47 protein-coding genes and 2 pseudogenes (2 of these 49 cut by a window edge) are annotated in these 57,671 nt (G+C 71.3%); 32 read left to right on the top strand and 17 right to left on the bottom strand.

All coding sequences use genetic code 11. The features are described from left to right. A protein-coding gene (gene mnmA, locus AB0435_RS05525) for a tRNA 2-thiouridine(34) synthase MnmA (protein WP_366003740.1) crosses the window boundary here: on the top strand, window positions 1-980 show its 3' portion. 178 nt of this gene lie to the left of the window's left edge; the window shows 980 of its 1,158 coding nt (coding positions 179-1,158); its start codon lies off the left edge, out of view; the stop codon is at window positions 978-980. Here mnmA and AB0435_RS05520 read toward each other — a convergent pair. Further along, window positions 974-1,534 (bottom strand): Uma2 family endonuclease, encoded by a 561-nt coding sequence (locus AB0435_RS05520; protein WP_366426241.1) that lies wholly within the window; start codon window positions 1,532-1,534, stop codon window positions 974-976. The genes mnmA and AB0435_RS05520 overlap by 7 nt on opposite strands. Window positions 1,535-1,654: 120 nt before the next feature. On the opposite strand from AB0435_RS05520, the gene AB0435_RS05515 reads away from it, so the two are divergent. From AB0435_RS05515 to AB0435_RS05465, 11 genes are all read left to right on the top strand, one after another. After that, the gene (locus AB0435_RS05515; RefSeq protein ID WP_366003738.1) at window positions 1,655-2,194 is read left to right on the top strand and encodes a TIGR00730 family Rossman fold protein; all 540 of its coding nucleotides are present in this window, start codon (window positions 1,655-1,657) and stop codon (window positions 2,192-2,194) included. A gap of 14 nt (window positions 2,195-2,208) precedes the next feature. Further along, a complete protein-coding gene (locus AB0435_RS05510) occupies window positions 2,209-2,898 on the top strand; it encodes an SDR family oxidoreductase (RefSeq protein WP_366003737.1) in 690 nt (229 codons plus the stop codon). 56 nt (window positions 2,899-2,954) lie between these two features. Then, entirely contained in the window at window positions 2,955-3,977 is a 1,023-nt protein-coding gene (locus tag AB0435_RS05505; protein WP_366426240.1) for a methionine synthase, read from the top strand. Window positions 3,978-3,997: 20 nt separating this feature from the next. After that, window positions 3,998-6,247: an NAD-dependent DNA ligase LigA gene (gene ligA, locus AB0435_RS05500; protein WP_366003735.1), complete on the top strand. Its 2,250-nt coding sequence runs from the start codon at window positions 3,998-4,000 to the stop codon at window positions 6,245-6,247. Window positions 6,248-6,596: 349 nt separating this feature from the next. Then, window positions 6,597-8,690 carry a bifunctional diguanylate cyclase/phosphodiesterase gene (locus AB0435_RS05495; protein WP_366426239.1) on the top strand — a complete coding sequence of 698 codons (2,094 nt, stop codon included), beginning with the start codon at window positions 6,597-6,599 and terminating at the stop codon, window positions 8,688-8,690. Between the two features lie 348 nt (window positions 8,691-9,038). Then, window positions 9,039-9,335, top strand: coding sequence for an Asp-tRNA(Asn)/Glu-tRNA(Gln) amidotransferase subunit GatC (gene gatC / locus AB0435_RS05490; protein WP_366007083.1), 297 nt, complete (start codon window positions 9,039-9,041; stop codon window positions 9,333-9,335). Window positions 9,336-9,337: 2 nt separating this feature from the next. Further along, window positions 9,338-10,840, top strand: a complete 1,503-nt coding sequence (gene gatA, locus AB0435_RS05485) for an Asp-tRNA(Asn)/Glu-tRNA(Gln) amidotransferase subunit GatA (protein ID WP_366007082.1) — start codon at window positions 9,338-9,340, stop codon at window positions 10,838-10,840. Then, the gene (locus AB0435_RS05480) at window positions 10,837-11,100 is read left to right on the top strand and encodes a hypothetical protein (protein ID WP_366007081.1); all 264 of its coding nucleotides are present in this window, start codon (window positions 10,837-10,839) and stop codon (window positions 11,098-11,100) included. The genes gatA and AB0435_RS05480 overlap by 4 nt, the downstream gene beginning before the upstream one ends. Before the next feature lie 14 nt (window positions 11,101-11,114). Further along, window positions 11,115-12,623 carry an Asp-tRNA(Asn)/Glu-tRNA(Gln) amidotransferase subunit GatB gene (gene gatB, locus AB0435_RS05475; protein WP_366426238.1) on the top strand — a complete coding sequence of 503 codons (1,509 nt, stop codon included), beginning with the start codon at window positions 11,115-11,117 and terminating at the stop codon, window positions 12,621-12,623. Window positions 12,624-12,871: 248 nt separating this feature from the next. After that, window positions 12,872-13,489, top strand: a complete 618-nt coding sequence (locus tag AB0435_RS05470; RefSeq protein WP_366007079.1) for a hypothetical protein — start codon at window positions 12,872-12,874, stop codon at window positions 13,487-13,489. 180 nt (window positions 13,490-13,669) lie between these two features. Next, entirely contained in the window at window positions 13,670-15,868 is a 2,199-nt protein-coding gene (locus AB0435_RS05465) for an MMPL family transporter (RefSeq protein ID WP_366426237.1), read from the top strand. A 45-nt stretch (window positions 15,869-15,913) separates the two neighbouring features. Here the strand turns inward: AB0435_RS05465 and AB0435_RS05460 are convergent, their stop codons facing one another. From AB0435_RS05460 to AB0435_RS05450, 3 genes are all read right to left on the bottom strand, one after another. Beyond that, complete coding sequence (locus AB0435_RS05460) at window positions 15,914-16,078, bottom strand: DUF6191 domain-containing protein (protein WP_366007077.1); 165 nt, start codon at window positions 16,076-16,078, stop codon at window positions 15,914-15,916. 75 nt (window positions 16,079-16,153) lie between these two features. Then, a complete protein-coding gene (locus AB0435_RS05455; RefSeq protein WP_366426236.1) occupies window positions 16,154-17,344 on the bottom strand; it encodes a PQQ-dependent sugar dehydrogenase in 1,191 nt (396 codons plus the stop codon). A 97-nt stretch (window positions 17,345-17,441) separates the two neighbouring features. Beyond that, entirely contained in the window at window positions 17,442-18,434 is a 993-nt protein-coding gene (locus AB0435_RS05450) for an aldo/keto reductase (protein WP_366007076.1), read from the bottom strand. 72 nt (window positions 18,435-18,506) lie between these two features. On the opposite strand from AB0435_RS05450, the gene AB0435_RS05445 reads away from it, so the two are divergent. The 6 genes from AB0435_RS05445 (at window position 18,507) to serA (ending at window position 28,302) form a co-directional block, all read left to right on the top strand. After that, window positions 18,507-19,469 carry a 2-hydroxyacid dehydrogenase gene (locus AB0435_RS05445; RefSeq protein WP_366007075.1) on the top strand — a complete coding sequence of 321 codons (963 nt, stop codon included), beginning with the start codon at window positions 18,507-18,509 and terminating at the stop codon, window positions 19,467-19,469. A 352-nt stretch (window positions 19,470-19,821) separates the two neighbouring features. Next, a complete protein-coding gene (locus AB0435_RS05440; RefSeq protein WP_366007074.1) occupies window positions 19,822-22,725 on the top strand; it encodes an EAL domain-containing protein in 2,904 nt (967 codons plus the stop codon). Between the two features lie 227 nt (window positions 22,726-22,952). Continuing rightward, entirely contained in the window at window positions 22,953-24,830 is a 1,878-nt protein-coding gene (locus AB0435_RS05435) for an acetolactate synthase large subunit (protein WP_366426235.1), read from the top strand. 22 nt (window positions 24,831-24,852) lie between these two features. Next, window positions 24,853-25,377 (top strand): acetolactate synthase small subunit, encoded by a 525-nt coding sequence (gene ilvN / locus AB0435_RS05430; RefSeq protein ID WP_116214047.1) that lies wholly within the window; start codon window positions 24,853-24,855, stop codon window positions 25,375-25,377. A gap of 101 nt (window positions 25,378-25,478) precedes the next feature. After that, a complete protein-coding gene (gene ilvC / locus AB0435_RS05425; RefSeq protein WP_366007072.1) occupies window positions 25,479-26,477 on the top strand; it encodes a ketol-acid reductoisomerase in 999 nt (332 codons plus the stop codon). A gap of 220 nt (window positions 26,478-26,697) precedes the next feature. Then, on the top strand, window positions 26,698-28,302 hold the full coding sequence (serA, locus tag AB0435_RS05420) for a phosphoglycerate dehydrogenase (protein WP_366007071.1): 1,605 nt from the start codon (window positions 26,698-26,700) through the stop codon (window positions 28,300-28,302). Between the two features lie 63 nt (window positions 28,303-28,365). Here serA and AB0435_RS05415 read toward each other — a convergent pair whose 3' ends face one another. The 3 genes from AB0435_RS05415 to uppS are packed head-to-tail and all read right to left on the bottom strand — an operon-like array spanning window position 28,366 to window position 31,250. Continuing rightward, the gene (locus AB0435_RS05415) at window positions 28,366-29,445 is read right to left on the bottom strand and encodes a Rieske 2Fe-2S domain-containing protein (RefSeq protein WP_366426234.1); all 1,080 of its coding nucleotides are present in this window, start codon (window positions 29,443-29,445) and stop codon (window positions 28,366-28,368) included. A 5-nt stretch (window positions 29,446-29,450) separates the two neighbouring features. Continuing rightward, window positions 29,451-30,524, bottom strand: coding sequence for a terpene synthase family protein (locus AB0435_RS05410; protein ID WP_366007069.1), 1,074 nt, complete (start codon window positions 30,522-30,524; stop codon window positions 29,451-29,453). A gap of 27 nt (window positions 30,525-30,551) precedes the next feature. Continuing rightward, entirely contained in the window at window positions 30,552-31,250 is a 699-nt protein-coding gene (gene uppS / locus AB0435_RS05405; RefSeq protein WP_366426233.1) for a polyprenyl diphosphate synthase, read from the bottom strand. Between the two features lie 381 nt (window positions 31,251-31,631). Here uppS and AB0435_RS05400 point away from each other — a divergent pair, with 381 nt between their 5' ends. Next, entirely contained in the window at window positions 31,632-31,973 is a 342-nt protein-coding gene (locus AB0435_RS05400; protein WP_366007067.1) for a hypothetical protein, read from the top strand. Between the two features lie 261 nt (window positions 31,974-32,234). Beyond that, window positions 32,235-32,861 carry a TetR/AcrR family transcriptional regulator gene (locus tag AB0435_RS05395; protein ID WP_366426232.1) on the top strand — a complete coding sequence of 209 codons (627 nt, stop codon included), beginning with the start codon at window positions 32,235-32,237 and terminating at the stop codon, window positions 32,859-32,861. Window positions 32,862-32,870: 9 nt separating this feature from the next. On the opposite strand, the pseudogene AB0435_RS05390 reads toward AB0435_RS05395, so the two are convergent. Beyond that, a pseudogene (locus AB0435_RS05390) lies at window positions 32,871-32,984 on the bottom strand (TetR/AcrR family transcriptional regulator); the annotation flags it as partial. Between the two features lie 250 nt (window positions 32,985-33,234). Between AB0435_RS05390 and AB0435_RS05385 the strand changes: the two are divergent. Next, entirely contained in the window at window positions 33,235-33,438 is a 204-nt protein-coding gene (locus tag AB0435_RS05385) for a ferredoxin (protein ID WP_366007065.1), read from the top strand. A gap of 10 nt (window positions 33,439-33,448) precedes the next feature. Here the strand turns inward: AB0435_RS05385 and AB0435_RS05380 are convergent, their stop codons facing one another. Continuing rightward, window positions 33,449-34,705: a helix-turn-helix domain-containing protein gene (locus AB0435_RS05380; RefSeq protein WP_366426231.1), complete on the bottom strand. Its 1,257-nt coding sequence runs from the start codon at window positions 34,703-34,705 to the stop codon at window positions 33,449-33,451. Between the two features lie 233 nt (window positions 34,706-34,938). Between AB0435_RS05380 and AB0435_RS05375 the strand changes: the two genes are divergently transcribed. The 3 genes from AB0435_RS05375 (at window position 34,939) to AB0435_RS05365 (ending at window position 38,039) form a co-directional block, all read left to right on the top strand. Then, window positions 34,939-35,916, top strand: a complete 978-nt coding sequence (locus AB0435_RS05375) for a proline dehydrogenase family protein (protein WP_366426230.1) — start codon at window positions 34,939-34,941, stop codon at window positions 35,914-35,916. A 45-nt stretch (window positions 35,917-35,961) separates the two neighbouring features. Then, window positions 35,962-37,593, top strand: a complete 1,632-nt coding sequence (pruA, locus tag AB0435_RS05370; RefSeq protein WP_366006055.1) for an L-glutamate gamma-semialdehyde dehydrogenase — start codon at window positions 35,962-35,964, stop codon at window positions 37,591-37,593. A 302-nt stretch (window positions 37,594-37,895) separates the two neighbouring features. Continuing rightward, window positions 37,896-38,039, top strand: a complete 144-nt coding sequence (locus tag AB0435_RS05365) for a hypothetical protein (RefSeq protein WP_366006056.1) — start codon at window positions 37,896-37,898, stop codon at window positions 38,037-38,039. 121 nt (window positions 38,040-38,160) lie between these two features. Here AB0435_RS05365 and AB0435_RS05360 read toward each other — a convergent pair whose 3' ends face one another. Beyond that, window positions 38,161-39,756: a metallophosphoesterase family protein gene (locus AB0435_RS05360; RefSeq protein ID WP_366426229.1), complete on the bottom strand. Its 1,596-nt coding sequence runs from the start codon at window positions 39,754-39,756 to the stop codon at window positions 38,161-38,163. A 130-nt stretch (window positions 39,757-39,886) separates the two neighbouring features. On the opposite strand from AB0435_RS05360, the gene AB0435_RS05355 reads away from it, so the two are divergent. The 4 genes from AB0435_RS05355 to cimA all read left to right on the top strand — a co-directional run bounded on the left by AB0435_RS05355 (window position 39,887) and on the right by cimA (window position 45,542). Then, the gene (locus AB0435_RS05355; RefSeq protein ID WP_366006058.1) at window positions 39,887-40,930 is read left to right on the top strand and encodes a 3-isopropylmalate dehydrogenase; all 1,044 of its coding nucleotides are present in this window, start codon (window positions 39,887-39,889) and stop codon (window positions 40,928-40,930) included. A gap of 193 nt (window positions 40,931-41,123) precedes the next feature. Beyond that, window positions 41,124-42,230 carry a branched-chain amino acid aminotransferase gene (locus tag AB0435_RS05350; RefSeq protein ID WP_366426228.1) on the top strand — a complete coding sequence of 369 codons (1,107 nt, stop codon included), beginning with the start codon at window positions 41,124-41,126 and terminating at the stop codon, window positions 42,228-42,230. A gap of 117 nt (window positions 42,231-42,347) precedes the next feature. Continuing rightward, entirely contained in the window at window positions 42,348-43,664 is a 1,317-nt protein-coding gene (locus AB0435_RS05345; RefSeq protein ID WP_366006060.1) for an MFS transporter, read from the top strand. A 279-nt stretch (window positions 43,665-43,943) separates the two neighbouring features. After that, on the top strand, window positions 43,944-45,542 hold the full coding sequence (cimA, locus tag AB0435_RS05340) for a citramalate synthase (protein ID WP_366426227.1): 1,599 nt from the start codon (window positions 43,944-43,946) through the stop codon (window positions 45,540-45,542). A gap of 226 nt (window positions 45,543-45,768) precedes the next feature. On the opposite strand, the gene AB0435_RS05335 is transcribed toward cimA, so the two are convergent. Next, a complete protein-coding gene (locus AB0435_RS05335; protein WP_366426226.1) occupies window positions 45,769-46,401 on the bottom strand; it encodes a TetR family transcriptional regulator in 633 nt (210 codons plus the stop codon). A gap of 105 nt (window positions 46,402-46,506) precedes the next feature. On the opposite strand from AB0435_RS05335, the gene AB0435_RS05330 reads away from it, so the two are divergent. Further along, the gene (locus AB0435_RS05330; RefSeq protein WP_366426225.1) at window positions 46,507-48,069 is read left to right on the top strand and encodes an FAD-dependent monooxygenase; all 1,563 of its coding nucleotides are present in this window, start codon (window positions 46,507-46,509) and stop codon (window positions 48,067-48,069) included. Between the two features lie 12 nt (window positions 48,070-48,081). On the opposite strand, the gene AB0435_RS05325 is transcribed toward AB0435_RS05330, so the two are convergent. After that, window positions 48,082-48,726, bottom strand: coding sequence for a YceI family protein (locus AB0435_RS05325; protein ID WP_366006064.1), 645 nt, complete (start codon window positions 48,724-48,726; stop codon window positions 48,082-48,084). 429 nt (window positions 48,727-49,155) lie between these two features. Between AB0435_RS05325 and AB0435_RS05320 the strand changes: the two genes are divergently transcribed. From AB0435_RS05320 to AB0435_RS05310, 3 genes are all read left to right on the top strand, one after another. After that, complete coding sequence (locus AB0435_RS05320) at window positions 49,156-51,534, top strand: polysaccharide lyase 8 family protein (protein ID WP_366006065.1); 2,379 nt, start codon at window positions 49,156-49,158, stop codon at window positions 51,532-51,534. Between the two features lie 219 nt (window positions 51,535-51,753). Beyond that, the gene (locus tag AB0435_RS05315; RefSeq protein ID WP_366006066.1) at window positions 51,754-53,337 is read left to right on the top strand and encodes an acyl-CoA carboxylase subunit beta; all 1,584 of its coding nucleotides are present in this window, start codon (window positions 51,754-51,756) and stop codon (window positions 53,335-53,337) included. Between the two features lie 12 nt (window positions 53,338-53,349). Then, window positions 53,350-53,547 carry an acyl-CoA carboxylase subunit epsilon gene (locus AB0435_RS05310; protein ID WP_361526061.1) on the top strand — a complete coding sequence of 66 codons (198 nt, stop codon included), beginning with the start codon at window positions 53,350-53,352 and terminating at the stop codon, window positions 53,545-53,547. Between the two features lie 156 nt (window positions 53,548-53,703). Here AB0435_RS05310 and AB0435_RS05305 read toward each other — a convergent pair whose 3' ends face one another. The 5 genes and pseudogenes from AB0435_RS05305 to AB0435_RS05285 all read right to left on the bottom strand — a co-directional run. Next, window positions 53,704-54,285 (bottom strand): ATP/GTP-binding protein, encoded by a 582-nt coding sequence (locus tag AB0435_RS05305; RefSeq protein ID WP_116214070.1) that lies wholly within the window; start codon window positions 54,283-54,285, stop codon window positions 53,704-53,706. Further along, window positions 54,266-54,796, bottom strand: a complete 531-nt coding sequence (locus AB0435_RS05300) for a DUF742 domain-containing protein (protein ID WP_366006067.1) — start codon at window positions 54,794-54,796, stop codon at window positions 54,266-54,268. Before AB0435_RS05300 ends, AB0435_RS05305 begins: the two co-directional genes overlap by 20 nt. A gap of 86 nt (window positions 54,797-54,882) precedes the next feature. Further along, the gene (locus tag AB0435_RS05295; protein WP_087926101.1) at window positions 54,883-55,305 is read right to left on the bottom strand and encodes a roadblock/LC7 domain-containing protein; all 423 of its coding nucleotides are present in this window, start codon (window positions 55,303-55,305) and stop codon (window positions 54,883-54,885) included. 1 nt (window position 55,306) lies between these two features. Next, window positions 55,307-57,031, bottom strand: coding sequence for an ATP-binding protein (locus AB0435_RS05290; RefSeq protein WP_366426245.1), 1,725 nt, complete (start codon window positions 57,029-57,031; stop codon window positions 55,307-55,309). Window positions 57,032-57,538: 507 nt separating this feature from the next. Further along, window positions 57,539-57,671, bottom strand: a pseudogene (locus tag AB0435_RS05285) (nitrate- and nitrite sensing domain-containing protein); its annotated part runs 692 nt beyond the window's last position; the annotation flags it as partial.

Raw genomic sequence — 57,671 nt, 5'->3', positions numbered from 1 at the left:
GCGCGCGCGGCTGCTGCACCATCGAGGACTCGCGCGACGCCCGCCGCGCGGCCGACGTCATCGGCATCCCGTTCTACGTGTGGGACCTCGCGGAGCGCTTCCGCGAGGATGTGGTCGAGGACTTCATCGCGGAGTACCAGGCGGGCCGGACGCCCAACCCCTGTCTGCGCTGCAACGAGAAGATCAAGTTCGCGGCGCTGCTCGACAAGGCCCTCGCCCTCGGCTTCGACGCGGTGTGCACCGGCCACTACGCCACCGTCGTCCTCAAGGACGACGGCACGCGTGAGCTGCACCGGGCCAGCGACATGGCCAAGGACCAGAGCTACGTCCTCGGCGTGCTGGACGAGCGGCAGCTGGCGCACGCGATGTTCCCGCTCGGCGACACCCTGACGACCAAGGAGGAGATCCGGGCGGAGGCGGAGCGGCGCGGTCTGGCCGTGGCGAAGAAGCCCGACAGCCACGACATCTGCTTCATCGCGGACGGCGACACCCAGGGCTTCCTGGCCTCCCGCCTGGGCAAGGCCGACGGCGACATCGTCGACGAGTCGGGCACGAAGCTGGGCACCCACGAGGGCGCCTTCGGCTACACCATCGGCCAGCGCAAGGGCCTGCGCATCGGCCACCCGGCGCCGGACGGCAAGCCGCGCTACGTCCTGGACATCTCCCCGGTGAACAACACGGTCACGGTCGGCCCGGTGGAAGCCCTCGACGTCTCGGCCCTCACCGCCATCAAGCCCCGCTGGTGCGGCACGGCCCCGACGGGCCCCGGCACCTACACGGCCCAGCTCCGCGCCCACGGCGGCGAGACCCCGGTCACGGCGGAACTGATCGACGACGAACTCCACGTCACCTTCACGGAGCCGGTCCGAGGCGTGGCCCCGGGCCAGGCGATCGTGCTCTACGACGAGACGCGGGTGGTGGGGTCGGCGACGATCGCGACGACTGTACGCCGAGCGTCGGCGGGTGCAGCCGCTCAGTAGGTGGAAAATGTGCTGGTGTCGAGGTCGGTGTTGATGGGAGCGCCGATCGAGACGGGCTCGCCGAACTCGCTTTCCGCTGAACCGCGATAACGGTCATCCTTGGGGTCCGAGTAAAGCAGGCATTTACCTTCGATGGCATTGACGATGAGGTAGTACGGAATCCCTGCCTCGGCGTACTTCCTGACCTTCTTCACCGTGTCGTTCTCGGGGTTCGGCCTGGAGGTGACCTCCACCACGAGGAGGATCTCGTCCGCCGGGAACTGGTCCAGTGAGGAACTCCGGTACGAGGGGTCCGAGACCGACAGGTCGGGGCGCAGCAATGTGGTCCCGTGCCACCCCTCGTAGACGGTGTCGACCTCGGTTGTGACACACCACTTCGCCAGGAGCTGAGCCGCGATGACCACCACCAAATGGCCATGAGTGTGAGTAACCACGGTGTTGAAGTAGACCTCTCCGTCGATCATCTCGGCGTTGAAATCCGGGTTTTCCGCATCGAATGCTTCGAAAAGCCGCATCTCGTTCGTCGTCACCGGGTGCTCCAGCTGTGCTGTCATGATGTGCCCCCTTCTGGTCCTGTCTTTTCAGGTTAGCGACGTGACGACGACCCTGCCTCGCTCGTCCGGTCATCGGCCACGGGTTCGGCATCGCGTCGCTCGAACGGGCAAGCTGTTCCCATGAACATCGCCGTCTTCTGTTCCGCCGCCGACCTCGACGACCGCTACACCACCCCCGCCCGGCAGTTCGCCGAGCTCATCGGGCGGGGTGGGCACACGCTGGTGTGGGGTGGGTCCGAGGCCGGGCTGATGAAGGTGATGGCGGACGGGGTGCAGGAGAGCGGCGGGCGGCTCGTGGGGGTGTCGGTCGAGTTCCTCGCCGCCAGTGCCCGGAAGAACGCCGACGAGATGGTGATCACCAAGGACCTCGCCGAGCGCAAGGCCCAACTGCTCGCGCGGGCCGACGGCGTGGTCGTGATGGTCGGCGGGACCGGCACGCTGGACGAGGCGACGGAGATCCTGGAGCTGAAGAAGCACGGGATCCACCGCAAGCCCGTGGTGCTGCTGAACGCCGCCGGGTTCTACGACGGCCTCAAGCAGCAGCTCCAGCGGATGGACGCGGAGGGCTTTCTGCCGCTTCCCCTCACCGACCTGGTGTTCTTCGCGGAGGACGGCGTGGGCGCCATGGCCTACCTGGAGGAGTCCGCCGGCCTGCGATAGGGCAGGGTGGGGGTATGGCAACACACCTGATCACCGGAGCGGGCTCGGGCATCGGCGCTGCGGTCGCGGAGCGGCTGCTGGCGCGGGGCGACGAGCTGTATCTCTTCGCGCGGGACGCCGGGCGGGCCAAGGAGCTGGCCGCCCGCTTCCCCGGGGCGAAGACGCTCGTCGCCGACCTCTCCAACCCCGACCGGATCTCCTGGGCGCTCAGCCAGCAGACGGTGCCCGACCGCGTCGACTCGCTGCTGCACATCGCGGGCGTCTGCGACCTCGGCACCATCGGCGACCTGACCACCCGCACCTGGAACAGCACGCTCGCGGCCAACCTGATCTCCCCGGCCGAACTCACCCGCCTCTTCCTGCCGCAGCTGCGCGTCTCCCAGGGGAGCGTCGTCTTCGTCAACTCCGGCGCCGGGCTCAACGCCCATGCCACGTGGGGCGTCTACGCCGCGAGCAAGCACGGCCTGAAGGCCCTCGCCGACTCGCTGCGCGCCGAGGAGCACGGCAACGGCGTACGGGTCACCAGCGTCTACCCCGGCCGCACGGCGACCGCGATGCAGGCGAAGGTGCACCAGCAGGAGGGCAAGGAGTACGACCCCGCGAAGTGGATCGACCCGGACTCCGTCGCGCGGACGATCCTGCTGGCGGTCGACCTGCCCCGGGACGCGGAGATCAACGACCTGACGGTCCGCCCCGGCCGCTGAGGCCCCGGCGGGCGTGCGAGGTCAGCGGCACCACAGCGGTCTCGTAGTCTTCCTGCGTGAGCGAGAAGAACGAGTTGAGCTGGGGCCCCGGGGTCGCCACCGGGGTCGGGTCGATGCCCGGTGGCGACGCCCGGGAGGCCGCCAGGACCGTCACGGGGTCGCTGGAGACCCTGCCGTACCTCCCGGAGCTGCCCGACCGCGGCCCGGGCGCGGACATGATCGGGCGCACCGCCGGAATGCTGGTCGAGCTCTACGCCCGTGTGGAGCCCAGCGGATGGCGGATCGGCGACCGGCCCGGCCGCGACACCAAGCGCGCCCGGTCCTGGCTGGGCGAGGACCTCGACGCCCTGGAGGAGTTCACCCAGGGTTACGAGGGCGCGCTCAAGGTCTCGGCCGTCGGACCGTGGACCCTCGCCGCCGCGCTGGAACTGCGCGGCGGCGAGGCGGCCCTCGGCGACCCCGGAGCCTGCCGCGACCTCACCGCCTCGCTCGCGGAGGGCGTACGGACGTACCTCGCCGAGGTGCGGCGCCGGGTGCCGGGCGCCGAGGTGGTGCTCCAGCTGGACGAGCCCTCGCTGACGCCGGTGCTGACCGGTCACGTCCGCACCGCCAGCGGCTACCGCACCTACCGGGCGGTGGACCGGGCCGTGGTCGAGGGCGCGCTGCGTGAGCTGGTGACGGTCGCGCGCGAGGCCACGGGCTCGGCGCCCGTCGTGCACTCGTGCTCTCCCGGCGTGCCGTTCGCCCTGCTGCGCCGGGCCGGCGTCGGAGGCGTCTCGTTCGACTTCTCGCTGTTCACCGAGCGTGAGGAGGGAGCGGTCGGTGAGGCCGTCGAGGCGGGCACGAAGCTGCTCGTGGGCGTGGTGCCGGGTGTGGACGGCCCATTGTCAGACCCTGCCGGTAGCGTCATGGGTGTCAGGACGCTGTGGCGCAGGCTGGGGCTGTCGCCGGGGACCCTCGCGGAGTCCGTGGTGGTCACCCCGACGTGCGGGCTGGCGGGCGCTTCGCCCGCATATGCCCGCACCGCGCTCGCCCACTGCGTCCGGGCGGCGAGATCACTCGCGGACAACCCTGAGTGACGGCGCTCATGGGCTCGCCCATGGATCAACGGGAGGACGAGACGGTGGCTGGCGGACAGCACGGCGAAGAACAGCTCGCGGCGGAGGCTGCGCTTGTCGTGGCACCCGCGGAGGTACGGGAGCAGCACGCGCGGCTCGCCGAGCAGGTCGAGGAGCATCGCTTCCGGTACTACGTGAAGGACGCCCCGGTCGTCAGCGACGCCGAGTTCGACCGGCTGCTGCGCTCGCTGGAGGCGCTGGAGGAGCGTCATCCGGCGCTGCGCACCCCCGACTCGCCCACCCAGAAGGTCGCGGGGGCGTACGAGACGGAGTTCACGGCCGTCGAGCACCGCGAGCGCATGCTCTCCCTCGACAACGCCTTCGACGACGAGGAACTGGCCACCTGGGCCGACCGCCTGGCCAAGGAGATCGGCGAGGGCGCGGCCCACCACTTCCTGTGCGAGCTCAAGGTCGACGGCCTCGCCGTCAACCTGACGTACGAGCACGGCCGCCTCACCCGCGCCGCCACCCGCGGCGACGGCCGCACCGGTGAGGACATCACGCCCAACGTCCGGACGATCGACGAGATCCCGAAGCGGCTGGAGGGCGAGCGGATCCCGGCGCTGGTCGAGATCCGCGGCGAGGTCTACTTCCCGATGGAGAAGTTCGAGGAGCTCAACGCCCGCCTGGTGGAGGCGGGCAAGCCGCCCTTCGCCAACCCGCGCAACGCGGCCGCCGGTTCGCTGCGCCAGAAGGACCCCAAGGTCACCGCCACCCGCCCGCTGCACATGGTGGTGCACGGGATCGGCGCCCGCGAGGGCTTCGACATCGACCGTCAGTCGCAGGCGTACGAGCTGCTGCGCGGGTGGGGCCTGCCGACGGCCGCGCACGCCGAGGTCGTCGGTTCGCTCGCGGAGGTGCGGAAGTACATCGCGCACTACGGCGACCCCGAGGTCCGGCACTCGATGGAGCACGAGATCGACGGCGTCGTCGTCAAGCTCGACGAGATCCCCCTCCAGGGGCGGCTCGGCTCCACCTCGCGCGCGCCGCGCTGGGCCATCGCCTGGAAGTACGCGCCCGAGGAGGTCAACACCAAGCTGGTGGACATCCGGGTGGGTGTCGGCCGCACCGGCCGGGTGACGCCGTACGCGGTGGTGGAGCCCGTCACCGTCGCGGGCTCCGAGGTCGAGTTCGCGACCCTGCACAATCAGGAGGTCGTCAAGTCCAAGGGCGTCTTCATCGGCGACACCGTGGTGCTGCGCAAGGCAGGCGACGTGATCCCCGAGATCCTGGGTCCGGTGGCCGACCTGCGGGACGGCAGCGAGCGGGAGTTCGTGATGCCGGCCGAGTGCCCGGAGTGCGGCAGCGCGCTCCAGCCGATGAAGGAGGGCGACATCGACCTCCGCTGCCCCAACGCCCGCGCCTGCCCCGCCCAGATCCGCGAGCGCCTCTACTACCTGGCCGGCCGCAAGTGCCTCGACATCGAGAACTTCGGCTATGTGGCGGCCACCGCCCTCACCCAGCCGCTGGAGCCGGCCACTCCGCCGCTGCTGAACGAAGGCGACCTCTTCGACATGACGATCGAGGAGCTGCTGCCCATCAAGTCCTACGTCCTCGACATGGACTCCGGCCTGCCCAAGGTCGATCCCAAGACGGGCGAGAAGAAGGTCGTCACCTTCTTCGCGAATCAAAAGGGTGAGCCGAAGAAGAACGCCCTCGCGATGCTGGAGAACATCCAGGCCGCGAAGGAGCGCCCGCTGGCCCGCTTCCTCACCGGGCTCTCCATCCGCCACGTGGGCCCGGTCGCGGCCGAGGCGCTGGCCCGGGAGTTCCGCTCGCTGGACCGGATCGCCGAGGCGAGCGAGGAGGAGCTGGCCGCCGTCGAAGGCGTCGGCGGCACCATCGCGGCCTCGGTGAAGCAGTGGTTCGCCGAGGACTGGCACCGCGAGATCGTGGAGAAGTGGCGCGCCGCGGGCGTCCGTTTCGAGGACGAGGCGCACGGCAAGGAGGAGGGCCCCCGGCCGCTGGAGGGCCTCACCGTGGTCGTCACCGGCACGCTCTCCTCGTACACCCGGGACGGGGCGAAGGAAGCCCTCCAGAGCCGCGGCGCCAAGGTGACCGGGTCGGTGTCCAAGAAGACGGACTTCGTGGTGGTGGGGGACAACCCGGGGTCGAAGTTCGACAAGGCGATGCAGCTGAAGGTGCCGGTGCTGGAGGAGGACGGGTTCGCCGTCCTCCTGGAGCAGGGCCCGGACGCCGCGCGCGAAGCGGCGGTGCCGACACCGGAGTGAGCACCGGGACCCGAGGTGCCGGTGGTGCCGGTCCTCCGCACATGCGAGCCTCTCGCGCCTGCGGGGAACAGCCATGAAGCACCCCGGGTCCCGCCCCCTGCGGCGCGTGCGTCCGCCCCGCCACACATGGGGCCCGGATCACTACCAAAACCCAGGTCGCCACCCCACCGGAGTAATGCCCGCATAGGCAGTGGGCATTACCCCTACAGCGCATACCAGATGGCTACAAGAGGTCGGATCCCAATCGGGCAACCGCTGCCGATCGCTGCCCGCCGTAGCCTTCTGCGGCCTACTGTTGAGATGTGCGCCTGCCGTGGCGCGGGCACCGCCGGCTGTGAGAGGGACGGGCATGAAACCCACCGACAGCGCCGAACCGGCATCCCGGCTGCGCCAGGTCCCTCCGCCCGCGCTGCCGACGGTCTGCGTCACCGTGGCCGGCCTCGCACTGGCCGCCGGGGTCTCCCGCGTACTCGCCGAAGGCCACGCCGTGTTCCCCGGTCATACCGTGGGCGTGGCCCTTGCCGCCCTCACCGCCCTGATCGTCGCTCACCTCGTCGCCCTCGGCCGCGACCGCTGGTGGGGCGGCACCGGCTCCGGGGCCGCCCTCACCCTGGCCGTCCTGCTGCTCTACGGCTGGCTCCCCGCCGTCCTGATCAGCATCTCCGTCGTGGTGCTCGTGGCCACCGCCCGCCGCCACCGCTGGCGGCAGGCGTTACTCCACGGCGCGGTCGACATCCTCGGCATCGGGGCCGCGGGACTCTCCCTGGCCCTGTGCGACATCGTCTCCAGCGTCGAGAACCCCTGGCTGCCCGACACCTGGCCGCTCACCGCGCTCCCCAAGATCGCCCTGGCCGCGTTCCTCTACCTCGTGGTCACCCGCGCCCTGCTGTGGTATTCGATGGCCCCCAGCACCGGCCTGAGCAGCATCGCCCGTACCGCGCTCGTCCGCCAGGGCCTCGTCGGCGGCGCGCTCCTCGGCATCGCCCCGCTCATAGCCGTCGTCGCCGACCACGCGCCCATGCTGCTGCCGCTGTTCGCGGTGCCGCTCATCGCCCTGGACTCCACGCTCTGGATCGCCCGCGCCCGCGCCGAGGAGCAGCTCCGCGACCCGCTCACCGGGCTGCCCAACCGCCAGTGGCTGCTGGAGCGCACCTGGAACGCCCTCGACGAGGCCGAGCGCGCGGGCACCCGCGCCGCCCTCGTCCTCATAGATCTCGACCGCTTCCGCTCCGTCAACGACACCCTCGGCCATCTCGCCGGGGACCGGCTGCTGTTGCAGATAGCGGAACGGCTCCGCCTGGCCCTGCCGCGCGACGCGGAGGCGGCCCGGCTCGGCGGCGACGAGTTCGCGGTCCTGATCCCCACCGCCGACTCGCTCACCAGCGCCCAGCGCGTGGCCCGTTCCCTGGTCGCCGCCCTCGGCTCCCCGCTCGACCTGGAAGGGCTCACCCTCGTCCTGGAGGCCAGCGCGGGCGTGGCCGTCTATCCCGACCACGCGCTCGACGCAGGGGACCTGCTGCGCCGGGCCGACGTGGCGATGTACCAGGCCAAGCGCGACCGCAGCGGCGTCGAGGTCTACGAGGCCCGGCGCGACGGCAACACCCTCGACCGGCTGGGCCTGTTGGGCGACCTCCGGCGGGCGCTGGACGCCGGCGAGGTGGAGCTGCACTACCAGCCGAAGGTCGGTTTCGACGGCCATGTCGAAGGGCTGGAGGCCCTCGTCCGCTGGGTCCACCCCGAGCGCGGGAGGGTCTCCCCGGACGAGTTCATCGCCATCGCCGAGTCCTCGGGCCTGATGCCCCGGCTCACGGAGTACGTGCTGGAGACCGCGCTCGGCCAGGTCGCGAAGTGGCGGGCGATGGGGCTGAACGTCCCGGTCGCGGTCAACGTCTCGCCCCGCGACGTCCACACGCCCGGCTTCGCCGGCTCCGTCGCGGCGCGGCTGGCCCGGCACGGCGTGCCCCCGGGCGCGCTGCAGCTGGAGATAACGGAACACGTCCTCCTGGAGGACCCCCAGCGGGCCGCCGACACCCTCGCCGGGCTCACCGGCCACGGCGTGAAGATGTCCCTCGACGACTTCGGCACGGGCTACTCCTCCCTCGTCCACCTGCGCCGGCTGCCGGTGAGCGAGCTCAAGATCGACCGGTCCTTCGTGGCCCGGCTCGCCATCGACACCGAGGACGCGGAGATCGTGCGCTGCACGCTCGACCTCGCGCACTCCCTGGGCCTGCTGGTCGTCGCCGAGGGCGTCGAGGACGACGAGACGTGGGAGCGGTTGCGGGACCTCGGCTGCGACGCGGTGCAGGGGTGGCTGGTCGCCGCGGCGATGCCGCCGGACGAGATGACGGCGTGGCTGCGGCTGCGCGGCGAGAGCGGCTGGCACCGCGAGGTCGACCGCCTGCGGGTGGCGCCGGTGGCACCGCCGGAGGAAGCGGTGACCTAGCCGGTCGGGCGGAGCGGGGTTCCGGGCCGCGGCCCGGCGGCCGGCTACCGGGGGCTCGCGCCCCCGGACCCCCTGACCGCGCTCCGCGCGGTGTCCTCAATCTCCCCCGGCTACCGCTGGGAGGTGCCCCCACGGGCTGGATTTCGCGCGCCGTGAAATCCAGCCTGCCCGGCGCGCGAGGACGCTCCCCCGGAGGCGCCCCGTCGTCGGCGGCGACCGTGTCGCACCCGGCAGCGAACCGGAGCCGGACGTGGGGTCGGGAATATGCGTCGGCCGCGTCGTGGCGGAAGCCATAGGATTGGGCCATCAACCTGCCCAGAAACCGTCACGAACCCTGAGGATCGCCGCATGCCTGGCATCACGCGCGAGGAGGTCGCCCACCTCGCCCGGCTGGCACGTCTGGAGCTCAAGGACGAAGAGCTCGACCACTTCGCCGGACAGCTCGACGACATCATCGGCGCGGTCGCCCGCGTCTCCGAGGTCGCCGACCAGGACGTACCGCCGACGTCCCACCCGCTGCCGCTGACCAACGTCATGCGCGCGGACGACATCCGTCCGTCGCTGACCCCGCAGGAGGCGCTGTCCGGCGCCCCGGCCCAGGAGCAGCAGCGTTTCAAGGTGCCGCAGATCCTGGGGGAGGACTGACCATGACTGCTGAACTGATCAAGCTGACCGCGGCGGAGATCGCCGCGAAGATCGCCTCGGGCGAGGTCACCGCCGTCCAGGTGACCGAGGCGCACCTGGCCCGTATCGAGGCCGTCGACGAGAAGGTCAACGCCTTCCTGCACGTGGACCGCGAGGGTGCCCTCGCGCAGGCCCGCGCCGTCGACGAGAAGCGCGCCCGCGGCGAGAAGCTCGGCCCGCTGGCCGGCGTGCCGCTCGCGCTCAAGGACATCTTCACCACCAAGGGGATCCCGACCACCGTCGGTTCCAAGATCCTCGAAGGCTGGATCCCGCCGTACGACGCGACGCTCACGCAGCGCCTGAAGGCCGCCGACGTCGTCATCCTCGGCAAGACCAACATGGACGAGTTCGCCATGGGGTCCTCCACGGAGAACAGCGCCTACGGCCCCACCGGCAACCCCTGGGACCTGACCAAGATCCCCGGTGGTTCGGGCGGCGGCTCCAGCGCCGCGCTCGCCGCGTACGAGGCCCCCCTCGCCATCGGCACGGACACCGGCGGTTCCATCCGCCAGCCCGCTGCCGTCACCGGCACCGTCGGCGTCAAGCCGACCTACGGCGCGGTCTCCCGCTACGGCATGGTCGCCTTCTCCAGCTCCCTCGACCAGGGCGGGCCCTGCGCCCGTACGGTCCTGGACGCGGCCCTGCTGCACGAGGCCATCGCCGGGCACGACCCGCTGGACTCCACCTCCATCGACGCCCCGGTCCCGCCGGTCGTCGAGGCGGCGCGGAACGGCGACGTCAAGGGCATGCGCATCGGCATCGTCAAGCAGTTCCGCGGCGAGGGCTACCAGGCCGGTGTCCTCCAGCGCTTCGACGAGTCCGTGGAGCTGCTCAAGGAGCTCGGTGCCGAGGTCGTCGAGGTGGACTGCCCCTCCTTCGACCTGGCCCTGGCCGCGTACTACCTGATCGCGCCGTCCGAGTGCTCCTCCAACCTGGCCCGCTTCGACGCCATGCGCTACGGCCTGCGGGTCGGCGACGACGGCACGAAGTCCGCCGAGGACGTCACCGCGCTCACCCGTGAGGCCGGCTTCGGCGACGAGGTCAAGCGCCGCGTGATCCTCGGTACGTACGCCCTGAGCTCCGGCTACTACGACGCGTACTACGGCTCGGCGCAGAAGGTCCGCACGCTCATCACGCGCGACTTCGAGAAGGCGTTCGGCGAGGGCGGTGTCGACGTGCTGATCTCGCCGACCACCCCGACCACCGCCTTCCCGATCGGCGAGCGCGCGGACGACCCGATGGCGATGTACCTCGCCGACCTGTGCACCATCCCGACCAACCTGGCGGGCAACGCCGCGATGTCGCTGCCCTGCGGTCTGGCGCCCGAGGACGGGATGCCGGTGGGCCTGCAGATCATCGCGCCCGCCATGGCCGACGACCGGCTCTACCGGGTGGGTGCCGCGGTCGAGGCCGCGTTCACCGCCCGCTGGGGACACCCGCTGCTCGAGGAGGCACCGTCGCTGTGACCGTCGAAAAGGCCGGGACCACCGGCAAGCTCGCGAAGGCCAAGGGCTTCAAGAAGTCCAGGCCCGGCACGTATCTGTCCATCGGCACCACGCTGTTCGGCGCGGTGAGCGTCGTGAAGCAGGCCAAGAAGGCCCGGGGCGAGCAGGACACGCTCCAGCTCGTGGACGCCGTCGTCTCCGCCGCCGCCATCGCCACCGGCGTCGCCCTGCTCGTGCGCGAACTGCGCCGGATGAGCAGCGACGACGTTCTCGCGGACTGAGAGGTTAGTTTTCCGTGACCACCATCGACCTGGTGTCGTACGAGGACGCGCTGGCGTCCTACGACCCCGTCATGGGCCTCGAAGTCCATGTCGAGCTCGGCACCCGGACCAAGATGTTCTGCGGGTGCTCCACCGAGCTGGGCGCCGAGCCCAACTCGCAGACCTGCCCCACCTGCCTCGGCCTGCCCGGCTCGCTGCCGGTCGTCAACGCCGTCGGCGTCGAGTCCGCCGTGAAGATCGGTCTCGCGCTGCACTGCGAGATCGCCGAGTGGTGCCGCTTCGCCCGGAAGAACTACTTCTATCCGGACATGCCGAAGAACTTCCAGACCTCGCAGTACGACGAGCCGATCGCCTTCGAGGGCTATCTGGACGTCCAGCTGGAGGACGGCGAGGTCTTCCGCGTGGAGATCGAGCGCGCCCACATGGAGGAGGACACCGGCAAGTCCACCCACGTGGGCGGTGCCACCGGCCGTATCCACGGCGCCTCGCACTCCCTGCTCGACTACAACCGGGCCGGCATCCCGCTCATCGAGATCGTCACCAAGCCGATCGAGGGCGCGGGCGAGCGGGCCCCCGAGGTCGCCAAGGCGTACGTCGCCGAGCTGCGCGAGCTCATCAAGGCGCTCGGCGTCTCCGAGGCCCGGATGGAAATGGGCCAGATGCGCTGCGACGTCAACCTGTCGTTGCGCCCGAACGGCACCGAGAGGTTCGGCACCCGCTCGGAGACGAAGAACGTCAACTCGCTGCGCTCCGTGGAGCGGGCCGCCCGCTTCGAGATCATGCGGCACGCGGCGGTGCTGTCCTCCGGCGGCACGATCGTGCAGGAGACCCGGCACTTTCACGAGGAGGACGGGTCCACCACGGCGGGCCGCATCAAGGACAACGCCGAGGACTACCGCTACTTCCCCGAGCCGGACCTGGTGCCGGTCGCTCCCGCCCGGGAGTGGGTGGAGGAGCTCCGGGCGCAGCTGCCCGAGCTGCCGCGCGTGCGCCGTAACCGGCTGCGCGAGGAGTGGGGCGTCTCCGAGCACGACATGCAGTCGATCCTCAACGCCGGTGCCGTCGACCTGATCGTCGCCACCATCGAGGCCGGTGCCGACGCGGCCAGCGCCCGCAAGTGGTGGATGGGCGAGCTGGCCCGCCGGGCCAACGAGGCCGGTACGGACCTCGCGGCGCTGGAGATCACCCCGGCGCAGGTCGCGCGCGTGTGCGCGCTGGTCGCCGAGGGCTCGCTCAACGACAAGCTGGCCCGTCAGGTCATCGAGGGCGTGCTCGCGGGCGAGGGCGGCCCGGACGCCGTCGTCGAGGCCCGCGGTCTCGCGGTCGTCTCCGACGACAGCGCGCTGGGCACCGCCGTGGACGAGGCCATCGCGGCCAACGCCGGCATCGCGGACAAGATCCGCGCGGGCAAGGTCGCGGCGGCGGGCGCGCTGGTCGGCGCGGTCATGAAGACCACCCGCGGCCAGGCGGACGCGGCGCGTGTCCGTGAGCTGATTCTTGAGCGGCTCGCCCCGAAAGAATAAATAAGCGCGGCCTGGAGAAGCTGGGCGTCGAGGGCTGCCCCTCACGCACCACAGCTGTCACAGCCGTCAATGGCCGTCCCTCGCGTGAGGGGCGGCCATTGTCGTATAGCCGAATAACCGAATTCGGCCGCACTTAGCGCTAGTTGGCCGGATTTAGTCGGTACGTCCGCCAGGTGTGGAAACGGTCCGGCATGATCGCGGGTTGCGGGCCCAGGGTGTGCCCGTCACCGGATTGCTGGGGGTTAGTGATGCGACGGTTGAGCAGGGCGCTGACGGCGCTCGCGCTGACGGGGGCCGGACTGACGGTCATGACCGTCCCGGTCACCGCGGCCGACGGCGGCACGGGGGACACCGTGCCCGCCGTGCGCTGCGAGGCCGGCTGGGGAAGCCTCGCCAAGGTCGCCACGGACAGTGCCTACAAGTCGCTGCGGGACATCGGAACCGGACAGCACGACTGCTTCGACCGCATGGTCTTCGACGTCAAGGGCAGCGGCGAGCGCCCGATCGGCTACCGCGTGGCCTATGTCGACCGGCTGTATCAGGACGGTTCGGGCGAGCCCGTACCCGTGGACGGCGGCGCGATCCTGGAGATCCGGGTGGCCGCGCCCAGCTACGAGCCGACCACGGGCCTGCGGACCTACCGCGGCCGGTTCGGGGAGCCGCTGCGGAACGTGGACCTCACGGGCTACCGGACCTTCCGGGACACCCGCTTCGCGGGCAGCTTCGAGGGGGACACCCAGGTCGGTCTGGGCGTGCGGGCCAGGCTGCCGTTCCGCGTCTTCCAGTACGGCCACCTCGTGGTCGTCGACGTGGCCCACGCCTGGGAGCCCCTGCCGCTGACGGTGGAGCCGCGCGGGCGGAGGTGACCCCCGGCCGGGGTGGTGTGGGCTGGCTCACAAAGCGGACAAAGGATCTTTTTCGCCTGTCACAGTAAGGCGGAAGAGGCCCCCCCACGCCGTCCGCGTGCCCGCGGCCTTTCGCCCTCCAGCGGTCGGAAGCGCGGGTCATTTCCCGGCGAGATCGACGCGATATCCGGGAAGCAGGGAATGACCTCACTTGCCCGGTGGTGCCTGCGCCGCCGCTTCGTCGTCATCGCGCTGTGGCTCGTCGCCCTGCTGGGCACGGGCGCGGCGGCCGCCCTCTCCGGGTCCGCGTACTCCGACGACTACGGCGTCCCCGGCACCGAGTCCGCCCGCGCCGCCGCCCTGATGGAGAAGGCGTTCCCCCGCGAGGGCGGCGACGACACCCTCGTCTGGCACACCGACTCCGGCACCGTCCGTGCCCCCGACGTCGAGCGGCGCATGGGCTCCGTCCTGCGCGAGGTCGCCGAACTGCCCGGCGTCGCCGGGGTCAGCGGCCCGTACGGCAGCGACGGCGCCGCCCGTATCAGCCCGGACGGCCACACCGCCTACGCCTCCCTGACCTTCGCGAGCGAGGGCGGCGACCCGGACAAGGCGCAGGTCCAGCGGGTCGTCGACACCGCGCGGGCCGCCGCCACGGACCACCTCCAGGTCGCGCTCGGCGGCAGCTCCATCAGCACCACCGAGACGTCGAGCGGCCACCTCAGCGAGATCATCGGCGTGCTGGTCGCCGCGGTCGTGCTCTTCGTCGTCTTCGGCTCGCTCGCCGCCAGCCTGCTGCCCATCGCCACCGCTCTCGTCGGCGTCGGCACCGCCGCCATGGGCACCGTCCTGCTCGGCCACGTCATGACGGTCGCCGACTTCGCCCCGATGCTGGGCACCCTCATCGGGCTCGGCGTCGGCATCGACTACGCCCTCTTCATCGTCACCCGGCACCGCAAGGGCCTGCGGGCGGGCCTGTCCGTGCACGAGGCGGCGGAGCAGGCCGTGGCCACCACCGGGCGCGCCGTCGTCTTCGCGGGCGGCACCGTCTGCGTGGCCCTGCTCGGCATGCTGATCCTGCGGCTGAGCTTCCTCAACGGCGTCGCCCTGGCCGCCTCGCTCACCGTCGTCCTCACCGTGGCCGCCTCCGTCACCCTGCTGCCCGCGCTGCTCGGGCTGATCGGCCACCGCGCGCTCAGCCGCCGCGAACGCCGCGCCCTCGCCGAGCGGGGCCCCCGCCCCGAGCTCCCCACCGGGCTCGCCGCCCGCTGGTCGGCCTTCGTCGAGCGCCACCCCAAGCTGCTGGGCGGCCTCGCGGCGGCGGTGATGCTGATCCTCGCGCTGCCGGTGTTCTCCCTCCACCTGGGCACCTCCGACCAGGGCAACAACCCGGCGACCTCCACCACCCGCCAGGCCTACGACATGCTCGGCAAGGGCTTCGGGCCGGGCGTCAACGGGCCGCTGACCCTCGTCGCGCCCCTCGACAGCGCCGCCGACCGGCTCGCCTTCAACCGCCTGCCCGACACCCTGCGCCACACCGAGGGCATCGCCTCCGTGACCCCCTCGGCCCTGAACCACAGCGGCGACACCGGCGTGATCACCGTCGTGCCCACCACGTCACCGCAGTCCCGCGCCACCAGCGACCTCGTCGACCGGCTGCGCACCACGGTGCTGCCGCGGGCCACGGACGGCACCGGCGCGGAGGTCCAGGTCGGCGGCATCACCGCGAGCTACGACGACTTCGCGGGCGTCATCCTGGGAAAGCTGCCGCTGTTCATCGGCACCGTCGTCGGCCTCGGCTGCCTGCTGCTCCTGCTGGCCTTCCGCAGCATCGGCATACCGCTGAAGGCCGCCCTGATGAACATCGCCGCGGTCGCCTCCTCCTTCGGCCTGATCGTCGCGGTCTTCCAGTGGGGCTGGGGCAGCGAGACCCTCGGCCTGGGCGCGGCGGGCCCCATCGAGCCCTTCCTGCCGGTCGTCATGGTCTCGGTGCTCTTCGGCCTCTCCATGGACTACCAGGTCTTCCTGGTCAGCCGGATGTACGAGGAGTGGCGGGCCACCCGCGACAACTGCCGGGCGGTGCGCGTCGGCCTCGCCGAGACCAGCCGCGTCATCAACTCGGCGGCGGTGATCATGATCTCGGTCTTCCTGGCCTTCGTGCTGAGCGGCGACCGCGTGATCGCGATGTTCGGCATCGGCCTGGCCGCGGCGGTGGCGTTGGACGCCTTCGTACTCCGCACCCTGCTGGTGCCCGCGCTGATGCACATGCTCGGCGGCGCGAACTGGTGGCTGCCGGCGTGGCTGGAACGGCTGCTGCCGCGCTTCAGCATCGAGCCGCCGGAAGCACCGGCGCCGGTGCCCGTCCCGCAGCCCCGCGCGCCGGAGCCCGTGCCGCAGCTCTGACGCCGCTCTCCCGGGGGCCGGCGGCCGCCCCGGGGCCGGGGCCGCTCAGCCCTGCCGGGGCCGTATGACCACGTGCCCCGAGTCGAGGTCCACCGGGCCGCGGCCCGGGTCGCCGTCGCCGACGTCCTCCCGGGTCAGCTCCAGCCGGTTCTGCTCCTCGTCGGTGTGCTCCCGCCCCGGCGAGAACAGTTCCTCGAACACATTGAACATCTCAACTCCCGTCGCAGCGCTGCCTCTCCAGCATGCCAGACGCGCGTGCGAATCCCGGGGGCGTGCGCGGGCCCCTCAGGACACCTCCAGCCGCAGGACGCGGTCGTCCGCGTCCCCCGGTTCGCCCCGGCCGTCGGTGTTGCTCGTCGTCAGCCACAGGCCGCCGTCGTCGGTCGCCACGACCGTGCGCAGCCGCCCGTACCCGCCCGTCAGGAACGGCTGCGGATCCGCCGCCGGAGCGGCGCCCCGCAGCGGGATCCGCCACAGGCGCTCGCCCCGCAGGGCCGCCATCCACAAGGACCCCTTCGCGTAGGCGAGCCCGCTCGGGGACGCCTCGGAGGGCTTCCACTGCGCGACGGGGTCGCGGTAGCCGGGGCGGCCCGCCCTGCCCTCCACCACCGGCCAGCCGTAATTGCCGCCGGGCTCGACGAGATTGAGCTCGTCCCACGTGTCCTGGCCGAATTCCGACGCCCACAGCCGCCGGTCCGCGTCCCACGCCAGCCCCTGCACATTGCGGTGGCCCGAGGAGTAGATCACCGAGCCGGGCCGTGGATTGCCGGGCGCGGGTTGCCCGTCCGGCGTCATCCGCAGGATCTTGCCGCCGTACGACCCGGGGTCCTGGGCGCGGCCGCGCTCACCGCCCTCGCCCGTGCCCGCGTACAGCATCCCGTCGGGGCCGAAGGCGATCCGCCCGCCGTTGTGGATCTGCCCCTTGGGAATGCCCTGGAAGATCGTGTTCGGCGCGCCGAGCCGCAGCCCGTCGGGCTTGCCCGGGTCGTAGCGCAGCTGCGCGATCCGGTTGTCCGAGGCGGTGGTGAAGTAGGCGTACAGCAGATGGTCGGTGACGAAGCCGGGGGAGAGGGCCAGGCCCAGCAGGCCGCCCTCGCCCGCCGCCGCGACGCCCGGCACCGAGCCCACCTCGCTCTGCGCGCCGTCCTCCGCGGCCACCCGGACGATCTTCCCGGTGTCGCGGGAGCCGACCAGCAGGTCGCCGCCGGGCAGCGGAGCGACGCCCCATGGGGAGGTGAGCTTGGTGGTGAGCGTGCGGACGACCTTCACCGAACCCTTGGCCGGCGCGGCGGACGGGGAAGGAGCCGCCGAAGAGCCGCTCCCACCAGGGGACTTGACGCCCGACGGCCCCGACCCCGGCCCGCCGCGCCCCGGCAGGCCCGCACCGCCCGAACAGCCCGCGGCGCCGAGCAGCGCGCCCACGGTCAGCGCGGCCGTGACAGCGGCGAGGCGGGGGCGCGTCGCACGTCGTCGCATGGTTCGTTCCTCTCGCCGGGGCGGGGCAGCGTACCGGTCGGCCGCGGCACAGTTCCTTATACACGCTCCCGCCGACGCGGCCCCGGCAGGCGCCCCCTCAGTCCCAGGAGCCCATGGCCCTCGGCAGCGCCGCGATCTCCGCGAAGTCCTCCGGCGTGAGCCGCAGTTGCGCGGCCGCCGCGTTCTGCGTCACCCACGCGGCCTTCTTCGTCCCCGGCACCGGCACCACGTGCCGGCCCTGCGCCAGCACCCACGCCAGGGCGACCTGCGCGGCCGTCGCGCCGTGCCGCCCGGCCACCCGCCGCAGCCCGGCCACTATCGGCTGGTTGGCCGCCATCATCTCGGCGGTGAAACGCGGGTGCCGCGCCCGGATGTCCTCCGGCTCGAAGCCCTGCCCGGGCGTGAGCGTGCCGCTGAGGAAACCGTTGCCCAGCGGCATCGCCGCGAGCAGCCCGACACCCCGCGACGCGCACCACGGCACCAGCGCGTCCAGCGCCTCCCGGGACCACACCGACAACTCCGCCTGCACACAGCTCACCGGGAAGACCTGCTGTATTCGCTCCAGCTGGCGGATCGTCGCGTCGTAGAGCCCGGCGCGCGACCTGCGGTGGGTCCGCGCGCCGATCGCGCACCACCCCAGGGAGCGGACCTTGCCCGCCGAGACCAGCTCGGCCATCGCCCCCCAGGTCTCCTCGACCGGCACCTCGGGATCCGGCCGGTGCAGCTGATAGACGTCGATCACATCGGTCTGCAGCCGCCGCAGCGAGGCGTCGCACGCCCGCTTCACATAGCCGGGCCTGCCGTTGGCGACGATGTGCTGATCACCCACCAGCAGCCCGCACTTGGTCGACACGAAGGCTTCCGCGCGCCGCTCCCGCAGCACCCGGCCGACCAGCAGCTCATTGGTGAACGGCCCGTACATGTCAGCGGTGTCCAGCAGGGTCGTCCCCGCGTCGAGCGCCGCGTGCACCGTGCGCAGCGCGCCCTCACCGCTCTGCTGAGAGGCGGTGTACGCCCAGTGCATGGGCATGCACCCGAGGCCGATCGCGCCCACCTCGAGCGCCGCCGCACCGATTGTCCTGCGCTCCACCGGCCGTTCCCTCCCGTTCCTCGTCCCCAAACTAACCTCTGCCGGGCGGGCGGCTTCGCATAGCCTCCTGGCATGAGTGCAGATCACAGCGGTTCCGCCCGCCCCCTGGCCTGGCTGCCGATCCGCCCCGAGGAGATCGAGGGCCTGCCCGCGGCCCTGGACTACGCCTACTGGAACGGCGAACCCGACTACCCCACCGACCCCGCCCGCTGCGCCTTCTACGTCCCGCCCTATGTGACCAGCGGTGACATCGTCACGCGCCCGCTTTCCGCCATGACGGGCCTGCGGGTCGTCCAGACGCTCACCGCGGGCGTCGACCACATCCTGCCCGCCGTGCCGCGGCTGCCGTCGGGCACCCTCCTGTGCAACGCCCGCGGACTGCACGACACCAGCACCGCCGAACTGGCCCTCACGCTCACCCTCGCCGCGCTGCGCGACGTCCCCGGCTTCGTACGGGCACAGGACGCGGGGGAGTGGACGCAGGGTTTCCGCCCGGCGCTCGCGGACAAGAACGTGCTGATCCTCGGCTACGGTTCCATCGGGTCCGCCATCGAGGACCGGCTCGTGCCCTTCGAGTGCGCGCGGGTCGTACGCGTCGCGCGCTCCCCGCGTGAAACCCACCGCGGGCCTGTCCACCCCGTCACCGCGCTCCCGTCGCTCCTCCCCGCCGCCGATGTCGTGATCATCGCGGCGCCGCTCACGGAGCGGACCCGCGGTCTGGTGGGCGCGGACTTCCTCGCGGCGATGAAGGACGGCGCCCTGCTGGTGAACATCGCGCGCGGCGCGATCGTCGACACCGAGGCGCTCCTGACGGAGCTGGGGAAGGGCAGGCTGCGGGCCGCGCTCGACGTCACCGACCCCGAGCCGCTGCCGCCGGGGCACCCGCTGTGGAGCGCCCCCGGCACCCTGATCACCCCGCATGTGGGTGGGCCCTCTTCGGCCTTTCTGCCCCGCGCCGAACGCCTCCTGCGTGATCAGCTGGCCAGATTCGCCCTGGACGCACCCCTGCAAAATGTCGTAGTCACTGCCCCCTAGTTGCCACGTAGAGGTACCGTTCGGCTGCACTCAGTGTTCATAACCCCGTTGCTGATTACGCTATGTATATGAGCTATGTCCCTGAGTGACGAGTCTGGTGTATCGTCCGGACCGGGGGCTGCGCCGGGCACCGTACGGCGCAGCGAAGTACCGGCACTGAGGGGGGGCGACGGGCGATGCACGGCCACTGGACGATCAACCCGACGCGGCTCACGCACCGACCACGGCACCACCGCACGGCGGCTCCACCGCCCCGGCCCCGGCCGGGCGGTCCGGGAAGCCGGCGCCCTCATCTCTCCCTCCTCCGGGCGCACTTCGCCTGGCTCGGGGTCCCGCCCGGGGCGGCGGCGCGGTGAGCGCCCCCGGAGCGACGCTGTCCCGCCGGCAGGCCGGCGGTTCCGGGCCCGCGTCCCAGCTCCTCCTCGCCCTCGTCTGCGGTGGCTATGCCACGGGCGCGGCCTTCGGCTGGGGATCGGGCGAGCTGGCCTCCGCCATGGGCGACTTCGGGCTCGGCGGCGCCGCGGCGCTCGCCGCGGTCTCCTGCTTCTGGTACGGCCGGACGCACAGGACGCGCTTCCGGCTCGCCTGGCTGCTCTTCGCGGCCTCCTCGGCGATGGCGGGCCTCGGCAACATCGTCTGGGGGTGGTACGAGGTCGTCCTCGACGAGCGCGTGCCCACCCCCTCGGCGGCCGACTTCTGCTTCCTGCTCTTCGCGCCGCCGGCCATCATCGGCCTGCTCGTCCTCGCCAGGCGCCCCGTCACCCGGGCCGGCTGGGTCTGCCTGGCCCTCGACGCCTGGCTCACCGGCGGCTCCCTGCTGACCCTGTCCTGGAGCCTGGCCCTCGCGCACACCGCGCACTTCGAGGGCGAGACCGTGGCGCACGCCGCCCTCTCGCTCGCCTATCCGCTGCTCGACATCGCCCTGGTGTCGATGGTCCTCGCGCTGCACTTCCGGCGCTCCACCGCCAACCGCTCGGCCATCAACACCGCCATCGCGGCCCTCGCGCTGACCGTCCTGTGCGACGCGCTGTTCACCTCACCGCTGCTGCGCTCGAACTACCGTTCCGGCCAGATCCTCGACGCGGGCTGGTTCGCGGGCTATCTGCTGATGGCGTACGCGCCCTGGGTGGCCCGCGAGGAGGGCGACGACGCCGCGGCGCCCGCCCGGTCCGCCCAGCACCTGAACCACCCGAGCCGGCCCATCGCCGGCTCGCTCGCCGCCCTCACCCCCTATCTGGCCGCCGCGGTCTGCACCCTGGGGATCCTCTACAACGTCCTGGACGGCCACCACGTCGACCAGGTCGTGCTCTTCACCGGCTGCACGGTCGTCCTCGCGCTCGTCATCCGCCAGGGCATCATGCTGCTCGACAACATCTCGCTGACCCAGGAACTGGCCCAGAAGGAGAACCACTTCAGGTCCCTCGTCCAGGGCTCCAGCGACGTCATCATGATCGCCGCGCCCACCGGGATACTGCGCTACGTCAGCCCCGCCGCCGCGGGCGTCTACGGCCGCGAGGCCGAGGAGCTCGTCGGGTCCGAACTGGCCTCGCTGATCCACCCGGAGGACCTCGGCAGAGTCGTCCACGAAGTGCGCCGCTTCCTCGCGGCGCCACCCGCCGAGGAGCCCACCACCCGGATCGAGTGCCGCTTCCGCTCCGGCGCCGGCGACTGGCTCAACGTCGAGTCCACCGTCAACCGCCACCACGGCGGCCTCATCTTCAACAGCCGCGACGTCACCGAGCGGGTCCGGCTCCAGGCCCAGCTCCAGCACACCGCCGAGCACGACCCGCTCACCGACCTGCCCAACCGCGCCCTGTTCACCAAGAAGGTCCAGCAGGCCCTCGCCGGCCGCAGAGCGACCGACGCGGGCACCGCCGTGCTCTTCATCGACCTCGACGGCTTCAAGGCGGTGAACGACTCCGTCGGCCACCAGGCCGGCGACGAGCTGCTGGTCCAGGCCGCCCGCCGGCTCCAGGACTCGGTGCGGTCCGGCGACAGCACCGCCCGTTTCGGAGGAGACGAGTTCGCCGCGCTCATCATCGGCGACGGCACCCGCGACCCCGCGGCCCGCGAATACCGCATCCACGAGATCGCCGACCGGCTCCGGCTCACCCTCTCCCAGCCGTACAAGGTGGAAGGAGGCACCGAGGTCCGCGTGGCCGCCAGCATCGGCGTGGCCTTCGCGGAGCCCGGCATCACCCCCGGCGCCCTGATGCGCAACGCCGACCTCGCGATGTACCGCGCGAAGCAGGCGGGCAAGGGCCGCGTCGAGCTCTACGCACCGCAGATGCAGGCCGACGTGGTGCGCCGCGCCGAGCTGGCCACCCGGCTGCGCACCGCGCTGCACGAGGGCGAGTTCGCGCTGCTGCACCAGCCGGTGGTGGAGCTCCAGACCGGCCGCGTCACCGCGGTCGCCGCCCAGCCCCGCTGGCGCTCGGCCCAGGGGATACTGTTCACCCCCGCCGAATACCTCCGCGTCGCCGAGAGCGAGCGCGGCGACGAGGCCGCGCGCTTCGCCGAACTCGGCCGCTGGACGGTCGAGAAGGCCGTCGAGCAGGCCGCCCACCGCTGCCGCGCCGGCCACCCCGTGCCGGTGTACGTCCAGCTGTCGGCCACCCGTCTGATGGACAAGTCGCTGCCGCCGAAGTACCTCGAAGGGCTGCTCATCCACCACGGCCTGCCCTCCGGCGCGCTCGTCCTGGAGCTGTCCGGCAGCGACCCCCGGGTTCCGCTCGACGAGTTGGAGCGGCGGCTGGTCACCCTGCGCCGGCTCGGTGTGCGGATCGCCCTGGACGGCTTCGGCAGCGGCTATGCGGCGATCAGCGCGCTGCGCAGGCTCCCCATCGACACGCTCAAGCTCGACCGCGGGCTGGTCGACGGCGTGGTGGAGTCCGCCCGGCTGCACAAGATCACCGCGGGTCTGCTGAGGATCGCCACCGACCTCGGGATGCAGTCCGTGGCCGAGGGCGTCGACGTGCCCGAGCAGGCGCTCGCCCTGCGCGCCATGGGCTGCACCCACGGCCTGGGCAAGGCGTTCGCGGGCCCGCTCGACGAGCACCGGCTGCGCTACGCCCTCGACCTCGGCAGCTATCCGGTGCCCCGCCCCGCGGACGGCGCGAACGTGCTCGTCGGAGGCGCTCCGCCGGCCCCGGCGATCATGCCGTCGGGCGCCCGTTCGGGCGCGGCCGGCGGCGCGGGATCGCTCGCACATGCTCCATTGCGCTCAAATAATGAGACGCCCGTCCCACCCGCTTGACACCTCATATGCGGCGGGTGGAGGGTCGGAGCCATGCGCACCCGAATTCTCGTACTTGGAAAGCGCGTCGGCTGAAGCAGGCCACCCAGTAAGTCCTGCTGACCACTCCGGCGCGCTCCCCTCGCTTGCCTCACGGCACGAGGGGTTTTTTGTTGCACCGGATGCACGCAGACCCACCCAAACCTCCCACCGCCGAAGTCCTTACCGTCGAATCCCTCGAGAAGAGAATGTCGATGACCGAGCAGGCCACCGGGGCCCACCATCCGCAGCCGCGGGCCCGAAGCGGCGCGGCGCAGCAGCCCGCCACCGTCGAGCACGTCACGGGGGCGCAGTCCCTCATCCGCTCGCTGGAGGAGGTAGGGGCGGAGATCGTCTTCGGCATCCCGGGCGGTGCGATCCTCCCGGCGTACGACCCGATGATGGACTCCTCGAGGGTCCGCCACGTCCTCGTCCGCCACGAGCAGGGCGCCGGGCACGCGGCCACCGGATACGCGCAGGCCACCGGCAAGGTCGGGGTGTGCATGGCGACCTCGGGGCCGGGGGCGACCAACCTCGTCACCCCCATCGCCGACGCCCACATGGACTCCGTCCCGCTGGTGGCGATCACCGGTCAGGTCGCCTCCAAGTCGATCGGCACGGACGCCTTCCAGGAGGCGGACATCTGCGGCATCACCATGCCGATCACCAAGCACAACTGGCTGGTCACCGACCCCGCCGAGATCCCGCGGACCATCGCCGAGGCCTTCCACGTCGCCTCCACCGGCCGCCCCGGCCCGGTGCTCGTCGACATCGCCAAGGACGCCCTCCAGGCGCGGACCACCTTCAGCTGGCCCCCGCACACCGACCTGCCCGGCTACCGCCCGGTCACCAAGCCGCACGCCAAGCAGATCCGCGAGGCCGCCAAGCTGATCACCCAGGCCAGGCGGCCGGTGCTCTACGTCGGCGGCGGCGTGATGAAGTCCGGTGCCACCGCCGAGCTCAAGGTGCTCGCCGAGCTCACCGGCGCCCCCGTCACCACCACCCTGATGGCGCTCGGCTCCTTCCCCGACAGCCACCCGCTCCACGTCGGCATGCCCGGGATGCACGGCGCGGTCGCCGCCGTCACCGCCCTGCAGAAGTCCGACCTGATCGTGGCCCTCGGCGCCCGCTTCGACGACCGGGTCACCGGCAAGCTCGACTCCTTCGCCCCGTACGCCAAGATCGTCCACGCCGACATCGACCCCGCCGAGATCGGCAAGAACCGCACCGCCGACGTGCCGATCGTCGGGGACGCCCGCGAGGTCATCGCCGACCTGATCGTCGCGATCCAGAGCGAGCACGCCGAGGGTCACATCAGCGAGGCCGCCAGAACGGGATACGCGGCCTGGTGGGCCGACCTCAACCGCTGGCGCGACACCTATCCCCTCGGCTACGACCAGCCCGAGGACGGCAGCCTCTCCCCGCAGCAGGTCATCCAGCGCATCGGGCAGCTCGCGCCGAAGGACACCATCTACGCGGCGGGCGTCGGCCAGCACCAGATGTGGGCCTCGCACTTCATCGACTACGAACAGCCCCGCACCTGGCTCAACTCCGGCGGCGCGGGCACCATGGGCTACGCGGTGCCCGCCGCGATGGGCGCCAAGGCCGGCGCGCCGGACCGCACGGTCTGGGCCATCGACGGCGACGGCTGCTTCCAGATGACCAATCAGGAACTGGTCACCTGCGCCCTGAACGGCATCCCCGTCAAGGTCGCGATCATCAACAACGGCGCCCTGGGCATGGTCCGCCAGTGGCAGACCCTCTTCTACAACCAGCGCTACTCCAACACCGTCCTGCACTCCGGCCCCGAGGCCAGCGGCAAGGAGGCGTGCGCGGGCACCCGCGTCCCGGACTTCGTCAAGCTCGCCGAGGCCATGGGCTGCGTGGGCCTGCGCTGCGAGGACCCGGCCCAGCTCGACGCCGTCATCGAGAAGGCCAACGCCATCAACGACCGCCCGGTCGTGGTGGACTTCATCGTCCACCAGGACGCCATGGTCTGGCCCATGGTCGCCGCCGGCACCTCCAACGACGAGATCCTCGCGGCGCGCGGCGTCCGCCCGGACTTCGGCGACAACGAAGACGACTGAGGCCAGGAGAGAGAAAGAGACCATGACCAAGCACACGCTCTCCGTCCTCGTGGAGAACACCCCCGGCATCCTCACCCGGATCGCCGCGCTGTTCGCCCGCCGCGGCTTCAATATCGACTCGCTCGCGGTCGGGGTCACCGAACACCCCGACATCTCCCGCATCACCATCGTCGTCAACGTCGAGTCGCTGCCGCTGGAGCAGGTCACCAAGCAGCTCAACAAGCTCGTCAACGTGCTGAAGATCGTCGAGCTGGAGGACAGCAACGCGATCCAGCGCGAGCTGGTCCTGGTGAAGGTCCGCGCCGACAACGAGACCCGCTCCCAGATCGTCGAGATCGTCCAGCTCTTCCGCGCCAAGACCGTCGACGTCTCCCCGGAGGCCGTCACCATCGAGGCCACCGGCGGCAGCGACAAGCTGGGCGCGATGCTCAAGATGCTGGAGCCGTTCGGCATCAAGGAGCTCGTGCAGTCCGGGACGATCGCCATAGGGCGCGGCGCCCGCTCCATCACCGACCGCAGCCTGCGCGCCCTGGACCGCACGGCCTGACGGCCCGCCTTCCGCATAACGAGACCCGAAGACTTTTCCCCGCCCACCCGGCATACGGTGGGACGCACAACCGGAATCCCGGAAAACAAGGAGATACCTCAGTGGCAGCCGAGCTGTTCTACGACAACGACGCCGACCTGTCCATCATCCAGCGCCGCAAGGTCGCGGTCCTGGGCTACGGCAGCCAGGGCCACGCCCACGCGCTGTCGCTGCGCGACTCCGGCGTCGATGTCCGGGTGGGCCTGCACGAGGGCTCCAAGTCCAAGGCGAAGGCCGAGGAGCAGGGCCTGCGCGTGGTCACGCCCGCCGAGGCCGCGGCCGAGGCCGACGTCATCATGATCCTGGTGCCGGACCCGATCCAGGCCAAGGTCTACGAGGAGTCCGTCAAGGAGCACCTCAAGGACGGCGACGCGCTGTTCTTCGGCCACGGCTTCAACATCCGCTTCGGCTTCATCAAGCCCCCGGCCGGCGTGGACGTCTGCATGGTCGCCCCCAAGGGCCCGGGCCACCTGGTGCGCCGTCAGTACGAGGAGGGCCGCGGCGTGCCGTGCATCGCGGCCGTCGAGCAGGATGCCTCCGGCAACGCCTTCCAGCTCGCCCTCTCCTACGCCAAGGCCATCGGCGGCACCCGCGCGGGCGTCATCAAGACGACCTTCACCGAGGAGACCGAGACCGACCTCTTCGGCGAGCAGGCCGTGCTCTGCGGCGGCGCCTCCGCCCTGGTGAAGGCCGGCTTCGAGACCCTGGTCGAGGCGGGCTACCAGCCGGAGATCGCGTACTTCGAGTGCCTCCACGAGCTCAAGCTGATCGTGGACCTGATGTACGAGGGCGGCCTGGAGAAGATGCGCTGGTCGGTCTCCGAGACCGCCGAGTGGGGCGACTACATCACCGGCCCGCGCATCATCACGGACCAGACCAAGACCGAGATGAAGAAGGTCCTGGGCGAGATCCAGGACGGCACCTTCGCCAACAACTGGATGAAGGAGTACGAGGCGGGCCTGCCGAAGTACAACGAGTACAAGAAGGCCGACGAGGACCACCTGCTGGAGACCACGGGCAGGAAGCTCCGCAAGCTCATGAGCTGGGTGGACGACAAGTAGTCCGCTCCGGGTGCGGGTCCTCGTTTCCTTGGGGGACCCGCACCCGGTCACGCCGGGGTGACGTTTTTCCGCACGCACCCGAGCCGGTTCCAACCCCCGATACACTGCGGAGCACCAACGCGTCAGGCTCACAGCGTCGTGCGTCACACGCGGCTGCCCTTCACCGCCTTCGGCCGTCGGGACGGCCGTCCGCAAAGGACTAGTGAGGACTGAGGACCACGTGAGCACTGCTTCGTCCCGTAAACCCGTCGTACTGATCGCGGAAGAGCTCTCGCCCGCGACCGTCGACGCCCTGGGTCCGGACTTCGAGATCCGGCACTGCAACGGCGCGGACCGCGCCGCCCTGCTGCCCGCCATCGCCGATGTGGACGCCGTCCTCGTCCGCAGCGCCACGAAGATCGACGCCGAGGCGGTCGCCGCCGCCAAGCGGCTGCGGGTCGTCGCGCGCGCCGGTGTCGGCCTGGACAACGTCGACGTCGCCGCGGCCACCAAGGCCGGTGTGATGGTCGTGAACGCCCCGACCTCCAACATCGTCACCGCGGCCGAGCTCGCGTGCGGCCTGCTGATCGCCACCGCCCGCAACATCCCGCAGGCCAACTCCGCCCTGAAGAACGGCGAGTGGAAGCGCTCGAAGTACACCGGCGTCGAGCTGTCCGAGAAGACCCTCGGCGTCGTCGGCCTCGGCCGCATCGGCGTGCTCGTGGCCCAGCGCATGTCCGCGTTCGGCATGAAGGTCGTCGCGTACGACCCCTATGTGCAGCCCGCGCGGGCCGCGCAGATGGGCGTCCGGCTGCTGACGCTGGACGAGCTGCTGGAGGTCGCGGACTTCATCACCGTCCACCTGCCGAAGACCCCCGAGACGCTCGGCCTCATCGGTGACGAGGCGCTGCACAAGGTCAAGCCGTCGGTGCGGATCGTCAACGCCGCGCGCGGCGGCATCGTGGACGAGGCGGCGCTGGCCACGGCCCTGAAGGAGGGCCGGGTCGCGGGCGCGGGCCTGGACGTCTACGCCCAGGAGCCCTGCACGGACTCCCCGCTGTTCGAGTTCGACAACGTGGTCGCCACCCCGCACCTGGGCGCCTCCACGGGCGAGGCGCAGGAGAAGGCGGGCATCGCGGTCGCCAAGTCGGTCCGCCTCGCGCTGGCCGGCGAGCTGGTGCCCGACGCGGTCAACGTCCAGGGCGGTGTCATCGCCGAGGACGTCAAGCCCGGTCTGCCGCTCGCCGAGAAGCTCGGCCGGATCTTCACCGCCCTCGCGGGCGAGGTCGCGGTCCGGCTCGACGTCGAGGTCTACGGCGAGCTCACCCAGCACGACGTCAAGGTGCTCGAACTGTCCGCGCTCAAGGGCGTGTTCGAGGACGTCGTCGACGAGACGGTGTCGTACGTCAACGCCCCGCTCTTCGCGCAGGAGCGCGGCGTCGAGGTGCGGCTGACCACCAGCTCGGAGTCGGCCGAGCACCGCAACGTGGTGACCGTGCGCGGCACGCTCTCCGGCGGCGACGAGATCTCCGTCTCCGGCACGCTCGCTGGCCCCAAGCACCTCCAGAAGATCGTCGCGGTCGGCGACCACGACGTGGACCTGGCGCTCGCCGACCACATGGCCTTCCTCCGCTACGGCGACCGCCCCGGCGTCGTCGGCACGGTCGGCCGGATCCTCGGCGAGGCGGGCATCAATATCGCGGGCATGCAGGTCTCCCGCGCGCGGGAGGGCGGCGAGGCACTCGGCGCCCTGACCGTCGACGAGGCCATCCCGGCTCCGGTCCTCGCCGAGATCGCGGAGGAGATCGGCGCGGTGTCGGCGCGTGCGGTGAATCTGACGGACTGAGGTCACGGCAGTGGACGGGCCGGACCCTGCGGGTCCGGCCCGTCCCGCACGTGTCCCACACCTTCAGAGCTTGGCCCGTGCGGAACAGGCGTCGGGATCCTCGCCGTCAGGGGTGGGGTAGAACTGCCGGGACCACTTGCGGTGGGCTCCGATGGGGCCGTCGCCGCCGGTGAGCCTGGGCGGCGCGGTGAAGCGTTTGTGGTGGAACACCCCGAGGTCGCGGGCCGCGTCCTTCCTGGTCTGCCAGAAGATGGGGTACTGGAGCAGCCGCAGCGCCTTCCGGGAGAGCCGTGAGCCGACCGGCCCGGGCGCGTCGGAGCGGTCGAGGAATTCCAGGCTGGACGCGAGGCTGTAGCGCATGCGGCCGGGGCCTGTGGGCGTGGCGAGCAGCCAATTGACGGAGTAGAGGCCGAATTCGCGCATCTCCACGTTGATGTTGGCGCCGGCCAGTCCCGGGAACTGGCTGAGGAACTCGGACTTCGCGGTGACCGGGCCGATCCTGCGGCCGGCCCGCATCGTCACCCGGCCGAAGGGGCCGTCGTACCGCGGGGGCACCACGACCTCCAGGTCGATCAGCCCGTGCAGGTAGGTGAGGTGGGTGTAGTCGACGACGTTCTCCGAGACGTCCTGGGGATATCCGCCGAGATCGGTGATCCGGTAGACGGGGTCGCGGGCGTGTTCGAGCCCGGTGAGGCCGGCGGACACCTCCCAGGTCGGGTCCGTGTTCTCGCCGTGGTGCCAGACCCAGACGATCCCCCACTCCTCCCGCAGCGGGAGCATGGACAAGGAGATGTCCGGAGCGGGCCCGTAGGGGCTGTGGACGCAGTCCCCGTTCGTCGCATAGCGGAGATGGTGGAAGGGGCACTGCAGTTCCTCGCCCAGCACGGTGCCGCCGACTCCGAGGTGCGCGCCGAGGTGGGGGCAGTACGGGCGGGTGGCCTTGAGGGTGCCCCGCATGGTGCGGAACACGACGAGGTCCTCGCCCATGAAGGGGACGGTGTGGACGCTCCCGGGTGCCCACATGTCGGAGAACCCCGCGCAGAACCACCCGTTGGGGTAAGGCAGGGCGGGAGGGCCGCTCCGGTATCCGGGCCGGGCCTCATCGGGGAATCGACGGACCCGCGCGGTCGCATTCCTGCGCATTCTTGTCACCTTCCTTGAGCCGGGCCGGTGGTGGCGGGGGTCAGGAACCCTTCCTTGCGCTTGTACCGCAGGCACGTCTCCTGCCAGCGGTAGTAGCCGGACAGCGCGTCCTCGAGAATCCGGATGCCACGCAGGATCTCCTCCCTGTGCCCGGAGTGCGGGTCATCGGCGACCTCGGTGAGGTCGCGCAGCCTGTCGGCGATCCTGCGGAAGTCGCGCAGACGCTGTTGGGTCATGTACGCGACGTGCTGTGCCGCCGACTGAAGGCTGAGATCCCGGTCCCGGCGCAGGACGAGGACGAGGTTGTGGGGGTTGCGGTAGTGCAGGTCCTTGCGGACGGTGAACGTGTCGTTGGACCAGAGCCACAGTTCGGCCGCCATGTCGCGGAGTTCGTGGAAGAGGCCCCGGTGGAGGTGATCGGGAATGTTGGCACCCTGGAGCCCTTCCAGGACGTCGATGCTGGGCCGGGTGGCTCCGTTGATCACGCGCAGGCGTAAGTAGGTGTCCGTGTCCGGGAGTTCCTCCGCGGACCGGTTGCCGACCTCTGTCTCCATGGCACTCAGGTACTGCTTGACGTGCAGCGCGAAGCGGCCGCGCGGATGCTCCGGGAAGCAGGCGTGGAAGTCGCCCCACAGATCGGCCAGGGCGCGGGCCAGGGGGAAGGTGAGTCCGGGGGCGTCCGGCGGCGGGGGCGGGTCCTGGCTCAGGAGCCGGTCGAGCCGGGCTTTGCCGTCCCTGAACACCTCGGGGTCCCTGCCGAGCGGCCCGTCGTCGAAGATGTCGTCCCACAGGAACAGCCAGGCGACCCACTTGGCCATGAGGACCGCGCCGTGGGTGTCGGTACGCGGGCACCACCAGCCGGAGAACAGTCCGCACTGCATGTCGATCATGCGCTGCCGGGCCGCGTCGTCGGTCAACAGGCCGAAGTCCGCAGCCCACTTGCGGGCCGCCAGCTCGGCCCGTTCGTGATCCGGATGGAGGGTGACGGGCCACGGTATGTGGTAGTCGGGGATCTCGTACCGGGCCATGGCCGCCATGTCCTGGCAGTGGGTGTCGTCGAACAGCCTGGGCTTGGGCACGTCTCTTCTCCTGGTGGGATGCGGGCATCAGCTCCCTTGGCGGCGCTGTCGGCCGGCGAACCACCGTCTGGCCTCGTCGAAGTCGCCGCGGGTGAAGTCGGGCCAGAGGGTGACGGTGAAGTACAGCTCGGCGTGGGCGGTCTGCCAGGGCATGAACCCGGAGAGGCGCTGTTCGCCGGAGGTGCGGATGACGAGGTCGATGTCGGGCTGGCCCGCGGTGGAGAGGTGCCGGGAGATGGCCGATTCGTCGATCGGGGCGGCGCGCTCTCCCGGGGCGCGCTCGTGGAGCAGGGACCGGATCGCGGTGACGATGTCGGCGCGCCCGTCGTAGGCGACGGCGATGGTGAGGGTGCCCGCGCTCCTCGCCCCGGCCGACCGCAGGGCGAGGGTGCGCAGCCGGACGGCGTGGTGGGCGGGGATCCGGTCGAGGGCGCCGATGAGGCGGATGTGCCACCGGGTGGTGGTGGCGATCCTGCCGAGCCCGCGGGTGACGCTGTTCAGGATCTGCGCGACCTCCTGCGGCCGACGGTGCAGGTTGTCCTGGGACAGGGCCCAGACCGTGACCGCGCGGACCTGGGCCTGTTCGCACCAGGTCACCAAGTCGTGGACGCGCAGGGCCCCTTGGCAGTAGGCCTGCTCCAGCGGCACGTGGCGGCCCTGCGCCCACCGGCGGTTCCCGTCCAGGATCACGGCGACATGGCGCAGTTCCGGCTCTCGAGCGGTCAACGCCGGCATGGTTCTCCCGGCTCGGGCGCATCCGGGTCCGGGACGACATAGTGCACAGTGCAACCTCCCCCGACCTCCTGATGTATTCCGCAAGGATCGAGGCGCATACCACGTCAGGGGGGCGCGCGGAGCCGAACCGAAGCACTTGGCCGTTGCGCGTACGCAGCCATGAACACGCCATCCCTGGGCGCGCTCCGATGCGCCCGTGCCCGGGGTGTCCGGGGTGCTCACGGGCCACCGTCGTGGCACTGATGCGAATTCCGCGTCGGCGCGCGAATGCGTGAACGTTCCTGCCGGGTAGCCCTCGCCCGGGGCCCGTTCGGGTCCCGTGACGACAGGGGGCCGCGCGAGGAGCGGGGCCCTCGGAGGAGGGGATGTCGGATGAGGTTTCCCACGCGTGCGGCCGTCGCCGCGGTGGCCGTGATCGCGGCGCTCGGCGGCCTGGGCGCCGTCGCCACCACGGCCCAGGCGGCCGGTGACAGAGCCGGGGTCGTCGCGGAGCCGCAGCGGCCCATGGACAACGTGCCCGCGCCGAGCTGTTCCGACAACAACAACACCGTGCCGTGCTGGGAGTACCAGACCTGGTACTGGACGTACGACAACTGCAACAAGGCGGGCACCAGCTCGGTGAACTCGGACCCGGGCAAGTTCGACAACCACGTGTGCGCGCTCACCGGCAACGACATCGGCGTGGGGCTCTGGCTGCACAAGCTGCACGACTGAGGCGACGGCTGGAGCGATAGCGAAGGCCGTGGACGGCGCCCGCACCCGGGTGCCGTCCACGGCCTTCGCGTCCCAACGGTCCATGGATACCAGGAGGAGAGGGAGCGGGAGGACGACGAGAGCCGTCCACTCCTCGCGCCCGGCACGCGGGCTGGGGTTCGTCACGACAGGAAATACACGAGCGCCTTAAACGGTTGTCTGGAACGTTTGTATAAGACGGGTGTTTAGTACGCGCGTATGGCCCGGCGTTAGGCTGCCGACATGGGACATCGTGAAGACCTGCTCGCCGGTGCGAAGGCGTGCCTGCTCGAAAAGGGCTGGGTGCGCACCACCGCGCGCGACATCGTGGCGGCCTCCGGCGCCAACCTCGCCTCGATCGGCTACCACTACGGCTCCAAGGACGCGCTGATGATGGCCGCGTTCATCAAGATGACCGAGGAGTGGGGTGACTCGATGACCCGTGCCCTGGAGTCCGGCGCACCCGCGGGCGCCTCGCGGGCGGAGCTCCTCACGGCGAAGCTGGACACGCTGACCGCGGGGTTCGAGGAGAGCCGCCGGTTCTGGGAGCTCCAGCTGGAGGTGGTCGGCCAGTTGGGGAGCAATCCGGAGCTGAAGAAGTGGTTCGCCGGTGTGTTCCCGGAGGGGCGGGACGGCATGCTGACGATCTTCGAGGGCCTTGGCCGCCCCGCGGACGAGGAGACGAAGCGGACCTCGGGGGCCTTCTACCACGCTCTGTTCATCGGGATGTGGGTCCAGTGGGTCATCGAGGCCGAGTCCGCGCCGACCGGCGCGGAGCTGGTCGAGGGGATGCACCGGGTGCTGGCCGGGCTGGCCGCCGGGCCGTCGCCGGCCCCGGCCGGCGGGGTGCCGGACGGCCGCGAGGGCTGACCGGTCCGCTCACCGACAGGAAGTGATCAGCCGGGCCAGGTGCCGCCCGGCGATCGCCGGCGGTTCGTCGCTCCGCGCGACCTGGGCCGCCGGCTCCGCGCCCTCCAGTGCGTGGATCACCGTGCGTGGAGACCCTCAGGAAACCGGCGGCCCGAGGCTTCCGGCGGTGCGGCCATGACACCCGGGTGTCACGGCCGCACCCGTGTGTGCGGACCTGTCCCGGAAGGCGTAGCGGTGTGCCGTATTCCGTCGTTGTGCGGGATGTGGCCGGATCGCGCGTAGCCGAGCGCGGCGAAGCGGCCTGCACTGGATGTATCCGGCCGTCTGCGCCGAACCCGTCACCTCGTGACGACTTCACGGAACGGAAACCACCATGAGCACCTTCCGCATCTCCATCGACTCCGACCTGTGCGTCGGCTCGGGCCAGTGCGCGCTGACCGCGCCCAGCGTCTTCACTCAGGACGACGACGGCTACGGGGCGGTGGTCCCCGGCCGTGAGGACGGCGGCGGCGACCCGCTGGCGCGCGAGGCGGTGCGCGCCTGCCCGGTCCAGGCGATCACCGCGGAGGAGGAATAAGCCCCCGCCCCTACAGCCGGTCCGCCTTCAGAGCCATGTGGAGGAGCAGGCGGCCCTCGCCGTCGTCCAGGTCCAGGCCCGTGAGCTGCTCCACCCGGGAGAGGCGGTAGTAGAGCGTCTGCCGGTGGATGCCCAGGGCCGCCGCCGTACGGCCCGCCTGGCCCGCGCAGTCGAGGAAGACCTCCGCCGTGCGGGCCAGTTCCGTGTGCGCCGGGGCCAGCAGCGGGCGTACGGAAGGGTCCGCCGCGGCCTGCGCCGGCAGCGCGGACAGCACGCGGTACGGGCCGATGCCCGACCACTCCGCCACCGGCCCCAGCCGCGCCTCCGCCCCGGCGGCCCGCGCGGCCGCCAGCGCCTCGCGCCAGGCGGCCGGCAGCTCCGCGAGCCCCCGGCGAGGAGCGCCGAGCCCGGCCGTGGCCCGTGCGGGACGGCCGGTCGCACCGCCCGCGCGGGGCGAGCGCAGCAGCCGGTCCGCCGCCGTGAGCGCGGGCGCCGGGGCTGTCATCGCCCGCAGCCGGATCAGCGCGGCCAGCGCCGCCGAGCCGTCCGGCAGGGCGTCCGGCACCGCGCACAGCGCCGCCACCCCCGACTGCCCGGCCAGTGCCGACCCCGCACCCGACCCCTCGGCGTCGCCCGTCTCACCCGGCTCGCCCGCCCCGCCCTCTGGGTCGCCCGCCCCCCGCCACGGCGCCACGGCGACCACCGCCAGGGGCCCGTCGCCCGCCGCGCCCAGCGCGTCCCGCAGGGCGGCCCGCGCCGCGTCCCGGCCCGCGGGCCGCCCGGTCAGCAGCTCCCGCAGCAGCTCGCCCAGCTCCGCGCCCGCGCGGGCCTCGGCGGCCAGCAGCGCCCCGATCCGGGTGGCCGTCTCCATCGCCTGCGCGAGCCGCGGGTCCGCCAGCGGCACGGAGAGGTCCAGCCCGGACAGGTGCTCGTCGTCCAGCAGCCACACATAGCCGAGCACCACGCCGCGATGGCGTACGGGCAGACAGATGCGGCCCTTGAACACCCCGGCCGCGGGGTCCGGCGGGATCCGCAGCGGGGCCTGGGCCCGCGCGATGCCGAACGCCTCGAACCACGCCCGGACGGCCGCGGTCGACCGCCGCTGGAGGATCGACCGGGTCCGCACCGGGTCCATCGTCAGCTCGACGTCGTCGTCACTGTCGTGGGCGCCGAAGGCGATCAGCCCGAAGTCCCGGTCCTCCAGGGTCGCGGGCGCGCCGAGCGCGGCCGATATCTCGTCCACGAGCTGCTGATAGTCGCCGCGCATCGCCCCGCCGCGCTCCCTTCGGACCTGGGGCCCCTTCGTGCGGACCCGTTATGGCCCGAATTCGCCCCCCGGTTTCATGTGCTGCTCACTATTGTCATACATGTGTCTGAGATCCGGGCCACGGATGCGTGACAGCTGTCGATGGCCGAGGATCGCTGTGATCTCTAGGTTTCACGATGAGTTACTTATGCCGCCCCCCGCCGTGGGGCCGGCCGTCATCGTGGAGGTGCCCAGTGCTGGGTCCTGTGCTGCTCGCCGCGTCCCGCAGCGACGCCATCCGCCGTCTCGTCTCGGCCGCGCCGGGCACCAAGCAGGTGGTCGCCCGCTTCATCGCCGGCGAGACCCTCGACCAGGTCATCCCGATCGTGAAGGACGCCGCGGCCGAGGGGCTCGAGGTCACCCTCGACGTCGTCGGCGAGGACATCACCACGGTCGAGCAGTCGTACGCCGCCCGTGACGCCTATCTTGAGCTGATCGGGCGCCTCAAGGAGCTCGGCCTCGGCACGAAGGCCGAGATGTCGGTCAAGCTCTCGATGTTCGGCCAGTCCCTGGAGATCGAGGGGGGCGGGCCCGAAGGGTCCTCGGTCAAGGGTGGTGGGCGGCGGGCGGGACACGAGCTGGCGCTCGCCAACATCCGCCCGGTCGTCGAGGCCGCCGCGGCCATCGGCACCACGGTCACGCTCGACGCCGAGGACCACACCACCCTCGACTCGATGTTCGCGATCCACGAGGAGCTGCGGCGCGACTTCCCGCAGACCGGCTGCGTCATCCAGGCGTACCTCTTCCGCACCGAGGACGACGCCCGCCGCCTCGCCGCGGCCGGCAGCCGGGTGCGTATCGTGAAGGGTGCGTACAAGGAGCCCGCCTCCGTCGCGTACCAGGACAAGGCCGAGGTCGACAAGGCGTTCGTCCGTATCGTCAAGATCCTGATGGCGGGTGAGGGCTACCCGATGATCGGCTCGCACGACCCGCGGCTGATCGCCATCTCGCAGGAGCTGGCCCGGCAGGCGGGGCGCAAACTGGACGAGTACGAGTTCCAGATGCTGTACGGCATCCGCAGTGAGGAGCACGTCCGGCTGGCCGCCGAGGGCCACCGGATGCGCGTCTACACGGCGTACGGGACCGACTGGTACGGCTATTTCATGCGCCGCCTCGCCGAGAAGCCCGCCAACCTGCTGTTCTTCGCCCGCTCCATCCTCACCAAGGGCTGAGCCGCCCGATCCCCCTGACGAGCCCCGAAGGAGAAACGGAAAATCATGGACGCCGTTACCCAGGTCCCCGCCCCGGTCAATGAGCCGGTGCACAGCTACGCCGCCGGTTCCCCCGAGCGCGCCCGTCTCGAGGCCAAGCTCAAGGAGCTGGCGGGCAACCCCATCGACCTGCCGATGACGATCAACGGCGAGAAGCGGATGGGCGGCGGCGAGCCGTTCGACGTCGTACAGCCGCACAACCACTCGGCCCGCATCGGCACCTTCCGCAACGCCACCACCCAGGACGCGCAGGACGCCGTCGACGCCGCGCTCGCCGCCGCCCCGGCCTGGCGCGCGATGTCCTTCGACGACCGCGCCGCGATCATCCTGCGCGCCGCCGAGCTGCTGTCGGGCCCCTGGCGCGAGACGCTGGCCGCCTCCACCATGCTCGGCCAGTCGAAGACCGCCCAGCAGGCCGAGATCGACACCCCGTGCGAGCTCGTCGACTTCTGGCGCTTCAACGTGCACTTCGCGCGCCAGATACTCGCCGAGCAGCCGGTCGCCAACTCCACCGGCGTGTGGAACCGCAGCGACCACCGGCCGCTGGAGGGCTTCGTCTACGCGATCACGCCCTTCAACTTCACCGCCATCGCCGGCAACCTGCCGACCGCCCCGGCCCTGATGGGCAACGTGGTCGTCTGGAAGCCGTCCCCGACCCAGACCCACTCCGCCGTGCTGCTGATGCGGCTCCTGGAGGAGGCGGGCCTGCCCAAGGGCGTCATCAACCTGGTGACCGGTGACGGCCTCGCCGTCTCCGAGGTGGCCCTGAACCACCCCGAGCTGGCCGGCATCCACTTCACCGGTTCGACCAAGACCTTCCAGTACCTCTGGAAGACGGTCGGCAACAACATCGAGAAGTACCGTTCCTACCCGCGCCTGGTCGGCGAGACCGGCGGCAAGGACTTCGTCGTCGCCCACCCGAGCGCCGACCGCGCCATCCTGAAGACCGCGCTGACCCGTGGCTCCTTCGAGTTCCAGGGCCAGAAGTGCTCGGCCTCCTCCCGCGCCTACATCCCGCGTTCCATCTGGGAGGACGGCTTCAAGGAGGAGTTCGCGGCCGAGGTCGACGGCATCACCATGGGTGACGTCACCGACCTGTCGCACTTCATCGGCGCCGTCATCGACGACCGCTCCTTCGCGAAGAACAAGGCCGCGATCGACCGCGCCAAGGCCGACCCGAGCTGCACGGTCGTCGCCGGTGGCACGTACGACGACTCCGTCGGCTACTTCGTCCGCCCCACGGTCATCGAGTGCACCGACCCGGCGAACGAGGTCTTCACGACCGAGTACTTCGGCCCGATCCTCGCCGTGCACGTCTACGAGGACGGCGACTTCGACGCGATGCTGGCGCAGATGGAGTCCGTCTCGGCGTACGCCCTGACCGGCGCGGTCATCGCGCAGGACCGCGCCGCGGCCGCCGACGCGATGGAGAAGCTCCGCTTCGCCGCGGGCAACTTCTACATCAACGACAAGTCGACGGGTGCCGTCGTCGGCCAGCAGCCCTTCGGCGGCGGCCGTGCCTCGGGCACGAACGACAAGGCCGGTGCCGCGTCCAACCTGATGCGCTGGACGTCGACCCGCTCCATCAAGGAGACCCTGGTCCCGCCGACCGACTACCGCTACCCGCACATGGGCTGACCTGCCCTTCGCTGAACCCCGCCCCCGTCCGGCCCCCCAGCCGGGCGGGGGCGGCGTCGTCTCCCGGGCACTCCCGCCGTCTCAGATAGTAGGAAGACCGAGTATTCGGGGAGACACCGCCGCCGCCCTGTCCTAGCGTGGAGGAAGCCGAAACCTTCCGCTCGATCGAGCGACAGCGGCCCCGGCCGGTGTGCCCCGCGCAGGTGACCCCTGCGGCACCCCGCCCCGCGCCCTCCTCCCGGCTCCGTCCGACCCTTCTCGGGGATCAGCCAGACGACTCAGTAAGAGGAGACGTGACTTCCATGCCCGAAACCGCCGCCCGCAGGACCCGCCGCACCCCTCGTCCGGCCGAGAGCGCCGAGCACAAGACCGACCGGGTGAACGCCGCCGCGGCCCTCCAGCGCGCGCTGGACCGACGCGACAACGGCGGCGTGACCGGCCACTGACCGGCCCGGCCGACCTCGGCCGGCTCGTCGGGGCTCCGCTCCGCTACCCCTTCGCCGTTCCGCTCCGCGTCACGTCGCTGTGCTAGTTCTTCGCCGTTCCGCTCCGCGTCACGTCGCTGTGCTACCCCTTCGCCGTTCCGCTCCGCGTCACGTCGAAGTGATCGATGCGCTCGCCGCTCTCCGCCAGCGCCGTCACCCGCATCCGCGGCCGCGGGCCGGGCTGGACCTCGACCGCCAGGAACGAGTAGCCGGTGTAGCGCACGCGGGACCACTCCACCGTCTCCTTGTGCCGGTCCCCGCCCTTCACCCAGTGGTACGTGGGCACGCTCTCCTGGTCCTTGACGTGGCCCTCGTAGCTGTCGGACGCCGGGAAGTCGTACAGCGACTTCCCGGCGGCGCCCGCGGTGACGTACACGATGCCGTCGCGGGTGGAGTCGACGGACCCGCCGATCGGGAGCTTCCTGCCGACCTCGGTGCCCCGGATCGCGTCGGTCCGCTCGTAGACGTGGTTGTGGCCGTTGATGACGAGATCGACCTTGTGCTTCTCGAAGAGCGGCAGCCACGCGTCGCGCACGCCGCCGTCCGAGGCATGGCCGTTGGTGGTCGAGAAGGCGCAGTGGTGGAAGAAGATCACGATGAAGTCGAGGCCCGGCTGCTTGCGCAGCTCGCCCAGGCGCCGGTCGAGCCAGCGGGTCTGCTTGCCGCCTGTGTAGCCGGTGTTGGCGGTGATCTCGTACGAGACGTCGTTGGCGTCGAGCGCGACGACGCCGACGTTGCCGTAGACGAAGGAGTAGACGCCGGGCGAGTTCCTCGGGTCGACGCCGTTGCCCGGCAGCGTCCAGCGGGCGTTCTGGCCGCCGTAGCCGTCGGGGGAGTACCACGCCTCCATGTCGTGGTTGCCGGTGGTCACCATCCAGGGCACCGACTTGGCCACCGACTCGGTCTGGGCGAGGAACTGGTCCCACGCTCTGGCGTCGTAGTGGTCCGTGGGCTTGCCCTCGCCGTCGTCGTCGGCGTAGCAGATGTCGCCGGCGTGCAGGTGGAAGGACGGGTTCTGGCCCAGGATCAACTGGTCGTTGGCGAGCGCGTGGTAGCTGACGCCCTGGTCGCCGAAGGCGGTGAAGACGAACTTCTCCGCGCGCGCGGGAGCGGTGGTGAAGGTGCCTATGGTCGAGAAGTGCGCGGGGTCGGCCGGGTCGAAGCCGTCGTGACCGACGCCGTAGTAATACGTCTGTCCCGGGCGGAGGTTGTCCAGGGCCGCGTGCAGATAGACCTGGTCGACGGCCGGGAGTTTCTTGGACAGCGCCGGGGTGTGCAGGTCCCGCACCTCCGCGTCGATGCGGTGGCTGAGGTCCCAGGGCTTCAGCCCGACCCGCAGGAACGGCCGCTTGACGGCGAACGGCACCTGCCAGGAGACCCGCATCTGCGTCTTGGGGTCGGCACCGAAGGCGAGGTGGCGGCCGAAGGGCGCCACGTGCTTGCCGTCCACCTTGGTGGTCGCGGCCGAGGTGAGCAGGGTGGGGGAGAGCGCCGGTGCCGCGGCGTACGCGCTCGTACCGCTGCCCAGCAGGCCCGCGCCCGCGACGGTGCCCGCCGTCAGGGCTCCGGCGCGGAGCATGCCGCGCCGCGTCAGCTTGGTCCGCAGGTACTCGTGCTGCTCGGCCATCGTCATGCGGCTCGCGAGGTGGTCGGGGATGCCTACCCGTGGTGTGTCCATGACGCAGAACGTGCCAGGGATCGGCGACCTGAATGAGGACTTTGCATGAACGCGACCTATACGAATCGCAATGTGTCCGTATCGTGGACGCGGTGTGTCATCCAGCGGGACGGCGGAGTACGGTCCGGTTATGTCTCGCAGCCTTCGCCTCGCAGTCATCCCCGGTGACGGAATCGGCCGGGAAGTCGTCTCCCAGGGCCTCAAGGTCCTTGGTGCCGTGCTCCCTTCGGACGTCAAGCTGGAGACCGAGGAATACGACCTCGGTGCCCGCCGCTGGCACGCCACCGGCGAGACCCTGCCGGACGCCGAGCTGGAGTCCCTCAAGCGGCACGACGCGATCCTGCTCGGCGCGATCGGTGACCCGTCCGTCCCCTCCGGGGTGCTGGAGCGCGGGCTGCTGCTCAAGCTGCGGTTCGCCTTCGACCACTACGTGAACCTGCGCCCGTCGAAGCTCTTCCCCCGCACCGCCACCCCGCTCGCCGGCCGCCCCGAGATCGACTTCGTCGTCGTGCGCGAGGGCACCGAGGGCCCGTACACCGGCAACGGCGGCAGCCTGCGCACCGGCACCCCCGCCGAGGTGGCCACCGAGGTCAGCGTCAACACCGCGTACGGCGTGGAGCGCGTGGTGCGCGACGCCTACGAGCGCGCCCGCACGCGGCCCCGCAAGAAGCTCACCCTCGTGCACAAGAACAACGTCCTCGTGCACGCCGGCCACCTGTGGAAGAGCGTCTTCGACCGGGTCGGCCAGGAGTACCCCGAGGTCACCACCGACTATCTGCACGTCGACGCCGCGACGATCTTCTTCGTCACCCAGCCCGAGCGCTTCGACGTGATCGTCACCGACAACCTCTTCGGTGACATCCTCACCGACCTCGCGGCCGCCGTCACCGGCGGCATCGGCCTCGCCGCCTCAGGCAACATCAACCCCGGCGGCGCCTTCCCGTCGATGTTCGAGCCGGTCCACGGCTCCGCGCCGGACATCGCGGGCACCGGCAAGGCCGACCCGACGGCCACCGTCCTCTCCGTGGCCCTGCTGCTGCGCCACCTCGGCCACGAGAGCGAGGCCGCGCGCATCGAGACCGCGGTGAGCGAGGACCTCGCGGAGCGCGGCAGCGCGTTCCGCACCACGGACCAGATCGGCGACGCGCTGGCGCTGCGAGTAGCCGCCGGCTAGTCCCACCTGCTGTGCTACCGCGCGGTTGGATGCGACCATCGACCCGGGCCGCGCAACACATTTTCCGTCCACGGCCCCACGAGCGATAATCGAACGTGGGGCCGCGGTACGAGGGGAATCTCGGACGTCCTGTACCGAACGGGGCGGAGTGAGTTCGCGGTCCGTCACACACAAAGGTGAAGGACACGGATTCATGACGACGCCCACGATCGAGCTCAAGCCCTCCTCGCACCCGCTGTCGGACGCCGAGCGGGAACGGATCCTGGCCAGCCCCGGTTTCGGCCGCCACTTCACCGACCACATGGTGACCATCAAGTGGACCGAGGGGCTCGGCTGGCACGACGCGCAGCTCGTCCCCTACGCGCCGCTGTCGATCGACCCCGCGAACATGACGCTGCACTACGCGCAGACGATCTTCGAGGGCGCCAAGGCGTACCGCCAGCCCGACGGTTCGGTCGCGATCTTCCGCCCGGAGGAGAACGCCAAGCGCCTCCAGGCGTCCGCGCGCCGCCTGGCCATGCCCGAGCTGCCCGTCGAGACCTTCATCGAGGCGTGCGACGCGCTCGTCACCCAGGACAAGGCGTGGGTGCCGAGCTCCGGCGAGGCCTCCCTCTACCTCCGCCCCTTCATGTTCGCCACGGAGATCGGGCTGGGCGTCCGCCCGGCCAACGAGTACCTCTTCGTCGTGATCGCCTCGCCCGCCGGCGCCTACTTCCCGGGCGGCGTCAAGCCCGTCTCGGTGTGGCTCTCCGAGGAGTACGTGCGCGCCGCTCCCGGCGGCACGGGCGCCGCGAAGGCCGGCGGCAACTACGCCGCTTCCCTCGTCGCCCAGGCCCAGGCCGCCGAGAAGGGCTGCGACCAGGTGGTCTGGCTGGACGCCATCGAGCGCTGCTGGATCGAGGAGATGGGCGGCATGAACCTGTACTTCGTGTACGGGGCTGCGTCTGATCAAAAGCCGAAGATCGTCACCCCTGAGCTCACCGGCTCCCTCCTGCCGGGCATCACCCGCGCCTCGCTGATGACGATCGCCGCCGACCTCGGCTACGAGGTCACCGAGGGCCGCATCTCCGTCGACGACTGGAAGAACGGCAACGCCGACGGCACCCTCACCGAGGTCTTCGCCTGCGGCACCGCCGCCGTGATCACCCCGGTCGGCTCGGTCAGGTCCACGCGCGCCGACTGGACGGTGGCCGACGGCAAGCCCGGCGAGGTCACCATGAAGCTCCGCAAGGCGCTCCTCGACATCCAGACCGGCGCCGCCCCGGACACCCACGGCTGGATGCACCCGCTCGGCGGCTGAGACCGCTCCGGCAGTGCGTACTTGCGTGCGTGGTGATCACAACGCACGCAAGTACGCATGATCGTTGTCGCTGGGACCCTTGTCCGAAACCCCGCTGTTCCGCCACCGTGATCGACCATGGGACAGCACTGGAAGAAGATCTGGGTCGGCTCGGCCGGCAACATGGTCGAGTGGTTCGACTGGTTCGTCTACGCGAGCTTCGCGACCTACTTCGCGGGAGCCTTCTTCCCCGCGGGCAACGACACCGCCAAGCTCATGAACACCGCCGGCATCTTCGCGGTCGGCTTCTTCATGCGGCCGGTCGGCGGCTGGCTGCTCGGCCGGATCGGTGACCGCAAGGGCCGCAAGGCGGCGCTCACCCTGACCGTCTCGCTGATGTCGGCGTCCGCTGTGCTGATCGCCGTCGCCCCCACCTACGCGGTCGCGGGCTACGGCGGAGTCGCCGTCCTGCTGATAGCGCGGCTGCTCCAGGGCCTCTCCGTCGGCGGCGAGTACGCGGCCAGCGCCACCTACCTCACCGAGGCGTCCGCGCCCGGCCGCCGCGGCTTCGCCTCCAGCTTCCAGTACGTCTCGATGACCGCGGGCCAGATCCTCGGCCTCGCCCTCCAGATCCTCCTCCAGCACACCCTCTCCAACGGCGAACTGCACAGCTGGGGCTGGCGGATCCCCTTCGTCGTCGGCGCGCTCGGCGCCGCCGTCATCTTCTATCTGCGGCGCAACATGCTGGAGACGGAGGCGTACGAGGAGATCGGCGAGGCGGACGCGGCGGAGCGGGAGGAACGCGGCACCATCCGCGCGCTGCTGCGGCACAAGCGGGAGGCGCTGCTGGTCGTCGCGCTCACCATGGGCGGCACGGTGGCGTACTACACGTACACCACCTACCTCACCAAGTACCTCTCCAACAGCGCGGGCCTGTCCAAGCAGACCGCGACCCTGGTCAGCTTCTGCGCGCTGATCATCTTCGCCTGTCTCCAGCCGCTGGCCGGGGCGCTCTCGGACCGCATCGGCCGCCGCCCGCTGCTGATCACCTTCGCGGTGGGCTCCACGTTCCTGACCGTGCCGATCATGACCATGCTCAAGCACGCGGGGTCCTTCTGGCCCGCGCTCGGCCTGTCGCTGCTCGCCCTGGTCGTCGTCACCGGCTACACGTCGATCAACGCGTGCGTGAAGGCCGAACTCTTCCCGACCGCCATCCGCTCCCTGGGCGTCGCCCTGCCCTACGCCGTCGCCAACGCCCTCTTCGGCGGCACGGCGGAGTACGTGGCCCTGTGGTTCAAGAACGCGGGCGTGGAATCGGGCTTCTACTGGTACGTGGCGGGCTGCGCGGCGGTCTCCCTGGTCGTCTATCTGACGATGCGGGAGACGAGGGACATCGACCTCAAGGGGAAGCGGCGCCAGGAAGCGCCCCGCTCGCCCGAAGTGACCGCATCGTGAGACCGGACCGCACCAGGACCGGCCCCGTGCCAAGATGGCCCCGTGCTCAACCTCGCCATGATTATGGGCAGTGAGCGCGCCGGTCCGCAGTGACCCCGCCGTACCACCACGTACGGCGCGGCCACCGTCGTCCCAGACCCGCGCGCAGACCTCTCGCACCCGCGAGAGGTCTTTTCGTTTCCCGGCACCACCTCCGCCGGAGGCGAGGGCGCGCGACCATGAGGGGACGGTGGAACCGGTCAGTCCGGTAGACCGAGATCCGACAGGAGCCAGAGCAGCATGACGGACGCAACCGACGACAGCTTCCACGTCTTCGACACCACCTTGCGTGACGGCGCGCAGCGCGAAGGCATCAACCTCACCGTCGCGGACAAGCTGACCATCGCCCGGCACCTGGACGACTTCGGCGTCGGCTTCATCGAGGGCGGCTGGCCGGGCGCGAACCCCCGGGACACTGAGTTCTTCCAGCGCGCCCAGGAGGAGATCGACTTCAAGCACGCGCAGCTCGTCGCCTTCGGCGCCACCCGCAAGGCGGGCGTCCGCGCGGAGGACGACCCGCAGGTCGCGGCGCTCCTCGCCGCGGGCGCCCCCGTCATCACGCTGGTCGCGAAGTCCCACGACCGCCACGTCGAACTCGCGCTGCGCACCACGCTGGAGGAGAACCTCGCGATGGTGCGCGACACCGTCTCCTACCTCCGGGCGCAGGGCCGGCGCGTCTTCGTCGACTGCGAGCACTTCTTCGACGGCTACCGCGCCAACCCCCGCTACGCGGCACAGGTCGTGCGCACCGCGCACGAGGCGGGCGCCGACGTGGCTGTCCTCTGCGACACCAACGGCGGGATGCTGCCCGCGCAGGTCGAGGCCGTCGTGCGCACCGTGGCCGCCGACACCGGGGCGCGGCTCGGCATCCACGCGCAGGACGACACGGGCTGCGCGGTCGCCAACACCCTCGCCGCCGTGGACGCGGGCGCGACGCACGTGCAGTGCACGGCCAACGGCTACGGCGAGCGCGTCGGCAACTCCAACCTCTTCCCCGTCGTCGCCGCCCTGGAGCTCAAGTACGGCCGCAGGGTGCTGCCGGAGGGCTCGCTCGCCGAGATGACCCGGATCTCGCACGCCATCGCCGAGGTCGTCAACCTCACCCCCTCCACGCACCAGCCCTACGTCGGCGTCTCCGCCTTCGCGCACAAGGCCGGGCTGCACGCTTCCGCGATCAAGGTCGACCCGGACCTCTACCAGCACATCGACCCGGAGCGTGTCGGCAACACCATGCGGATGCTGGTCTCCGACATGGCGGGCCGGGCCTCCATCGAGCTCAAGGGCAAGGAACTGGGCATCGACCTGGGCGACGACCGCGAGCTGATCGGCCGCGTCGTCGAGCGCGTCAAGGAGCGCGAGCTGGCGGGGTACACCTACGAAGCGGCCGACGCCTCCTTCGAGTTGCTGCTGCGCCAGGAGACGGAGGGCCGGGCGCGGCGCTACTACCGGGTGGAGTCCTGGCGCGCCATCGTGGAGGACCGCCCCGACGGCACGCACGCCAACGAGGCGACCGTGAAGCTGTGGGCCAAGGGCGAGCGCATCGTCGCCACCGCCGAGGGAAACGGCCCGGTCAACGCCCTGGACCGGGCCCTGCGCGTGGCCCTGGAACGCATCTATCCCCAGCTCGCCGCCCTGAAGCTCACCGACTACAAGGTCCGCATCCTGGAAGGCAGCCTGGGCACGGGCTCCATCACGAGGGTCCTGGTCTCGACGAGCGACGAGAGCGGCGAGTGGTCGACGGTGGGCGTGGCGGAGAACGTCATCGCGGCATCGTGGCAGGCACTCGACGACGCCTACGCGTACGGCTTGCGGAGGGCGGGGGTGGAACCGCAGGAGTAGGGGTGTTCAGATAGCCCGTCCGGCGTTTGAGGACAACGCGGCGAAGCCGTGTTGCTGGGGGCCTGGGGGCTCGCCCCCAGTTTCGGGAAGGGGCGGGGCTGGGGAAAGGCCCGCCGCAGGCGCCAACAACCCGCACCCCGAGGGGCCGGGGGCGGAGCCCCCACGCGGCGGAGCCGCAGATCAGATGCAGCCGGGAAGGGGCGGGTAGGGAAAACCCCCGCCCCCCTCAGCCGTACACCGCCCCCACCCCGTCCTCCAACAGCCCGTACGCCACATCCGCATCCGCGCGAGCAAGAGGCAACGCCTCGGCAGCGCTCGAACCACCGTTCACCCGCCCCCAGTTCACCCGCGCCAACCGCTGCTGCACCGCCACGATCTGCGCGGCCGCCAGCCGGGCCACGAGCTCGCCACCGCCGGACTCGGCGAGCACCGAGGCCAGCTCCTCCTCGTCCCGCTCCGCGTACCGCACCAGCCGTGCCACCAGGCTCGGCGTCGTGAAGACCATGTCGTGGAAGGCCAGCACGGCGGGGTGGTCGCAGAGGCCCGTGACCGGGTCGTGGGCGTCGAGGCGCTCGTGGAAGTGCGTGCGCAGCGCGGCCAGCGGCGACCGCCCGGCCGGCCGCTCGCGCACCACGCGGGCCGCTTCGCCCTGGTGATCGGCGATGCGGTGCAGGACGAGGTCTTCCTTGGCCGGGAAATAGCGGAAGAGCGTCGGCTTGGAGACCTCCACCGCGGCGGCCACGTCCGCGACCGACACCTGGTCGAAGCCGCGCGCGAGGAAGAGCTCGATCGCCGTCTCGGACAGCGCCTGCCGTGTGCGCTGCTTCTTGCGTTCCCGCAGTCCGGTCTCGTCAGTCACGGGTTCACTCTATCAGGTCGCGTTACCCGGAATCGTTTGTTACTCGGTTGCGTTTTCTTCTCGCGAGGGCTTTGATGGAGGGACCGAGCGACGGAGGGACACCGCATGACCACCACCGCAGTGCTGATCGTGGGCGCCGGGCCGACGGGCCTGACACTGGCCTGCACACTCGCCCGCGCCGGGGTCCCGGTGCGGATCGTGGACAAGTCACCGGAATTCCATGATGGTTCGCGCGGCAAGGGGCTCAACCAGCGCAGCCGCGAAGTGCTCGCGGACCTCGGAATGGGAGAGGATTTCACGGCCGCGGGCAACCCCCGTCTGACCCTCCGCAAATACCGGGGCGGCGCCGTGATCGCCGACCACACGCCCCAGGAGGACGCGGTCCCCACGCCCGATGTGCCGTACGCGACGGGGCTGTGGATACCCCAGTGGCGGACCGAGGAGATCCTCAGGGCGAAGCTCGCGTCGTACGGGATCCGGGTCGAACTGGGCACCGAGGTGGCCGAGTTCACGCAGGACGAGTCCGGGGTCACGGCCGCGCTGGCCGACGGGCGGCGCGTCCGGGCCGCGTATCTCGTGGGCTGCGACGGCGCACGCGGCATGGTCCGCAAGGCGCTCGGGCTGGCCTTCGACGGGGAGACCGCGCCGGAGCTGGCCCTGGTCGGGGACGTCGAGGTCGAGGGCGGCCTGGATCGCGGGTACTGGCACCAGTGGATCGACGAGGACGGCGCCGTCCTGCTCTGCCCCCTGCCCGGCACCGAGCGCTGGCAGCTCCAGAGCTCGCCGGAGCGCGACGCCGAGGGGCGGTACGAGGAGCCGTCCCTGGAGGTCTTCCAGCGTCAGCTCGACCGCCACGCGCGGATACCCGGGCTGCGGCTGAGCAATCCGGGCTGGCTCTCCACCTATCGCGTCAACGTCCGCATGGCGGAGCGCTTCCGGGTCGGCCGGGTCTTCCTCGCGGGCGACGCGGCCCACGTCCACTCGATAGCCGGCGGTCTCGGCATGAACACCGGCATCCAGGACGGCTACAACCTCGGCTGGAAGCTCGCGCTCGTCGCGGGCGGCCTGGCAGGGGAGGGGCTGCTGGAGACCTATGAGGAGGAGCGGCTGCCGGTGGCCGCCTGGACCTTGAAGACCACCAACGAGCGGCTGCGGGCCGTCATGGAGGGGATGCGGAAGGCGGGGGTCGGTACGGAGGCGGGGTTCAGCCGGGACCTGACCACGCTGGGCGTCGGCTACGGCTGGAGCTCGCTGGCGTGGGGCGGGCGGGCGGCGGGGGAGCGGGCGCCGGACGCGCCGTGCCGCGACGCCGCGACCGGTGAGCCGGTCAGGCTCTTCGAGGTCTTCGCGGGCCCCCGGTTCACCCTGCTGGGCTTCGGTCCGCGCAGCGCCCAGGCGCTCGCGCGGGTGTCGGAGGCCTGCGGGGACCTGGTCCGCACATGCCTGATCGACGGGGGCGGGGAGGGGCTGGTGGATCCCGACGGGCACGCGTGGCGGGCGTACGGCATGGCGGGACGGGAGGAGCCGGCCGCGGACGGGCCGGCGGCGGACGGAGAGGGGGGAGCGGGCGGTCTGGTGCTGGTGCGGCCCGACAACCACATCGCGTGGACGGCGGCGGTGGACCGAGGCGCCGAGGTCGTCGACCGTCTGGAGCGCCTCGGCCGCTGACACCGCATGGGGTCAGGCCAGGGGAGCGGACTTGACGGCGGAGATGTCGAAGGTCAGCTTCACCTTGTCGCTGACCATCACGCCACCGGTCTCCAGGGCGGCGTTCCAGGTCAGGCCCCAGTCGGAGCGCAGGATCTCGGCGCTGCCCTCGAAGCCGACCCGCTCGTTGCCGTAGACGTCGGTGGCCGAGCCGTTGAACTCCAGGTCGATGGAGAGCGGGCGGGTGACGTCCTTGATGGTGAGGTCGCCGGTGATGCGGTAGCGGTCGCCGCCGAGCTGCTGGGCGGTGGTGGAGCGGAAGGTCATCAGCGGGAAGCGCTCGGCCTCGAAGAAGTCGGCGCCGCACAGGTGGGCGTCGCGGTCCTTCATGCCGGTGTCCACGCTCTCGATCCGCACGTCGAGGGAGGCGGTGGAGCGGGAGGGGTCGGAGCCGTCGAGGCGCAGGGTGCCCTCGTGCTCGGTGAACGAGCCCTTGACGTTGGTGACCATGGCGTGGCGGACGGTGAAGCCGATGCTGCTGTGGGACGGGTCGACGGTGTATTCGCCGGTCAGGGCGGCCAGCGCGGGGTCCACGGCGAGGGCGGCGGACGAGGCGGCGGGGGCGTCGAGGACGGCGGTGGCTGCGGAGTTGCCGCGCTTGCGGGCGAAGAGGGCCATGACTGCTCCTGGGGGAGAGAGGTGGTTGTTGAAGGTTCAACGAGAATGACGTTAGCGCGATCTGGTACAAGTTTCAACATCTGGCGGGGGTGATTTCCCGGAGTGATTTCCCGGCGCGTTCCGGTCCGGGTGCGGTCGTGTCTCTTGTGAGCCCCGCCGAGGCGTGCCACGGTGTGCCCTCTCCGCCCGCCCCGCGCCTCTCTCCCGCCCCTGCCCCGCTTCGCCCGCCCGGCCCGCCCCGGCGGCCCTCGCCCCGCGCGGCGTCCCGCGTCACACCGTCTGTGCCACACCGTCCGCGCCACCGGCTCTCGTGCCACCACCTGTCGCTGCCTCCTCCTCCGTCGCTGTCCCCGTTCTCGTCCCCGCCCCTGCCCCGTCCCCGTCCCCCGTCTCCACCTCGTCACCGCCGTCCGCCGGAAGGATCCCGTCGTGCCGACCGCCCCCGCATGGACCCGTCGCGGCTTCCTCGCCGCATCCGCCGCCGGTGCGCTCGGCTTCGCCTCCGCCGGGCCCGGCGACGACTTCCCGGCGCTGCGGCGGCGGTGGCGCGACATCATGCTCGGCACCGGGTTCGACGCCGCCGCCGAGCCCTACGCCACCGCCCTGCGCGGCACCGGGGAGCTCGCCCGCGCCCACCGCGCGAGCATGAGACCCGCGCCCGGCTCGCTCTGGCCCGACGCCCCCTTCGACCCGCCGAGCGGCATCACCCAGAGCTTCGCCCGGCTGCACGTCATGGCCCAGGCGTACGCCCAGCCGGGTACGGGGCTCACGGGGGAGGCCGGCCTCGCCGCCGATGTGCTCGCCGGCCTCGACCACGTGCGTGAGCGCGTCTACAACACGGGCACCGCGCGGTACGGCAACTGGTGGGAGTGGCAGATCGGCAGCCCGCGGCTGCTCCTCGACACCCTGACGCTCCTGCACGACGAGGCGGGTCCGGAGCGGCGGGCCGGATGCCTGGACGCGGTCGGCCACTTCGTCCCCGACTCCGAGCTCGGTCACTACTCCGGCACCAGCACCGGGGCCAACCGCGTCGACCTCTGCCGTGTCGTCGCCCTGCGCGGCATCCTGGGCACGGACCCCGGCAGGACCGCCCTCGCCCGCGACGCCCTCTCGCCCGTCTTCCCCTACGTGACCCGGGGGGACGGTCTCTACGCCGACGGCTCCTTCGTCCAGCACACCTGGGTCGCCTACTCCGGCACCTACGGCCAGGTCCTGCTCGACGGGCTCGGGCGGCTCTTCGCCCTGCTGCGCGGATCGCCATGGGAGGTCACGGACCCGGCCGCGCGGCACATCCACGACAGCGTCGAGAACGCCTACGCGCCCCTGATCCACAACGGTCTGATGATGGACAGCGTCTCCGGTCGCGCCATAAGCCGGGGCGTGCAGCGCGCCGACCCCCGTGGGCTGCCGCAGAGCGACCGGCAGCGCGGCCACGCGGTCATCGCCGCCGTCGCCCTGCTGGCCGGCGGCGCGCCCCCGGCCGACCGCGACCGGTGGTACGCGCTGATCAAGGGGTGGGCGGACCGCGGCACCGGCCTGCGGACCGACCCGCAGTTCGGCGTCGCCGACCTCGCCCGCGTCGCGGCCGCCCTCGACGCCCCGGGCCCGGCCACGCCCGAGCCCGTCGGCCACCGGCTGTTCGCCGCCATGGACCGGGCCGTGCACCGCCGTCCCGGCTGGACCGTCAACATCGCCATGGCCTCCGACCGCATCACCCACTACGAGAACGGCAACGGCGAGAACCCCCGCGGCTGGCACACCGGCGCCGGAATGCTCTCCTGGTGGGCGGCGCCAGACGGCGACGGGCAGTACACGGACGCCTTCTGGCCCACCGTCGACCCGTACCGGCTGCCCGGGACAACCGTCTCCGCCAAGCGGCTCGCCGACAACGAAGGCGGCGGCTGGGGCGCGCCCAAGCCCGCCGTGCGATGGGTGGGCGGCGTCACCGACGGGGAGTTCGCGGCCGTCGGACAGCACCTCAAGGGGCTCGCCTCCACCTTGGAGGCCCGTAAGTCCTGGTTCTGCGCGGCAGATGCGGTCATCTGCCTCGGCGCGGGCATCACCGCCCGAGACGGCACCCCCGTGGAAACGGTCGTCGACAACCGCGCCCTGGGGGAGCATGGGGTGCCGGTCCTGACCGTCGACGGCGCACCGCAGGCCGCCACCGTCGGCTGGGCGCGGTCCTACGCCCGCGCCCGCTGGGCCCACCTCGCGGGCCACGGCGGCTACGTCTTCCCGGGCGGCGCGCCCCTGGACGCCTTGTGCGAAGCCCGCTCGGGGGCCTGGCGCGACATCAACTCCGGTGGCAGCACCGACCGTCTGACCCGCCGCTATCTCACCCTGCTCCGCCCCCACGGCACGGACCCGGCCGGCGCCTCCTACGCGTATCTCCTGCTGCCCGGCGCCGGACCGCGGGCCGTGGCGGCGCGGGCCGCGGACCCGCACTGGCTCACGGTGCTCGCCAACTCCCCGGCCTGCCAGGCGATTCGCATCCCCTCACTCGGCCTCACCGCCGCCAACTTCTGGGCGGCGGGCGGCACCGGCGCGGCCGAGGCCCTCGCCGTCACGGCCCCGGCGGCCGTGCTCGTCAGGGAGGCACCGGCCACGCGCGGGCGGACCGCGACGCTCCACCTCGCCGAGCCGCCGCGCACGGGCGCCCCCGTCGACCTCACCTGGCACCGCCCGGTGCGCCGGGTGACCGCCCACGACCCCTCGGTGCGGGTGCTGGCCACGGGCGACGCGCTGCGGATCAGGGTGACCCCGGGCACGGTCTGCGGCCCCCACCGCTGTACGGTCGCGCTGGCGTGATCACGGGTGCGGCGTTCCCGCGCGGGAACGCCGTCAAGTCGGTCATTCTACGGCTCCTGGCGCGGTCTTTTGTGAGGTATTCACAATGGGTACCCCCGATCGGGGGTGGGGCGGACCCAAGTCGCTGTGCGCTTCTGTGACGGCTGCCCACCAAATCGCGCAGGACGTTGTATGGAATCGACATGAGTTTCCGGCCGCCCCGCCGCGTACCGTCTATGCATGAGCAATCTCGAAGGTGCGCCCGTAGAGGCGAGTGACGTCCGTGGGCGCGTCGCCGAGCTGCACGCCATCCGCGAGCAGGTTCGGCGTGGTCCGAGCGAGCGGGCGACCCAGGCCCAGAAGGCCAAGGGGAAGCTGACGGCCCGGGAGCGGATCGACCTGCTCCTGGACGAGGGGTCGTTCTCCGAGGTGGAGCCGCTGCGGCGGCACCGGGCTTCGGGGTTCGGACTGGAGAGCAAGAAGCCTTACACCGACGGTGTGATCACCGGCTGGGGCACCGTCCACGGCCGTACGGTCTTCGTCTACGCCCACGACTTCCGGATCTTCGGCGGTGCGCTCGGCGAGGCGCACGCCACCAAGATCCACAAGATTATGGACAAGGCCATCGCGGCCGGGGCGCCCCTGGTGTCCCTGAACGACGGCGCCGGCGCCCGCATCCAGGAGGGCGTCTCGGCGCTCGCCGGCTATGGCGGGATCTTCCAGCGCAACACCCGGGCCTCCGGCGTCATCCCGCAGATCAGCGTGATGCTCGGCCCTTGCGCCGGTGGCGCGGCCTACAGCCCGGCGCTCACGGACTTCGTCTTCATGGTCCGCGAGACCTCGCAGATGTTCATCACCGGCCCCGACGTCGTGCGCGCCGTCACCGGCGAGGAGATCAGCCAGAACGGCCTGGGCGGCGCGGACGTGCACGCCGAGACCTCCGGCGTGGCCCACTTCGCCTACGACGACGAGGAGACGTGCCTCGAGGAGGTGCGCTACCTCCTGTCGCTGCTGCCGCAGAACAACCGCGAGAACCCGCCCCGCGTGGCGAGCGAGGACCCGGCCGACCGCGTCGGCGAGGCCCTCCTCGACCTGGTCCCGGCCGACGGCAACCGCCCGTACGACATGCGCAAGGTCATCGAGGAGCTCGTCGACGACGGCGAGTACCTCGAGGTCCACGAGCGCTGGGCCACCAACATCATCTGCGCGCTGTCCCGGCTCGACGGCCAGGTCGTCGGCATCGTGGCCAACCAGCCGCAGTCCCTCGCCGGCGTGCTGGACATCGAGGCGAGCGAGAAGGCCGCCCGTTTCATCCAGATGTGCGATGCCTTCAACATCCCGATCATCACTCTTCTGGACGTACCGGGCTTTCTTCCCGGCGTCGACCAGGAGCACGGTGGAATCATCCGGCACGGTGCCAAGCTGCTGTACGCGTACTGCAACGCCACGGTGCCGCGGATCTCGGTGATCCTGCGCAAGGCGTACGGCGGCGCGTACATCGTCATGGACTCCCAGTCCATCGGCGCCGACCTCACCTACGCCTGGCCGACGAACGAGATCGCCGTCATGGGCGCCGAGGGCGCGGCCAACGTGATCTTCCGCAAGCAGATCGCCGAGGCGGACGACCCCGAGGCGATGCGTGCGCGGATGGTCAAGGAGTACAAGGCCGAGCTCATGCACCCGTACTACGCCGCCGAGCGCGGGCTGGTGGACGACGTGATCGACCCGGTCGAGACCCGGTCGGTCCTCATCAGGTCCCTCGCGATGCTCGCCACGAAGCACGCGGACCTGCCCTCCCGCAAGCACGGCAACCCGCCCCAGTAAGGGAGTCACAGCATGGAGAACACGCTCGTACGCGTCGAGAAGGGCACGGCCGACGCGGAGGAAGTGGCCGCCGTCACCGCCGTCCTGCTCGCCCGTGCGGCTGCGTTCGGCACCGACGCGGCTCCCGCGCGGCCCCGCCGCACTGCCGCCGGGTGGCGCCGCCTGGAGCGCACGCCCGGCTTCAGGGCGCCGCACAGCTGGCAGGGCTGACCCTCACCGCCCAAGCGCCGGACAGGCTGATCCTTCAGCCCGTCCGGCGTTTCGCGTTCCTGCCGGCGTCCGGCGTTCCCGAGGCCCCCGGATACGCAGAAGGTCCCCGCACTCCGTGAGTGTGGGGACCTTTTCGCGTCGGCGCAGCCGATCCGCTCACCGCAGGCGCGCCATCAGGGCGTGCTCGACCAGGGTGATGAGGGCGCTCTTGGCCTCGTTGCGGTGCCGGGCGTCCGTCGTGATGATCGGCGCGTCCGGGCCGATCTGGAGGGCCTCGCGGACCTCCTCCGGGGTGTACGGCTGGTGGCCGTCGAAGCCGTTGAGGGCGATGACGAAGGGCAGGCCGCTGTTCTCGAAGTAGTCGACCGCGGGGAAGCAGTCGGCGAGCCGGCGGGTGTCGACGAGGACGACCGCGCCGATGGCACCGCGCACCAGGTCGTCCCACATGAACCAGAAGCGGTCCTGGCCCGGGGTACCGAAGAGGTACAGGATCAGGTCCTGGTCCAGGGTGATACGGCCGAAGTCCATGGCCACGGTCGTCGTGGTCTTGTCCGGCGCGTGCGTGAGGTCGTCGATACCCGCCGAGGCGGAAGTCATCACGGCTTCGGTGCGCAGCGGGTTGATCTCCGAGACCGCGCCGACGAACGTGGTCTTGCCCACGCCGAATCCACCCGCCACCACGATCTTCGCGGAGGTGGTGGAGCGGACCGCCTCGCCGCTAGAGGTTCCGAAGTCCACTGAGCACCCTTTCGAGCAGTGTCACGTCAGGCTGGCCGCCGGCGGACTCGTCGCCGCCGGGCTGATGGATGGCGACGAGCCCGGCCTCCGCCAAGTCGGCGACGAGGATTCGGGCGACGCCGAGGGGGATGGAGAGAAGTGCCGAGATCTCGGCGACCGACTTGATCTCACGGCACAGGTGGCAGATGCGCTGGTGTTCCGGCAACTGCCCTTGGAGCTGGGACGGCTGGGCCGTGGTGTGCACCAGCGCCTCGATGGCGAGCTGGTACCGCGGCCGGGTCCGGCCACCGGTCATCGCGTAGGGGCGGACCAGCGGATTGTGCTTCTTGCCCCCCGAGGAGGAGGCCTGAGCCGCACGCCGGTGCTGCTGTTGCTGCGGTACCTGCTGCGGCGGGCGCGGCGGCTCCGCGTGCGCTTGATGGCTCGGCGCGGAGGGGAAGTTGAAGCGGTTCAACGGGGGCTGACCCTGCTGTTCATTGCCATACGGGTAACCGCCTGGGGGCGTTGCCACGTCAATCCTCCTCCAACTCGCCTGTCTGCTGCTGGTCGCGCCACCGCACCTTATGGCGCGGTGGCGCGAAACGCACTGCCTCTTTGCTAGTTGAGAAGGCTCCCCTGCAGTTCGGCACGGAGATCGGGCGTCAGCACACTGCCCGCCCGGTCGACGAGGAGGGCCATCTCGTAGCCCACGAGGCCGATGTCGCACTCGGGGTGCGCCAGTACGGCCAGGGAGGATCCGTCGGAGACGGACATGATGAAGAGGAAGCCTCGTTCCATCTCCACGACGGTCTGGTTGACCGCGCCGCCCTCGAAGATGCGGGAGGCTCCGGCCGTGAGCGAGGTCAGGCCGGAGGCGACCGCCGCCAGCTGGTCCGCGCGGTCCCGCGGGAAACCTTCGGACATCGCCAGAAGGAGTCCGTCGGCGGAGACCACCACCGTGTGGGACACCCCTGGGGTGTTCTCCACGAAACTGGTGATCAACCAGTTCAGGTTTTGCGCCGCCTGGCTCATCGGGCTCACACTAACGCTCCTGATCGTAGGTACCGCCGGGGCCGAAGCCCTGGTCGTGTTGCTCATGCTGCTCCTGCGCGCCGGCGGTGTCGCCGCCCGCGCTGCGTCCCTGCTGGATGCCGCGGCGCAGATTGCTCAGCCTGCCGCGTACGTCCTCCGGGGCACGGGATATCTGGGCGCCGCTCTGCGGGGTCTGCTCCGCCTTGCCCTCGACCAGATTGGCCTTGGGCACGCGGCGGGGGAGACCAGAAGGAGTGATTCCGCCGGCCTTCGGCTCACGGAGCTGCTCGGCGCGGTGCCAGCGCTCGTCGTTCGTCGATCGCCAGTCGGGCTCTTCGCCCTCCTGCGGCTGCTGTCGGACGTCCTGCTGAGGCTGCTCCGCATCGCCGGCCCCCGCGGCGTCCTCGACTGAACCGGGCTGCTGCCACTGCTTCGCGCGACGCGGCAGACCGGACCCGGTCAGCGAGTGGGAGCCGCTCGAGGCGGGGCCCGGACGGTCGAACTCTACGCGCTCCGGCTGTGCCGTGTCAGCGGGCGACAGGGATTCCGAATCCGCTCCGTAACCCTGCTGGGTGGCGTTCCGGTACGGACCTGAGTCCTGCCACCCGCCCTGCTGGGCCGGGGCGGCGAAACCGTCGAAGCCCTGCTGCTGCCCGGGGTAACCCGGTTCCGCATACCCGGATTCCGGATAGCCGGCCTCGGGGTAGGCGTGCTGGGCCGTCTGCTCGTAGGGCTCGTGGCCCTGCTGCGGCGCCTGGTGCTGACCCGTCGAGTGCTGGTCCTGCTGCGGCATCGCGTGCTGCCCGGTCGAGTGCTGACCGTGCTGCGGGACCGCGTGCTGGCCCGTCGCGTGCTGACCGGGGTACGGGACCGCGTGGCCGCCGGTGTCCTGGTCGGGCTGCTGCTCGTAGGACTGCTGCTGAGCGGCCTGCTGTTCGTAACCCTGCTGCTCGAACGGCTGCTGGGCGACCTGGTCCTGGAACAGCGGGCGGCCGTCGGCCACCTGTGCCTCCAGGGCCGCGCGGCGCTCCTCGCGCAGCCGCGAGCGGCCGACCGGGTCCAGCGCCGGGGCGCCGGAGTTCTCCTGCCGGGGCTCGTAGCGCGAGTCGTCGAAGCCGAGCTCGGCCGCGGTGCGGAACCGGCCCATCGGCGCCGCCTGCTGCTCGGGCACCATCCGGGAGACCGTGAAGTCGTCACCGGACAGCTCGTCCTCGCCGCCGCCACCGTGCGTGATGGCGTCCGGGAGCATGACCAGCGAGGTGGTGCCGGCCTGCTCGCCGGAGGGGCGGAGCTGGACGCGGATGCCGTGGCGGGTCGCCAGGCGGCCGACCACGAAGAGGCCCATGCGCTGGGCGATCGCGACGTCCACGGACGGCGGGTTGGCCAGGCGGTGGTTGATGTCCGCGAAGTCCTCGGCGGTCAGGCCGATGCCCTTGTCGTGGATCTCGACCATGACGCGGCCGTCGGGCAGCCGGGTCGCGGTGACGCGGACCTTGGTGTGCGGGGAGGAGAACGACGTCGCGTTCTCCAGCAGCTCCGCGAGGAGGTGCACGAGGTCGGTCACGGCCAGGCCGTGGATCTCGGCGTCCGGGACGCCGGACAGCTCGATGCGCTCGTACGCCTCCACCTCGGAGGACGCGGCGCGCAGCACGTCCACCAGCGGGACCGGCTGGTCCCAGCGGCGGCCGGGCTCCTCGCCGGCGAGGACCAGGAGGTTCTCGCCGTTGCGGCGCATGCGGGTGGCCAGGTGGTCCAGGCGGAAGAGGTTCTCCAGCTGGTCCGGGTCGGCCTCGTTCTCCTCCAGCTCCGTGATCAGGGTCAGCTGGCCCTCGATCAGGGACTGGTTGCGGCGCGAGAGGTTGGTGAAGATCGCGTTGACGTTGCCCCGCAGCAGCGCCTGCTCGGCGGCGAGCCGGACGGCCTCGCGGTGCACCTGGTCGAAGGCGCGGGCGACCTCGCCGATCTCGTCCCGGGTGGTGATCGGGATGGGCTGGATCCGGGTGTCCACGCGGCCGGGGTCGGTGCGCGAGAGCTGGTCGACCAGCGCGGGCAGCCGCTGCTCGGCGACGTCGAAGGCGGCGCGGCGCAGGTGGCGCATGTTGCGGCTCATCGAGCGCGCCATCATCCCGGCCACGAAGAACGCGATGATGAGGACCGCGATCAGGATCGAGGCGTTGACGTACGCGGTCTGCTGGGCGTCGGACGAGACGCTCTCCGCCTCGTTCACCGCCTTGTCGGCCAGTTCCTTCTCGACCTCGCGGTACGCGTCGAACTTCGCCGTCGCGGCCGTGAACCAGCTGTCCGCGGTGATGTCCGCGGTCTTCAGCTGCTTCTGCGTGGAGCCCGCCGCGAGCGCGTTGAAGATCTTGTCCTGC

The sequence above is a fragment of the Streptomyces sp. NPDC051173 genome (assembly GCF_040689515.1).
GTDB lineage: Bacteria > Actinomycetota > Actinomycetes > Streptomycetales > Streptomycetaceae > Streptomyces.
The sequence above is the reverse complement of the archived record's forward strand: the minus strand, read 5'-3'. Positions and strand labels throughout refer to the sequence as shown.

Bases quoted from the DNA above. Each gene is read 5' to 3' on its own strand.
- AB0435_RS05315 (WP_366006066.1), top strand. From the start codon at position 51,754: ATGAGCAATCTCGAAGGTGCGCCCGTAGAGGCGAGTGACGTCCGTGGG.
- gatA (WP_366007082.1), top strand. From the start codon at position 9,338: ATGACTGCTGAACTGATCAAGCTGACCGCGGCGGAGATCGCCGCGAAG.
- AB0435_RS05385 (WP_366007065.1), top strand. From the start codon at position 33,235: ATGAGCACCTTCCGCATCTCCATCGACTCCGACCTGTGCGTCGGCTCG.
- AB0435_RS05515 (WP_366003738.1), top strand. From the start codon at position 1,655: ATGAACATCGCCGTCTTCTGTTCCGCCGCCGACCTCGACGACCGCTAC.
- AB0435_RS05445 (WP_366007075.1), top strand. From the start codon at position 18,507: ATGAGTGCAGATCACAGCGGTTCCGCCCGCCCCCTGGCCTGGCTGCCG.
- AB0435_RS05360 (WP_366426229.1), bottom strand. From the start codon at position 39,756: ATGGACACACCACGGGTAGGCATCCCCGACCACCTCGCGAGCCGCATG.
- ilvN (WP_116214047.1), top strand. From the start codon at position 24,853: ATGACCAAGCACACGCTCTCCGTCCTCGTGGAGAACACCCCCGGCATC.
- cimA (WP_366426227.1), top strand. From the start codon at position 43,944: ATGACGGACGCAACCGACGACAGCTTCCACGTCTTCGACACCACCTTG.
- AB0435_RS05465 (WP_366426237.1), top strand. From the start codon at position 13,670: ATGACCTCACTTGCCCGGTGGTGCCTGCGCCGCCGCTTCGTCGTCATC.
- AB0435_RS05380 (WP_366426231.1), bottom strand. From the start codon at position 34,705: ATGCGCGGCGACTATCAGCAGCTCGTGGACGAGATATCGGCCGCGCTC.
- AB0435_RS05415 (WP_366426234.1), bottom strand. From the start codon at position 29,445: ATGCGCAGGAATGCGACCGCGCGGGTCCGTCGATTCCCCGATGAGGCC.
- gatC (WP_366007083.1), top strand. From the start codon at position 9,039: ATGCCTGGCATCACGCGCGAGGAGGTCGCCCACCTCGCCCGGCTGGCA.
- AB0435_RS05345 (WP_366006060.1), top strand. From the start codon at position 42,348: ATGGGACAGCACTGGAAGAAGATCTGGGTCGGCTCGGCCGGCAACATG.
- pruA (WP_366006055.1), top strand. From the start codon at position 35,962: ATGGACGCCGTTACCCAGGTCCCCGCCCCGGTCAATGAGCCGGTGCAC.
- AB0435_RS05310 (WP_361526061.1), top strand. From the start codon at position 53,350: ATGGAGAACACGCTCGTACGCGTCGAGAAGGGCACGGCCGACGCGGAG.
- AB0435_RS05330 (WP_366426225.1), top strand. From the start codon at position 46,507: ATGACCACCACCGCAGTGCTGATCGTGGGCGCCGGGCCGACGGGCCTG.
- AB0435_RS05455 (WP_366426236.1), bottom strand. From the start codon at position 17,344: ATGCGACGACGTGCGACGCGCCCCCGCCTCGCCGCTGTCACGGCCGCG.
- AB0435_RS05350 (WP_366426228.1), top strand. From the start codon at position 41,124: ATGACGACGCCCACGATCGAGCTCAAGCCCTCCTCGCACCCGCTGTCG.
- AB0435_RS05470 (WP_366007079.1), top strand. From the start codon at position 12,872: ATGCGACGGTTGAGCAGGGCGCTGACGGCGCTCGCGCTGACGGGGGCC.
- AB0435_RS05355 (WP_366006058.1), top strand. From the start codon at position 39,887: ATGTCTCGCAGCCTTCGCCTCGCAGTCATCCCCGGTGACGGAATCGGC.
- AB0435_RS05325 (WP_366006064.1), bottom strand. From the start codon at position 48,726: ATGGCCCTCTTCGCCCGCAAGCGCGGCAACTCCGCAGCCACCGCCGTC.
- AB0435_RS05520 (WP_366426241.1), bottom strand. From the start codon at position 1,534: ATGACAGCACAGCTGGAGCACCCGGTGACGACGAACGAGATGCGGCTT.
- AB0435_RS05365 (WP_366006056.1), top strand. From the start codon at position 37,896: ATGCCCGAAACCGCCGCCCGCAGGACCCGCCGCACCCCTCGTCCGGCC.
- AB0435_RS05510 (WP_366003737.1), top strand. From the start codon at position 2,209: ATGGCAACACACCTGATCACCGGAGCGGGCTCGGGCATCGGCGCTGCG.
- ligA (WP_366003735.1), top strand. From the start codon at position 3,998: ATGGATCAACGGGAGGACGAGACGGTGGCTGGCGGACAGCACGGCGAA.
- AB0435_RS05290 (WP_366426245.1), bottom strand. From the start codon at position 57,031: ATGCGCCGCAACGGCGAGAACCTCCTGGTCCTCGCCGGCGAGGAGCCC.
- AB0435_RS05435 (WP_366426235.1), top strand. From the start codon at position 22,953: ATGTCGATGACCGAGCAGGCCACCGGGGCCCACCATCCGCAGCCGCGG.
- AB0435_RS05460 (WP_366007077.1), bottom strand. From the start codon at position 16,078: ATGTTCAATGTGTTCGAGGAACTGTTCTCGCCGGGGCGGGAGCACACC.
- AB0435_RS05400 (WP_366007067.1), top strand. From the start codon at position 31,632: ATGAGGTTTCCCACGCGTGCGGCCGTCGCCGCGGTGGCCGTGATCGCG.
- AB0435_RS05495 (WP_366426239.1), top strand. From the start codon at position 6,597: ATGAAACCCACCGACAGCGCCGAACCGGCATCCCGGCTGCGCCAGGTC.
- AB0435_RS05395 (WP_366426232.1), top strand. From the start codon at position 32,235: ATGGGACATCGTGAAGACCTGCTCGCCGGTGCGAAGGCGTGCCTGCTC.